This is a genomic window from Akkermansia sp., assembly GCF_020860705.1.
GTDB lineage: Bacteria > Verrucomicrobiota > Verrucomicrobiia > Verrucomicrobiales > Akkermansiaceae > Akkermansia.
Genome location: NZ_JAJBTT010000041.1, coordinates 1 through 55,847, shown reverse-complemented (window position 1 = coordinate 55,847; position 55,847 = coordinate 1). Strand labels below are relative to the sequence as shown.

Sequence of the window (55,847 nt, the reverse complement as noted above, 5' to 3'; positions counted from 1 at the left end):
GTCATTGGCTACGATCATGTCACAACGTTTGCGTTCCAGCTTGCCGCGCGCGTAGTTTTCCACGTCATGGGTTTCCGCCGCGAAGCCTATCAGGATTCCGGTGAAGCCGAATTCCGTGCGCATGGAACCCAGGATGTCCCTGGTGCGTTCCAGCTCCAGAATCATGCGTTCCCCCGTTTTTTTTATCTTGCGGTCCGGGACGGAGACAGGGCGGTAGTCCGCCACGGCGGCGCTGAGAATGGCCGCGTCCACGTAGGGAACCTGGTTTTTTACGGCGTCATACATTTCCTGCGCGCTTTCCACAGGCAGGAAGTCCACGCCGTGCGGAACGTCCAGGGAGGTAGGGCCGGAGACAAGAAGGACGCTGTGGCCTTCATGAACCGCCGCTTCCGCCAGGCAATACCCCATTTTTCCGGAGGAATGGTTGGTGAGGTATCTGACGGGGTCAATCGCTTCCCTGGTGGGACCTGCCGTGATGAGAAAACGCATGGGCGGCATTATGCGGAATCACGGGTAAAAGTGAAGAGTGATCTTGTGCAGCCGGGCATTATGTTCCGGCTTGACTCCTTTTCTCAATTGGGCGAGTTATGAAGGCGTGATTTATTGGGACAACAACGCTACCACTCCGCTGGCTCCGGAGGTTTACGCGGCTATGGAGCCGTTTTTAAAGGAGCGGTTTTTCAATCCGTCTTCCGGTTACGGCTGCGCCAGGGAGGTACGTGAGGCGGTGGAGGAGGCCCGTGCGGATGTGGCCGCCCTTTTGGGTGCATTTCCCTCGGAGATTGTGTTTACCTCCGGCGGGACGGAGGCCACCAATGCGGCTTTCCGGCAGATGGCCGGAGAGCAGGGCGGTGGAATAGGCGTGCTGGCCACGGATCATGACGCCTCCCTGAAGACTGCCTTGGCCCTGGGGCGCGGACGCGTCTGCCCGGTTGACCGGGAAGGCCGCGCCGTGCCGGAAGAGTGGGAGGCACTTTGTGCGGATGGAATGGCCGGCGTTTCCTTTGCCTGGGCCAATAACGAGACGGGTGTTTTGCAGGATGCGGAGGCCCTGTGTGCCGCTGCCCGGCGGTATGGAGTTGCCGTGCATCTGGATATGGTGCAGTGCGCCGGGAAGATTTCTGTGAACCTGCATGGGATGGAAGTGGATTACGCTTCCGTTTCCGCCCACAAGTTTCATGGTCCCAAGGGGGTGGGCTGCCTGTACAGGCGGTCGGGAGCTCCCTTTTCCCCCTCCCTGTTCGGCGGAGGCCAGGAGCACGGCCTGAGGTCCGGCACGGAGAATGTTCCGGGGATCATCGGCTTTGGCGCTGCGGCGCGCATGGCCTTGAGGCATTTGGAGGAGGACGCCGTGCGATTGGCCCGGATGCGGGACTCCTTTGAGTCCCGCCTGCGAGCGGAGGGAGTCGTCATGACGGTGCATTCGGGAGGAATGGCTCGTATTCCGAATACTTCCAATCTGGCCTTTGACGGATGTACGGCGGAAGCGTTGATGCTGCTGCTGGAACCTGAGGGACTGCTGTGTTCTGCGGGGTCTGCCTGCCACACGCTCCAGCCCATGCCTTCCCACGTGCTGACGGCCATGGGGCTGTCTGACGATGCTGTGCGTTCCTCCCTGCGTTTTTCCCTTTCTTTCATGACAACTGAGGAGGAGGTGGAACGGGCGGCGGTTTTGGTGGCCTCCGCCGTTCGGAAGGTGCGCGGCGTTCAGTCTTCGCGGACTGGCCCGGTGCTTGTGTATAAGCCGTAGCGTCAATTTTTCCCCGGGAGACAGGGGACGCGTCAGAAGAAGGGACAGTGCGTTGTTGCCGTCTTCCGTCTGTTGCTCCCCCGGGCAGGAAGATATGCGGTGCGGTCCGGACGCCCGGCATGGGAGATGAAAGAAGGTGCGCTCCATGGTCCGCCTCCTTTCCTGCCGGGAAGAAGGCCTTTCCTTCTTGAGCTTATAGGCGGCTCATGTTAATTTGTATAAATCCCGGAAGGGGTTGCGGCACACCTGTCATGAATGTATGAAGATAGAACATTACCAGAACAAGGATGAAACGGAGGTCCTGAATATTTGGCTGAAAGCGTCCGAGCAGGCCCATGCTTTTGCCGGGGTGGGATTCTGGTGCGGCCTGGTGGAGGATATGAAGCAGGTGTACCTGCCAAGGGCGTGTACGTGGGTATGCCGGGACGGGGGCAGCGTGGTCGGGTTTGCCTGCCTGGTGGGTGAAGGGGAGCTGGCCGCCCTGTTTGTAGCTCCGGAGCGGCAGTGCGAAGGCATAGGCACTGCGCTGCTGGACTGGGTGAAGGAACGCAGCAAGGGGATGCTGACGGTGGGCGTTTACGAGGAGAACGTTCGCGCCCGCGCATTTTACAGGCGAGGAGGGTTTGAGGAGATCGGCTCCAGGGAAGATGAGCTGACCGGAAGCCGGGAGTACCGGATGGAATGGAAAAGAGAGTGCCCCTGATACCAATAAAAAAGGCGGAGGTTTCATGAACCTCCGCCTCTGAAAAGCAGATGAACGTCAGGCCAGTTCCACCTTCACTCCGCTCTTTTCAACCTGGTCGGCCATTTCAGGAGAAAGGGCTTCATCAGTGATGAGCATGGAGATCTGGGAGGGCGCAACGGTATAGAATGCCGGGTTGTTCGCTATGCTGGTGGAAGGCATGGCGATGATGACCTTGGCATCCTGAGGAATGACGCTCTTGATGAATTCGGATTGCAGCATGTTCTTGTATCCGGCGCCATGCTTGGGGGAGTAGCAATCCGGCGTGAGTACAACCATGTCAATGTTCAGGGAACCGGCAGCCTTGGCAGCTTCCTGTCCCACGTAAACCAGGGCTTCACGGTCAAAGCGGCCGCCCGTGCAATAGAAGCTCAGGTTCGGAATGCCTTCAAGCCGGGTCAACAGCGTGGGGTTGTTGGAAACCACGTGGGTGTCCCTGGAGTTGATGTGGTTGCAGATCTGGTATCCCATGGTGCTGCTGTCAATGAACATGACCACGGAAGCGGGAATGTTCTGGACGGTTTTTTTTGCAATCCTTATGGAAACATCGTCTTGAGTAACAATGTCTTCATGGAGGGATTTATGGGTAAGAGCCAGGGCACCGCCATGAACGCGTTTGAGGAAACCACGCTTTTCAAGGTTAATTAAATCATTACGGACCGTTTCATCCGTGACCTTCATCTGTTTGGCCAAAGCGATGGTTCTTGCAGCGCCATGTTCGGCCAGCGTTTTCAGAATGAACTCTTTACGTTGGGATGCTAAATACATTGGTTCTTTTTTTCTATGTAGAATGTTACACGTTCTAGGTGTTAAGTTGATTTCTAACAATTTTTCACAGTCCCAGTCAAGCGTTAGAAATTCTAAGTTTTGATTGTTATTGTGAATAATGCCGTTTTGGTAATAATGGGACAACTGAATACCGAGAAATGTACAAAAATAATTTTATGATGCACAAACTAGTTATCAGTATGACAGAGTTTGTCAATCTGGAATGATAATGGAGGCCGGATCAAAGTTGGTCGTCGGGAATGTAAGCTGGAGATGGCGCAGCTTTTCCACCATCAGGCGGGCGACGACGAGGTTTCTGTACCATTTCCGGTCTGCGGGGATAATGTACCAGGGAGCTTCCGGAGTGGATGTTTTTTCAATGAGATCCTGATAGGCCGTTTGGAATTCATCCCAGCGGTTTCGGTCATCCAGGTCGTCCATGCAGAACTTCCAAAGTTTATCCGGGTCCTGAAGCCTGGATTCCAGCCTTCTTTTCTGTTCCGCCTTGGAGATATTGAGGAACAGCTTAATAATAACAGTTCCTTCCTCCGCAAGCATGGATTCAAAGTCAAGAACGTGCTTGTACCGGCGTTTCCACACGGGGTCCGGAAAGATTTTTTTCACGCGGACGGCAATGATATCCTCATAATGGGAGCGGTTGAAGATGGCGATCTGCCCTTTAGAGGGCACTTCCTTGTGCACGCGCCAGAGAAAGTCATGGTCCAGTTCCTCAACGGTGGGTTTTTTGAAGGGGACCACGTGCAGCCCTTGCGGGTCCACCCGGGAGAAGACGTGCTTGACGCAGCCGTCCTTGCCGCCTGCATCCATGGCCTGAAGGATGACTAGGACTTTGTGCTTGTGCTGGGCAAAGAGTTTTTTCTGCAGTTCCTGCAATTCTTCCCTCAGCTTGTCGAATTCTATCAGAGATTCTTCCTTGGTTCCGGAGAAGAGAGATTTGTCATCCGGAGAGTAATCCTTTAAACGCAGTTTTTTGCCCGGAGGCACCAGGTAACGGTTCATTGTATGCGAAGTTAATGTTGAAGAAGAGGGAGAGGAAGGGGAAGATGTTTTCCCGGAGGCAGGTTTGGTTAACGGGGCCGGGCCGAAGAATTGCTGGAGAGCGTCTCTGATGACTTTCCTCTTGAATTTGGGGAACATCTCCAGCTTGATGTCCTGAAGGGGAATCCATTTCGTCTTTGAGAATTCGGGGCTGCGGTGCAGGTCCGTCTTGGGGCGTCTGGATTTGCAGCGCACCAGGAAGTAGGTTTGCTCCTGGCCTATCCAGCGCGTAATTTTGCGGTTGCTGGAAGGGTATTTGTAACGCAGTCCGGAGAGGCGGCTGACGATAGTGTATTCAGAGGGGCGAAGGCCCACTTCCTCCCATACTTCCCGCGCGAGAGCCCGTTCGATGCTTTCGTTTTTAATGACGCCTCCCTGCGGGAAGTGCCAGTAGGGGTTGCGCCCGTTGTCCTTGCCCAGCAGCACGTACCCGTCGGCGTCCATGATGATGGCCGCTGCGTTCAGTCTCCAAGTTTTGGCTGGGGGGGGAGTATCCATGGCGGGAGGGAAGGCTGCTTACCTGGCGGTTTGCGCAGGCGTTTCCGGCTTTCCGGATTCCGGGGAGGCATCTTCCGGTTCATCCTGCCAGATGAAGTGTTCCAGCTGGATGCGGCGCGCATAGGCTGCCGCTTCCCTGGCCCTGGGGCCGGAAGTTTGCGCCAGTTTTTTAGCCAGCGCCAGGGCACCGTTCCAGTCCTGGAGTTGGCCCAGCAGGCGGATGGAGGCGAAGCCGGCATTGTAAAACCAGTGCCAGTCCCGGCGTTTGTTGGCGGAATTGCCGCTGGGCGTGTGGGCCAGGATGGAGGCGTAGTCATCCAGCGCCTTTTTCTGGTCGTTCATCCGTTCGTAGAATTGTGCCCGCTGGGTGAGGGCCTTGAATTTCCAGGCCAGCCCGAGGTTGGGGGTATCCAGGATTTCCGTGCACAGGTTGATGGCCTTGCGGAGAGTGTCCGAATTGGTGTCTTCCTTCGTTACCCAGGCGTCCGCCTGGATGGAGAGGGCCAGCAGCCGCATGTAACGCGGGAGAGGGGTGGCGAGCAGGTTTTCCAGGGCGGCGATGCATTGATCCGCCTTCCCCATGCGCAGAAGGACGGAGGCTTCTTCTATCCTGGCGGGCTGGGCAAAGGGAGTGTCCCCTTCTCCCAAGGTTTTGAAGATGTTCAGAGCGGCTTTCAGCGTGTTGCCGGTGTTGCTTTGCTGCGCGGCTTTTCCGGCCAGGAAGAGGGCCGCCGCCTGCAGGGAGCTGTCCGGGTATTTGGAGGGGAAAGGCTGGAGGACAAGCTGTGCTTCATGGAAGTCCCCGTTTTTATACAGGAGTTCTCCCAACTTCAGGTAGAGCATGTCCGCCTGTTTGCCTTCCGCATCCAGAGAGATGGCCTGGCGGCAGGCCTGGATGGCATTGGGCCATTCCTGGCGGCTTTCCGCCTCCATGATTTTTAACCGGGCCAACTGCATGGTCTGGTCCGGAGACAGCTGTTCTTTTTCCAGGGGAGGCAGAACGGACTGCACGGTTGCGAGGTCCGGAGGGTTGAGATTCAGGGCTACTTCCGCCTGGTCCAGCCGGGCCTGGGTTTTCAGGGCCGGGTTTTCCGCCACGGCCACGAAGTGCGCCAGCAGTTCTGAAGCCTGGGGCAGCATTCTTTTGGCGGCGTAATGGGCCTGTTCAAAAAGGATATGTTCCCGGAGCTGTGCAGAACCGGCTGCCTGCTTGACCAGCGCGGCGGCTCCTGCGGCGTCATTGGCGTTCAGCGCGGCCAGGTTTTCATTGAACAGGGCGTTTTCCGCCGTTTTTTCAGAAGCGCGGCAGGCTGCTTCCCGGAAGAGGCCCTGAGCCAGGGGATAGTCACCTTTGCGGAAGGCCAGGGCTCCCTGCTGGAAGATGAGGTTTGGGGTTGTTCCGGGATAGCGGGAGATGAGGCGTTCCGCGTCTTCCACACGGTTTTTATCCAGCAGGGCGGTTATGGTATTCAGGCAAAGAGCCTGGACGGGGAGGCTCTGAGGGTATTTGGAGAGTCCTTCCTCTGCCATTTTAAGAGCGCCCGCCAGGTCGTCCTTTGCCAGAAGCAGGTTTCCCATGGCGTACATGGCCGCCGGCTGGCGCGCCGCATCCCGGGCGTTCACCCAGCCGGTAAGTTTTTCCAGCGCCTGGGGGTTGGTGCGGAAAATGTCTTCCTCCAGAAGGATGTTGAAGGCGTCCATCAACAGGGAGGATTCCGCTTTCCCTCCAATGAACGCCAGCAGGCGTTCCTCCGCTGTTCCGGCAGTATGCGGGGCTTCCTCTTCCTGAGTCTGGGCGCGCGTTTCCTCTTCCGCCTGTTCCGGATTGTTTTTCTCCCGGATGATTTCCGTCCTGGCAAGAGCCAGCCGGCCCAGATCGCGGATTTTTTCCGGATAGGCCTTGTTATCCATGACGGCGGCAAAGATTTTCATGGCCTGGTCCAGGTTTCCCTGCCTGTCCGCCAGCCTGCCTTCCACCAGTTCGGCGTAGGCCCGCATGGGAACGTCCCCGGCCGTCTTGTTGTTCATTCCTTCCTTGATCCGTTCAAGAATGGCGGCAGCTTCCGTGTAGCGTGCCATGTCTACCAGAACGTCCGCCTGCAGAAGCTGCGCTGTCCGGGAGAGGGCGGGGGATTCTGCTTGTCCTGCCCGGGTGAGGGCCTCCAATAAGAGCTGCCGGTCCTGAAGCTGGCGGGCCAGCTGGGCTTTCAATTGGCAGCCGTAGAGAAAAAGAGGGTCCGTTTCCGGAATGTCCGAGAGTTTTTCCAGCGCCTTCGTGAAGGAGCCTTTGTTGAAGAGTCCCGCCGCCATCCAGTAGGATTTCATGGAGGAATCCGGAAGTTGTTCCCAGGCTTTCAAGCCTTCTTCCGTTTTATTGGCACGGATCAGGGCTTCCGCCAGGAAGGGGCGGATGATGGCTTTTTGTGATTCCGGAATGTTTTTGGAGTTCAGGCATTCCTGGAAATGCTTGCTGGCTTCCAGGGGAAGCTGGTCTTCCAGGGCTTTCAGCCCCTGCTGGTATTTTTTATTTTTCAGGAGGGCCTGCTGGTCCTGTGACAGAGCTGGTGCTGGAGGGGATGTTGCCGCAGCTTCCACGGCTGCTGTGCCCAGGGACAGCAGGAAAACCGAACAGGAGATGAGGGCTGCACGGGGGAAACGGGAACTGGAAAAGATGTGCATCATGGTAGGATTATGATTCAGGCCCCATGAAGATGAGCCGGATATAGCGTTTGCCGGAGGCAGTCAGCTTCGGGTCCTTGCTGGAGCCGGAAACGCGGTTGCAGGTCCTGTACAGTTGGGAAAAGGGATGGGGAACGGCACGTATGACGACGGGTTCCGTGCAGGACTGGTCGGAAGGAGACACGGAAACGGGAACCCCCGTTCCCGTAAAACTGATTTCCCAGGATTTGGGGTTGGCCGGGCCCGGTTTCAACAGGAAGGGATAGCGTTTGACAAGGTTGGGCGGGTTTCCAGTAGATGGAGTGCGCACGACGTATTGGACCGGCAGGCTGGAGATGTGGCGTGAGAGGGAGAATTCAGCGCCGTCCTTGCATTGGATAAGAACCGGAGCCGGGTCAAAACCGGCCAGGTTGAGGCCATTGTAAACGCCGTGGCGGTTGGGGGTGCCCAGTTTCAGGCTGGAGTACCAATTTTCAAAGTCGTCCTGGAGTTTGAGGCAGAGTTCCAGATGAACATGGGCACGCGTTTTGTTCAGCCCTGCGCCGGAGTATCCCAGCTTTCCAATGACGTTTCCCGTGCCTACCTGGTCCCCCTCCTTGCAGGAAACGGAAGCCAGATGGGCGTACAGGCTGTAAAGCGGGCCGTCCGCCAGCTGGTGCTCAATGACGACGTAGCGGCCGTAGTTGCTGTGGGAGGGGTTGGAAGAAGCGTGGACCACCGTTCCTCCGGCTACGGGATGCACGTCGTCCAGCGGTGTGCCGGAGGCGTCGCGCCTGAGAGGTTTGATGTCAATGCCTTCATGGAATTTGACGGCTACGGGTCCTGCCTGGGTTCTGACCAAGGTCCGTGTGAAGCCATAGGCCCCCCCTTCCCAGGGCTGGGATTTTTTCCCTTCAAAGTTCCGGTCTACGTACATGTAGAAGTCCTGCGGGCGGTTGTCCAGCAGGGCCGTGTTTTCCGTAGGGAAGCGCACGACAATATCCGCCATCAGGAATGGCATGCTCCAGAAAGACAAGAGGATACCGATCAGAAAAGGGAAGAACTTGCCGTGCATGCTCATACAAGAGGTGCTGGATCAGATCCGCCCCCGGCGGGTGCTGACGACGGTGCGGTCCTTATGTTCTTCAGGTTCTTTGGCTTCCTTCTTTTCCTTCGTAGGGTCCTTGACGGGAAGAAGGGGCTTGGTGACGGCTGCCATTTTGTTGATGGGTTCTTCCCTCTTGGGATCTGCCGGGGGAATAAATTCCGCCATGGCGGCAAGGTCCGCCGGGGAGAAGCCGTTCATGATAGCCAGTTTGCCGGAGGTGACGGGCTTGTTGTAAAGGCGCAGGGGCTGCATGGTATGGCCGTTGACGACCGGGAGTATCTGCTTACCGAGGTTGGAGGCTGTTTCCCCTTCTATGCGGCTGGCCAGGCCTTTTTTGACGTTGACTACAATGCCGTAGGTGTTGTCCGCCGCCGGGAAGGAGTAGTAGGATTCAATGTCCTTCTGGGAGATGAAAGGGGCCTTGCTGTAGTAATGCCCGTCGTGCATGAAGGCGAATTTTTTGCTGTCCGTTGATCCCGTCTCCATGTGGAAGCTGACGGGATATCTGTCAGGGCCGCAGGAGCAGAGCATGAGGGAGCCAAGGAAGAACATAAGCATTTTCATAACGTCTATCATAAAAGATTTATTACTCCATGAGCAAACCAATAAACAGGCATGGAATAATTTTTACTCAGCCGTTAAGACAGGAGGGAAAGCGTTTTTTGAACAATCCGGTCCACCGGCATCAGTTTTCCCGCTCCTTCCGCTCCACAGGCCAGGATGCCGGATTCACTGGGGCCCAGGATGTGGTGGCCTTCCCTTTGTTTCAGGATGGCTGTATTCTGCTGTGTGGCGGGGTGTTCCCACATGTGGACGTTCATGGCCGGGCAGATGAGCACCGGAGCCCGGCAGGCCAGATAGAGGGAGCTGAGCATGTCAGGGGCGAAGCCATGGGCGAAGTTGGCCATGGTGTTTGCCGTGGCGGGGGCAACGAGCAGGAGATCCGCCTGCTGGGCCAGCTGGATATGCGGGGGAACCCAGTCCCCTTTTTCATCCTCAAAGGAGGAGAAGACGGGATTGCGGGAGATGGTGTGCAGGGTGAGGGCCGTGACGAATTCCAGGGCCTTGGACGTGCAGACGCAGTGCACTTCATGCCCGCATTTGACCAGGGCGGAGGCAATGTCCGCCGCCTTGTATGCGGCAATGGAGCCGGTGACGCCCAGAATGATGCAGGCCATGGCAGGGAAGAGGGTCAGGCTTTGGAGGCGTTTTTGCCTTCGTCAATGAGTTTCCAGAAGTGTTTGGACTGGCTCAGGATTTCATCTTCCCCTGCAGTTGGGGAGATGTTGGTGCGGAACAGGAAGTCGTTCAGGCTGTTGGCGTGCAGAACACGGTGGACGATCACCTTGTCTTCAATGACTTCAAAGTAGATGCGGTAATCTCCGGCTACGTAGCGGTAAAGAATTTTGCCATCCTTTTCCATCTTGCCGAAGCGGGCGTCATCCAGGGTTTGAAGGGTGGATTCGGAGACCTGGAAGTCACCAAGCAGGTCCAGTTGTTCCAATGTGGGAATGCTGGATACTTCTGCAGCGCTGATTTTATTGAAGACGATTTGAAGCACGCCCCTTTTTAAGTGCGCCGGCACCTGAGTTCAAGCCTGAAACAAGGCACGGGACGATTTTGGGAACGGTTGTCCGGACCACCGGCGTTCCCATGAGAACCGTGTCTGCGGATCAGCGCTCGTCCTGCGTGGGAATGATTCCCCTGCTTTTGACCACCTGGGTGCCGCGGATGACTTCAATAGTCAGAGGGGTATTTCCCGTGAGGTAATAGGTAGCATCCAGCATGTCTCCGTAGTTGCGGATGGGCATGCCGTTGATGCTGATAAGGATGTCACCGGTCTGGATGCCTCCCCGCGCGAGAGGGCCGCCGTTAATGAGGCCTTCAATGACCGGAGTGGAGGAGTTGATGTCCAGCAGGCACCCCAGGCGCACCCTTTTGGCTTCCGGATGGTCTGCCAGGAAGGAAATGGCCTGGGCGGGCAACAGGTGGCAGGTTCCCTTGCGGGAGACTCCCAGCACAATGCCGACCAGGCGGTTTTCCGAATCATAGCATGGCTGGCCGATGGGCGGAGCGGCCAGTTTGGGGAATTGGGCGCGGACAAGCCGCAGGGGAAAACTGGTGTCTCCTATGGAATGTTCCATGCCGACGTAAATTCCCAGCGTGGGTTCATTCCGGCTGCTGGCAAAGGCCAGTCTGGCGCCGCGCCGGAGAGCCCCGGAAGGAGTCAGCACCGCTTGACCCGCGTTGATGCGGGCAGGGTCCACCTTGAAGATCGTCAGGCCCGTGAGTTTTTCCTGGGCCCATACCTGAATAGGCGGTGTATCCCGGTCCCCCAGGTAATAGGTTACGGAGCCGTTTTTAAAGACCCGGTAGGGAATCAGGGAGGCGATCATGTCTTTTCCCACCTGCGCCGCCATGGTCGTGTAGGGCGCTACTTCCGCCTGCTGGGGAATGGCTTCCACCTTAAAAGGGGCAGGCACAGCCGCCGCTTGATAAATCAAGCCTGCCACGGCCATGCCTGCCAATATCGGAGCCAGGTTCATCATGGAGTGTTACATCTCAATGAGAACTCGGGATACCGGTTTCTTATCGGTATTGGAATCAGTCTTCAGCTGATTGTCGTTGACCGATGTTTCATGTGAAGACGCTCCCGTAGTGAATTCAGGTTTTTCAGAGGTGGCGACTTCGGTTGAGGGTTGTTCAATAGTTTCCTTGCTCACAGGAACGGTTCCCTTCAATATGTTCTCTTCCTTGTTGGAAGATACGTAGGAATCGGAAGGTTCGTCCATGTTCCCGGAGGCGATGATAACGCCGACTGCGGCCAATGTCACGATGGACATGGAAGCATAGACCCACTGCCAACCACGAAAGTTTTGCAGATAGTTGTCCAGGCGTTCGAGCAACAATTTCCAAGCAGAGTGGGTAGCCGGATCGGTTTCCTTTCTTAGATGAAAATTGCGGAGGAAATCTTCTTCAAAGTTGTCATGGTAACAAGCTTCCTTGCGGAAAGATGCCAGCATGGCGACCAGAGTTTCCTCGTTATGTTCTGTGGATTGTTTATCCATCGTCGTTGATATTAAGTATGATAAGGGTTAGGGTACTTTAGTCCTGAATCTGGGACTATCCGTTTGACAGGGCAATAGGAACTGGCGTTCAATATTTTTTTCACCATTAACTTAGATATTCAGCCAGCAGACCCTGCAGTTCTTTATGGGCATAATGCAGACGGGATCTGAGTGTTCCTTCAGAGATGCCCAGCAGGGCTGATATTTCCGTATGGTTGAGGCCTTTTACATCATGAAGGACAACGACTTCCCGGTGTTTGGTGGAAAGTTTTTTCAAAGCTTCATTGATCTTGAGCTGAAGTTCGTTCAAATGAGTGCGGCGTTCCGGGTCCGCCCCATCCGTTTCATCAGCCATGTTCATGTCCTTTTCCGTATGGTCGCCGTATTCGTCGTCATCCAGGCTGTAGGTCATCCTGCGGTTGCGCTTTTTCAGGAAGTTTCTGGCGTGGTTGACGGCAATGGAGTGCAGCCACGTATAAAAGGCGCTTTGTCCATTAAAGTAGCGCAAGGCCCTGTAGGCTTTGGAGAACGCTTCCTGAGCGATGTCGTAGGCATCGTCGTAGTTGTCCGTCATCTGGTACAGGGTGGCATGGAGCTTGCGGCTGTGACGAATGACAAGTTCATCAAAAGCCCGCGAATCTCCTTCCCGTGCCCTGGCGACCAGTTCAGTGTCTTCCAAGGTCGTATATGCAATGGGTCCCGACATATTGGCGGCAGAATACCCAAAAACAGGGCGCAGCTACAAGGGCAAATCGTATGCACGGCCCCCTTTGCCTTCAAACCAGCGCATGTATGCCACATTAACTGTGGTATATCCGCCCGGAGTCGGGTAGTCCCCGGTGAAATACCAGTCGCCGCAAGGGCCTTCTATGGATGCATGGAGGTTTTCAATGGTCTGGAAAATGACTTCCACCGGGCACGGCGCATCATGCGGGGTGACCAGCCGGGTGATCTCCCGGGAGATTTCAGCGTCCGTCAGGCCTTCATAGATGGCCTTGACGCAGTTGCGCCGTTCCTCCTTGGGTTTGGCCAGTTCTTCCTTGCATGCCTTGTACACGTCTTCCAGAAGCCGCGCCTGCCCGTGCTGCTTGATCAGGGAGACGGCCGCCTGGAAGGCGATGAAGTTCCCCAGTTCGGACATGTCTATGCCGTAACAGTCCGGATACCGGATTTGCGGCGCAGTGGAGGCGACAACGATTTTACGTGGATTGGTGCGCCCCAGAATGCGGAGGATGGATCTTCTGAGCGTGGTGCCGCGGACGATGGAGTCATCAATGGCTACGAGCACGTCTTCCGGCCCCACGGCTCCGTAAGTAAGGTCATATACATGGGAGACCAGCTGTGCACGGCTTTTTTCCTGCGTGATGAAGGTGCGCATCTTGATGTCCTTATGGGCGATTTTTTCACCGCGCGGCCAACGTTTCAGAATGGCGCTGTCCAGCATGTTTTCATCCAGCGTCCCGTTTCTCAGGGCTTCCAGGAGCTGGGCGTGCACACGCTTGCGGCGGTAGACGCGCAGTCCTTCCAGCAAGCCGTAGTAGGCGGTTTCCGCCGTGTTGGGAATGTAGGTGATGGCGGATTTGTCAAAGCGGTCTTCCAGGGAGTCCACGATCTGCGGCGTCAGCGCCGCGCCCAGGGCCTTGCGTTCCCGGTATACGATGGGGTCATTGCCGCGGGAAAAGTAGATTTTTTCAAAGGAGCACGGCGTAGGTTTCAGCGGCGTGGTGAATTCCGTGATGAGGTGCGTGCCGTCCGCCTTGATGGAAAGCATGTGGGCCGGCGGCAGTTCCTGCACCTGTTCGTTTTCCACTTCAAAGACGGTCATCAACGGAACGCGTTCAGAGGCTACGGCAATGAATTCATCCGTGATCAGGTAGTGGCAGGGACGGATGCCGTGGGGGTCTCTCAGGCAGAAGTAGTCCCCGTTGCCGATGGCGCCCATGATGGCATATCCGCCATCCCACTGTTTGGCGGAGTTATGGATGATTTCCTGGATGTTGAGCCGGGAGGAAATGGCATGGGGAATTTCCGGTCCGGGCATTCCGCTGTCCCGCAGGGCGCGGTAGAGGTCCGTATGGGCTTCGTCCAGATGGTAGCCGATTTCTTCAAGGACGGTCTGCGTGTCCGTGCCGAAGACGGGGTGCTGGCCGCGTTCAATCATGCGCTGGTTGAGTTCCGGCGTGTTGGTCATGTTGAAATTGCCCAGCACCATCAGCGTGCGCGTCGGCCAGTTGGTGCGCCGCAGGTAGGGGTGGCAGGAGCCCTCGTCAAAGAGGCCGGAGGTACCGTAGCGGAGGTGGCCCATCAGGATTTCACCGCCGTAGTCAAAGTTGTTTTTGATGTCTTCCGCGTCCTTCAGGCTGACTTGTCCGCGGCGGACTTTTTTGTTGAGCTTCTTGATTTGCCCGTTGAAGATGGTGGTGAGGGCGTCCTTGCTGGCGTCCCTGGTGCGGAACAGATAGGGCTGCCCCAGGGGCATGTTCAGTTTGACGCAGCCGATGCCCGCTCCGTCCTGGCCGCGGTTGTACTGCTTTTCCATCAGGATAAGCAGCTTGTTGAACGCCCAGAGGGTGGAGCCGTATTTATCCTGAAAATAAGAGAGAGGCTTAAGCAGACGAATGGCGGCTACGCCGCACTCGTGTTTAAGAAAATCGCTCATGGGATTGTGATGAAAGGATTGTCCTAGTAAGTGTGGTGTGCCCGCTGCAAGGAAATGGTGTCTTCTCTATTCGCCCTGTACCTTGACGTGAATGCCGCGGCCTTCTCTCAACGTACCGATGACCGTGCCGCCGGGCCCTGCCTTCAATGCGGCTTCCACGTCCTCCGGTTTCACGATGGCTACCCAGCCGATGCCCATGTTAAAGGTGTTGAAGCGATCCCGGGCGTCCACGTGCTTCAGGATTTTCTGCGCCGCGGCGTTGTCCCAGAAGGGGATGGTGAGTTCTGCGCCGTAGTCGCCCAGAAAACGTTCCAGGTTTTCCGGAAGACCGCCCCCCGTGATGTGGGCGTATGCCTTGGGAATGACGTTGAAGCGGCGCATGTCCGCCACCACGTCGTGGTACAGGCGGGTGGGCTGCAGCAGGGAACGGAGTTCCTCTTCATCAACCACGTCCGGGTTTTCTTCCAGAATGCGGCGGATGAGGCTCCAGCCGTTGGCATGGAAGCTGTCGGATTGGTAGCCGATGAATACGTCACCCGGACGGACGGTTTTAGGGTCAATCAGCTTGCTTTTTTCACAGCAGCCGATGCAGAAGCCGGAGAGTTCCACGATGGATTCCGGAACGACGCCGGGCATTTCCGCCGTTTCCCCGCCGGCCAGGATGCAGTTGCAGGATTCCAGATAATCGCACATGCCGGCCACCAGGCGGGTGATGCGGGCACGTTCCTGTTCCAGGTTGGAGATGCCCAGGTAGTCCAGGAAAAGAAGGGGGTCTCCGCCCGTGGTAAGGATGTCGTTGACGTTCATGGCCACCAGGTCCTTGCCGGCGGTTTCCACCATGTCCAGTTCAAAGAGGATTTCAGTCTTGGTGCCTACGCCGTCACATCCGGTGACGATGACCGGTTCCTTGTAGGAACTCAGGTCATAAGCGGCGGCAAAAAGGCCGAAGGCCTGGTGCAGGGAGCGCTGTTTTTGCGTTCTTTTAACGTGAGAGCTGATGTCAGATACAAAAGCGGCTGCTTCTTTGGTATCGACCCCCGATTGCTTGTAGGTTAATTTGCCGGACATTGAACGGATGGACTGGGTGTGCCAGCATCCTAGAGGAAGGCTCCTGCCGCGGCGAGTGAAAAAAGAAGTATTTTTGCCATAGGCCGCGCAGGAGAAGGCCTTTTATTCCACTTCTATCTTGCAGTCGCGCCAGAGCCACCAGGCATCCAGGGAGAATTTGCCCGGCCCCGTGTAGAAGAGGGTCAGGTAAATCAGCAGGTAAATGGCTGCGAGTTCCTGGGCGCCCCAGCCCGAGAGGCCGAGAACGAGGAAGAGCGCCACGCACATGTTGATGATCAGGATGAGGGTGGCCAGCCGGGTGAAGAGCCCCAGGAAGACCAGGATGGAGCATCCGAATTCAGCGCCTACGCACAGCAGCAGGGACAGGAAGTTTCCGATTCCCAGCGGGTCCTGGAAAGCCGCCCAGTTTCCGGTGATGAGCATCCCTAATTTCGGGATGCCGTGTACAAGCATCATCGCACCTACGCCCAGGCGCAGCAGCAGGACGCCGAAGTCCATGCTGGTGTTGGTGGAAAAAGGACCCAGCAGGCAGCATGCGGATGATTTGCATTTATTCTGTTCCATGCACTGTAGACCGTTCATACGGCAGAAATGCTCAAATAAAATAGGATGGAATGAAATATCCGGGACAGGGAGGAAGATTTGTTCCCGGAGATACCCCCGCTTGGGGAGGGAAGCCGGAAACTTTCCGGAACCCGGCAGATTGCCGGAAGGCTCCCTCGTGCATGGATGGAAAGAGATGAAAAAAATATGGGAGATGCTGAAGACAAGCATCTCCCATGAGTAGTGGCAAGGGATGTGTTAATGATTTTTTGCGGGAATCAGGCGGAAGGCTGCAGGGGATTTGGCAGACTTGATCTGGAGAGACTTGGTCGGGTCTTTTTGGGTTTCCGTGCCGATGGTGATGATGATCCTGTCCTTGGGATGGACGACGGTGGCGTTTTCAAAGACGAGCGTATTGGAGCCGTCCGTCAGCTTCCAGCCGTCCAGCAGAATGCCGGAGTCTCCCTTATTGTTAATGATCACGTTGCCGGTGCCCGGTTCCAGCCGGGGAGCCGGCTGCTTGAGCTTCATGCTTTTTACCAGTTTGGCGAAGGTGATTTCCGCAATGCGCCGGGCGCCCGGCTCCGTGGGATGCAATCCGTCCACATACCATTCCGGGTGGTCGGAGAGGGGGGTGAGAGCGTCAAAGAGGCCAACCTTGTGCTTGCGCGCCACGGAGGCGATCAGTTTTTCCGCTTCCGGGCGGTTGGCTGCGGAGCCATTGTCCGAGCCTGAGTATTTACGCACGTCCGGATAGCAGTTGCCGGGGAATGCTTTTTTGTTCAGCGGGCCGCGGTAGTCGGGGCCCAGCAGGCCCCAGGCAAAGAATTTGGCTTTGGGGCTGGCGGATTTCCATGCATGGAACAGGTCGTCATAGCCCTTGGCGAACAGTTTGGGGTCCCACCAGCGGCCCGTGTCGTTGATGCCCAGGTTGCAAATGTAAACGTCCGCCTTGAATTCCAGAGACTGCTTGTGCTCTTTGGTACTGCCGTACCAGCGTCCCGGCTGGCCAGGATAGTCGCCCGCCGTTTTTCCGGGGTTGCCAAATCCCCTGACGTCAAATTCCGGTCCCATCAGTGTGGCGAGCACCTGCGGATACCGGGCGTCTCCGGGCTTGAGGCCGGAGCCGAACGTAATGCTGTCCCCTACGCAGGCTACTTTGGTGGGGGCGGCCTGTGCAGCGATGCCCAGGGAAAGGGTGGCTGCCAGGGAAGCGAAGAGAAGATGAAGGTTCATGGTATGGTGGAGTGAAGAGGATTATTTTTTAGAGGAAGGTATGTCCGTCCGGAAGGGGCGCGCCGGAAGCTGGTCTCCGTTGACCAGATTTGGGGTAACGAAACGGTTCCAGCAGTACCGGGCGTGTTTGGGAGATTTGACTTCCGGGGAGGTGAGCTTGATGACGGCGGTATTGTTTTTCCTATTGGTGATTTCCGCCGTGGCGGGATGATAAACGCCGTCCGTCCCCGCAATTTCAAACTGGGCCGGTTCCTTGCCGTCCGTCGTGGTCAGGCCGGCGGCATGTTCCAGCTGGATCAGGATGCTGGAGCCGGAGGGTTTGAAGGCCTTGAAAGAGGGGCCTTCACAGGGAACTTTTTTGCCGTAGACCTTGTTCAGGGCCGTATTGCCCGCGCGTTCCCCCACGGGACGCTTGAAAGGAGGATGCACGTCGGAGTTGGTGGATCCCAGGTCAATGGTGTTGACGCTGTAAACATTCGGAACGGTTTTAGCCGTCATATCCTGCATTTCACGGAATTCAGGCCAGCCTGCGCGTGTTTTGGAGGGGTCGTTGATGCGGGGGAGCTGAATCATGACGAAGGGCATGTCCGGGTTCCGGAAGGCTTTCCGCCAGGAGCTGATCATGGTTTTCAGCAGCATGCCGTTTTGTTCGTTGTCAATGATCTCCGCATCGGATTCCCCCTGGTACCAGATAACGCCCGTAATGGGGAGACCCGTCATCCACGCGATGCCGGATTCATAAAGGAAGGCGGGTTTGTATGGATGGTCCGGGGACCCCTGGTTCAACCGCGGGGAGATGTTCCTTTTGGCCCGGCCCCTTACCCAGTCCGAGATGAAGGGGGATTCCAGCCAGTGGTTGCCGCGCAAGGAGCGGAAGGTGTTGTTGGTGTTAATGACCTTCTGGGGTATCCAAGCCGCTATTTCCGAGCCGCCGAGGGAGGAGTGGATGATGCCTACAGGCATGTCAAGGCCCTCCCGGAGCTTCTTGCCGAAGTAGTAGCCCACGGCCGCCATCGGGCCGGAGGTGGAGGTGGAGCTGGTTTTCCATTCTCCCTTGTAGAAGCTGTCCGTGGTAACGGCGTTGAAGTCCTTGTCGGAATAAGGGGCGTTGTTGGTGTGGGCCTGGGGAACGTTGTTGAGCAGGCGCAGCTGTTCGTCCCCGGAGGCGGCTATGTCTTCTTTGGCGGTGCTGGTCTGGTTCAGGCGGAAGAGCATGTTGGACTGTCCGGAGGCCAGCCACACTTCCCCCACCAGAATGTCGTCCAGCTTGGAAGAGTCTCCATTCTGGGTAGCGGTCAGCGTCTGCCCTGTGGCATTGGGCTGCATGGGGGGCAGGGTGACGCTCCATTTCCCTTTGGCGTCAGCCTTTGTTTTCAGAACGGCGTCCCCGAAGGTGACGGATACTTCCCTGCCGGGGTCCGCCGTTCCGGAGACGGGTACGTTTTTTCCATGGGGAAGGACCATGTGGGAGCCATAGATGCGGTCGAATTGCGGAGCGGCCGCCCAGGCTGTGTTGAGGGCGACGGCTACTGCCAGGATGAATGGAGTATGGGTGTGCATAGGTTAAGCGGATTATCTTAGAAGAAGTTCGTCCCGGTTGAGTCCGGTCAGCTGGCCGAGCCGTTTGATCAGGCGGGTCATGATGAAAATGAGGGCGCCCAGGATGGGAACTCCGATGATCAGGAAGCCCCACCAGGTGATGCTGCCGATGGCTACGTTGTAGGCGATCTGCTGCTCCGCCTCAGGCTGGCGCATGACGGAGGACATGAAGGAAAGGCTCAGGAAGAAGTTGCCGATGGAAGAGGCTACCAGCGTGCCCGCCAGGATCCATGACGAGTTTGCCAGCAGCCGTTGATAGGCCTGTTCTTTTCCATTGGTGGCTACTGTTTGTTCTATCCTGCGTACGTCAAACAGCTCCGGCGTGTAAATGAACATATTGAGGAGAGGGGATCCGGTGGACCGGGAGACGACGACGGCCGCGGCCAGGATGAGCGGGATCAGGGCTTCCTTTCCGGCGAATAGCCAGGGGGTGGCGCTGTGAATGTGCCCTTCCGGTCCGATAACGAAGATGCTGATGACGCCCGTCAGCAGCACGCCGGCCATGCCTACGCCCGACATCAAGTCAAATTTCCTGGTGACGACCAGGGAGCGGATTCCATAGATGACGGGCAGGGAGAGGGCGATGACGAGCGCCCATACCGGCCCGATGTGCCAGAAGCTTTCCCCTTCCGGACGTTCCAGGGGATTGGCGGGCCCAGCGCTGCAGTAGTCCAGAATCAATACCGGCAGCAGAATGTTAATGAAAATTCCCAGCAGGGAGGAACGTGGGTTGTTTTGCGTCTTATCCATGAATTCGGAGGCAGGTACTTGTATCATACGGGGATATGGTGCCGCAAGTTGCAACCCCGTGTGTGAATGTAAAGACCAGAAGCGCGGGGCCGGCTTTTTCCCTTCGCTGGCAAACCCCCGGAAATCGTGGCATCTGACGGTATCTTTCGTTCTTTTGGCTGGACACGGGTGTGAATAATGTTCAGCTTCTCCCGTGACTCTGACAGATCATTTTTCCCCCATGACTCAAACATCTTCTTTTTCGACGCTTGGCATTTCGCCGGAGATCCTGGAAGCCGTTGAAGTGCTCGGCTTCGATACTCCTTCCGCCATTCAGGAGCAGGCGATTCCCGCTGCGATCGGAGGGTCCGATATCGTGGGGTTGTCCCATACGGGTTCCGGAAAGACGCTTGCTTTCGCCATTCCTGCCCTGGAGTGCATTGATCCGGATGAGCGCCATGTACAGGTTCTGGCCCTCTGCCCCACGCGGGAACTGGCCGTTCAGATTTGCAGGGAAGTGGACAAGCTGGCCCTGTTCATGGATGGCGTTTCCGCCGTTCCCATTTATGGCGGCTCCTCCTTCCGTCCCCAGCTGGACGCCCTGCGCCGCGGCGTGCAGTTCGTGGTGGGAACGCCCGGCCGCGTCATGGACCTGATGGAATCCGGCGCGTTGAGGCTGGACAATCTCCGCATGCTGATTCTGGACGAGGCGGACGAGATGCTGGATATGGGGTTTCTGGAGGATATTGAGCGCATTGCGGAGTCCATGCCGGAAACGAAGCAGACCCTGTTTTTCTCCGCTACCATGTCTCCGGAGATCAACCGCCTGGTGAGCAGGTTCATGAAGGACCCCGTCCAGATTACCATTGAGCGGCCCACGCTGACGGTGCCTACCATTGAACAGACTTATTACGAGGTGGTGTTTTCTTCCCGGATTGAGGTGCTCAGCCGCCTGCTTGACACCGGAAAGATCAAGATGGGGCTGGTGTTTGCCAATACCAAGAAGGTGGTGGATGATGTGGTGGACGGCCTGACGGCCCGGGGCTACCCTGTGGACCGCCTTCATGGAGACATGCCGCAGATTATGAGGGAGCGCGTGATGGATTCCTTCCGCAAGGGAAGCCTGCGCCTGCTGGTGGCTACGGACATTGCCGCCCGCGGCCTGGATGTGGACGATGTGGATGCCGTGGTGAATTTTGAACTGCCGCGTGATCCGGAGGATTACGTGCACCGCATCGGCCGTACGGCGCGCGCCGGACGCAAGGGGAAGGCCATCACGTTTGTGGGGCGCCGCGATTTTTCCCTGATGAGCCGCATTGAACGTTTCATTGGCGTCAAGCTGGCCCCGGAGCCTGTGCTGACCGCCGTGCAGGTGGACCAGCTCCGGACGGAATCCCTGGTGGATGATATTCTGGAACGCCTGAAACCGGATGCCGTTCTGCCGGAAGAGCTGAAGGACGTGGAAGCCGCTCCGGAATCCCTGGCCGCCGCCTTGTTTGGCCTGCTCAGGGAACGCACCCACCGGGAAGTGCAGCCGATTCCGGAAGACAAGCCTGCCCGCAGGACGCGCCATGTGCCCCAGCCCGGAGACGAGGCGGAGAGCCCGCAAAAGGGAGATTCCTGGCAGCACAATGGGGATACGGTTACGCTGTTCATGAATGGCGGACGGATGATCGGCCTGAGGCCCAAGGATATTGCCGGTTTATTTTACAATACGGTGGAAATGGAAAAGGGAGCCGTCGGCGACATCAGGATTTTTGCCAAGCATTCCCTGGTTGAAGTGGATGCTTCCGTGGCGCCCCGGCTTCTGGATGCCCTGGCCACTGCCACCATCTGCGGGTATGAGGTGAATGTGCGTGAGGACAAGGGCACTCCGGAGTTTTTCGACGGCCCGCGTCCCCCCCGCCGCAGTGGAGGATTCCGCAGCGGATTCCGTGGGGACCGGGACCGCAGCGACCGGGGCGGATTTCGTGGAAACCGCGGCGGATTCCGCAGTGAGCGCGGTGACCGGGGAGAACGTTGGGGCGACCGTCCCCGCAGGGATGACAGGAAAAAGCGGTTCTGACGGCCTCTCATCTTTCCGGTGCGAAGGACCGGGTCACTTTTTTACTTACCTGCAGCTTGAAAATTTTGCCGTAGGAGGGGCTATGATTCAATAGTTAAAGTGAATGGGGATATTACAATTAAGGTGTTTTCCTCATATGTTTTTGCAGCCTTTTCATCCCCATCTTGTTTTTTCTTCCATAATTCCCGGAGAGCGGGAAGGTTGCCGGTAATGGTGTGGATGGAGGCATCAGCGTTTGTTGCATTCCCTGTCCATGGTGCGATGTCTCTGGCTTTTTTCATGAGTTCCAGTCCTTTGTCCAGTTCTCCTATTTTCAAATGGCATCCTGCCGCCATGAGCTGAAAAAGCTGCTTTGATTCTTCGTCAGCCCAAGGTTTTTTCAGCAAATCGGGCAGTTTTTTGAGAATAAGTTCCGGTTGGGAGGCCAGCGGAAAGAGTTTGTAGCAATGGTAGAGTTGGGAAAAGATTTTTTCACGTTGTAGGCGTATGATTCGGGCGGCTGTTGTTGAGGGGGCTTCCGCAAGAATGAGGCAGGTTTTTCTGTAATTTTCATTCAGGAATTGATCCAGTGTGACTGATTCCGTGGTTTCCAACAGGGAAACCTGCGTGAGAACCAGCTTGAAGAACCGCATATACTGCGCTTGTTCTACGGGAAGGTTGGAATAGACGTTTTGAGGGATTTCTTTTATTTCCAGGGAGGAAATGTATTGGAGGGCTTGCTGAGACCACAAGAGATTCCAGACCGTTTCCATCATCTGTTTGACGTAGTTGTTCCTTATATGGCTCAGATTGTTGAGGTCGTACAAAGTTGCTTCCTTAATACATCCGGAAATATTGGGAAGCCGGTATGCCTGGGAACCAAGCCGTCAGATTGAATAGCTTTCCCATGAGCCGGTATTTTTCTTCTCCATGGGTGGCCTGTACCATGTTAACCAGATGAAGGACTTTTTTTCTCTTGGCACCTGCTTCCTCTTGCGCAATTTTGAAAGCGCTCCATGAATCATCCTGCTTCATGACATGATAAGGAATGTTTCCTGCTGTTGCGAAGACGCACCGGGTAGCGTTTTGCCGTTTCCAGTTCCAGTCGGCGGGAAATTCCAGGGAAGGATCGATCTTTTCTTTGTTGGCAAAAGACAGGGATAGATCACCGAGATATTCCGGCGGATAATCCTGAATGAGCAGAATAAAATGTTTTTTTAAGCGTTCTTGAACGGCCTTGCATGCAAACATGCTTTCGGCTGTTCCGTATTGTTCCGGGTTCCAGGAGCTTCCCTTATAAACAATAAAAAGGTCCTTGTGTTGTTCCACGGCTTGGAGTTGAGCTTTTTGTATATCCGTCATCCAGCCGTCCAGGCCGTAAAGAGGGACTGAACAAAGAAAGGAAATACAGATGAAGAGTAGATGGGGCAGTTTCATAGTAAAAACCACTTTAATCATTGGAATTCAAATGTCAATGCGGCTATTTCGTTTAATTCGCTTGAGATGAGGCAGATTTACTGTAAGATAGGCTATCTTTTTAACGTTTGTATTTTAATCACATTCCCATTTCCGAGATGAAGCTGCTGACTTTGCTGACCGTTCTGTTAACTGCTGCCGTTCCCTCCATGGCTGCTGTGGATAACGCCGTAAAAACTTCCGCCAAAACGGAAAAAGCCGCACGGCCCAATGTTATTTTCATTCTGGTGGACGATATGGGCTGGGGAGATCTCGATTCCAACTGGAGCCAGCAGAAATTGAATGGGCGGGTAGTGGACAGAAAGAACGAGTTTAAAACTCCGGCTTTGTCTGCTCTGGCGCGGGAGGGGATTCAGCTGCGCCGCCATTATTCTGCCGCTCCCGTTTGCGCTCCCGCACGCGCCTCCCTGCTGCTGGGGGTGCACCAGGGGACTTCCCGGGTGGTGAGAAACAACCGTTTTGACTACCCTATTGAAGATTCCCACACGCTGGGTACCGTGATGCGGGAGGCCGGCTATGACACCGCCGCCATCGGCAAATGGGGCGTGGGCGGCGGCGGCCAGAGCAATGGACCGGTGACGGGTGGGCCCCATCAGCGCGGGTTCAATTATTTTTACGGTATTCTGGACCATTTGGCCGGGCATTTCCATTATCCTTCCGAGTCCCGCGACATTTTCGAGTACAACGGTTATGCTTCCCGTCCCGAATGGAAGAATATCAAGAACCAGGTTCCGCAGACCGCCTATTCCACGGATCTGTTTGCGGCCCGCGCCAAGCAGTGGATTGTGGATCAGCGCAAATCCGCCCGCAAGACCGGCAAGCCCTTTTTCCTGTACCTGGCGTTTCCGGCTCCTCACGGCAACCTGGTGGTTCCGGGGACGCCTTATCCTTCCGGCGGCGGTTTGAAAGGCGGCCTGCAATGGGTGAAGAAGAATGGGACGGAATCCGTGAATACGGCTTTTGACGCCAGGGCGGAGAAGGACAAGGATACTTATATTTATCCGGATAATGCCCGTTTTCCGAATGATGTGGCCAAACGGCATTCCACGATGATCCGTCGCGTGGATGACGCTGTGGCGGATTTGATCCATCTGCTGAAGGATTTGAAGATCGACAACAATACGATGATTGTCTTTACGTCTGACAATGGCCCCCACAATGAAGGCGGCGCCGATCCCAAACACAGGCATGGAGCGCAGAATCCTCAGTTTTTCAAGAGTTACGGCATGATGGACGGCATTAAGCGCGACTGCTGGGAGGGCGGCATGCGCGTGCCCACGCTTGTACGCTGGCCCGCGCGCATCCCCAAGGGGCAGATCAGCTTGCAGCCCGGTCAGTTCCATGATTGGCTGGCTACGCTGGCGGATGTCGCCGGCGTGCCGGTTCCCGCCCGGAGCGACGGTGTTTCCCTGCTGCCGACGTTGACAGGCCATGCGGACCAGCAGAAGCCCGGTATTATTTATTCCGAATATAACGTCGGTGGCAAGACGCCGGGGTACAAGGATTTCCTGGGCGAACACAAGGGAGCGGAACGGGGCCAGCAGCAAATCGTTTTTGTGGACGGTTTGAAGGGGCTGCGTATGGGAATGAAGGATGCCGACAAGGATTTCATGATTTTCGATACCTTGAATGACCCGCAGGAGAGCAAGGACCTTGCCTCCTCCAAGCCGGAGCTTCAGGCTCGCATGAAGGCCGCCGCCTTGTCCAACCGCCGTGCCTCCCATCTTGCCAAGACGGTGTTTGATACGACGCTGGTGCCGGCCGTGGAGGTGAAGGGAACGCCCGGGTTGAAATGGTCCCTGTATGAAGGGGAGTTTCCCTGGGTTCCGGATTTCCGCCAGCTGAAGGGCCAGCCCGCTGCACACGGCGTGACTCCTTCTCCTTCCGTCAAGATGAACGGTCCCCGGAAGCGCGGCGTGGAGCTGACGGGATACTTGAATGTTCCCGCCGACGGGGAATACACGTTTTATCTGGCTACGGACGTGAATAAGGGCAGCAAGGCTTTTGTCCGCCTGCATGGCATGGAGTTGATTGATGCGGACAAGACGTACGAACCGGGAGCCGAGGTTTCCTCTGATTTGGGCGGACAGAAGAATCCCGTTTATTTGAAGGCCGGTCTGCATCCCATCCGGATTGGCTATGTGGGGAATGCCGGGCCCGCCTCCAAACTGACCTTGAAATGGGAAGGTCCCGGGTTGTCCAAGCAGGAGATACCCTCCTCTGCGTTCAGTTACGACGGCGCGGCCAAATAAAAGCTTCCCATGAGCGATCTTTATGAGTATCAGGCGATTGACGGCTCCTCCAAGGGGCCCGTGTCCCTGGTGCTTTTGTTGCAGGCCCGCAACCACGGCCGCCTGTCCAATCGGACTTTGGTAAGGAAGCTTCCTGACGGGAACTGGCAACCGCTGGCTGGCTTTATTCCTTCCATGACCGTGATGGATGACGATGGAGAGGCGACTGCCATGCCGGAATCCGGAGAAGAGTTCCAGCCCGCCCTCCCGCGCTGGAGCAGGGAAAAGTATTGGATGCGCACCATTAAGAAATGGAGCAGCTTTGAAGGGCGTGCCGGGAAGCAGGAGCTGCATGAGGTTTATTCCACCATGGGTGTCATATGGCTGCCTGCCGCCGCGGTCCTGTCCATCATGAAATGCGGCTTTTTTCCTTCTCTGTCTTCCTGGGCGGGGCTGCTCTATCCCTTGTTGTATGTGATGCTTGCCGTGGCGTTTATTCCTATGGGGGCTACCATGGTGCGCCGCCTCCATGATGTGGGAAGAAGCGGCTTTTACCTGGTGTTGCTGTCTGCTCCCGTTGTGGGCTGGCTGCTGCTGTGGTATATATGTTATGGGGAAAGCCAGATAGGAGAGAACAAGTACGGCGATCCTCCCTGGAATTAAGCGGAGAACCCTGTTGGTATTCCTTGATGAACATCATCTTGATGATGCGGAGGGATGCAAGTGGAACAGGTTAGGGATTTGATTGATAAGCCACTGTAAGGCAATCGCCAGAATCAGTGAACCCAGTACTGTAGATCCGTAAACGATCACATAGCTGTGTGTTCCATAAATTTCCCGGCTGAAATGGTAGCCGAAAATGAACCTGTGGCTGAGCCACATGAGAGCGGAATAGGTGCCCAGTAATGTCAATAGGCTGGTGAGATGAAGTTTATTTGTCAGATACGGCAGACACCAGAGACTGAAGAGAAATAGTAGAGTTAAGGTTTCTTCATAACAAAAACAGTAATAGTGAATAGTGATGATCTCAAAAGCTAGCGTCAAAAGGGCCATCCAAAATTTCCATGAAGAATTTTTGCTGAGATGAAGGGTAAAAAAGGCTGACATGCAACCAAAGATGAATAAAGGAATGAAATGTGGGAAATTGGGAATTTTTACATGAAGGTAGTTTGGATTTTCCATCGCCATGACTATTTGAGGCAATAGAGATAAAATCCACAGGGCGACTATGGAAAGGAGGGGGCTTTTGGCCTGCATGAAAAACGCGCAGGCTGGGAATAAAACAAGCGTGCCCACAGCGAAAAGCCCCATATACCACCAATCTAGGTAGCTGGGCCTGAGTCCTGATAAAGAAAGTATCCAACTTTCCCAGCCCAGGCTGCCGGGAGAAGGAAGCGTGGGAGCAGGTGCTGACCAGGAGATCAGGACGACTAGAAGAAGGCAAAACAGGTATATTTGCCAAAATTTAAAGTAATGAAGCACACCGATTTTAACGGAAGATAAAAAAGAGGTATTACGAGCCATTGTTATCGTCATGGCATAGCCTGTAATAAAAAAGAAGATGGCTACACAGATTTTAAAGATATCGGCATACTGGGTAAGACAGGGAGAAATCCAGGCCGTGTCCACTTCAGGAGGAAGAACATACAGACCGAAGGTATGGTGAAAAATCATGAAAAGAATTCCATATCCTTTTAGAATCATGGAATCTTCCTTGGAAAAAGAAAAGAATGTAAGGAAACGGGGCTGGAGAAAATCAGGAAGGGACGTCATCTGGAATCACCTCACCGGATTTTTAATCCGTAGTCAACGAAAAAATCTGAGGGAAAGTTGGTTAGGGGTAAGAGGAAGTATAAGGATAATAGGGGACGGCAAAATTCCTCTATTGCCCCTATTATCCTTATGTTCCCTATTAATAGGGAGATTTGATGATGATAACTGACTACGGATTAAAAATCCGGTTTCAAGATAAGAAAAGAGGGCTGTTCCAAATGAATGGAACAGCCCTCTGCAGGTTGAGATTGTCTTTGGTATTATCCCTCCACGGCTTTGGAGAATTCCTCTACCGTATCGCAGGTGCAGACGAGGTTGCGGTCTCCGTATACGTTGTCCACCCGGCCGACGTACGGCCAGAATTTGTGGATGCGCAGGCCGGGTACCGGATAGGCTGCCTCACTGCGGGAATAGGGGTGCGCCCATTCGTCGGCAGAGACCATTTCCGCCGTATGGGGAGAGTTTTTCAGGACGTTGTCTTCCTTGTCCGCCGTACCGTTGATGACGGCCATGATTTCCGCATGGATGCGTTCCATGGCTTCAATGAAGCGGTCCAGTTCTTCCTTGGGTTCCGATTCCGTGGGTTCCACCATCAGGGTGCCCGGAACGGGGAAGGACATGGTGGGGCCGTGGAAGCCGTAGTCCATGAGCCGCTTGGCAATGTCATCCACGGTGAGGCCGGCGTCATGGGTGAGCTGGCGCGGGTCCAGGATGCATTCATGAGCTACCAGGCCCTTGTTGCCGGAATAGAGGACCGGGAAGAGGTGGCCGAGTTTTCTGGCGATGTAGTTGGCGTTCAGAATAGCCATTTCCGTAGCTTCCTTGAGGCCTTCCGGTCCCATCATGGACAGGTACATCCAGCAGATGGCGGCGATGGAGGCGCTGCCCCAGGCCGCAGAGGCCACGGCACCTTCTTCGTTGCCCAATGCAAGGTGGCCGGGCAGGAAGGGAACGAGGTGTTCCGCCACGCCTATGGGCCCGATGCCGGGACCGCCGCCGCCGTGAGGCATCGCAAAGGTTTTATGCAGGTTCAGGTGGCAGACGTCAGCACCGATGCAGCCGGGGCAGGTCAGTCCCACCTGGGCGTTCATGTTGGCTCCATCCATGTACACCTGGCCGCCGTTGGCGTGAACGATGTCGCAGAGTTCCTTGATGGTCTGTTCATACACTCCGTGCGTGGAGGGATAGGTGACCATGATGCAGGAGAGGTTGTCCCGGTGGGCTTCCGCCTGGGCTTTCAGGTCGTCCATGTCGATGTTGCCGTTTTCGTCACATTTGACGGGCACCACCTTGAGGCCGGCCATGGCGGAGGAAGCGGGGTTGGTCCCATGGGCGGAGGTGGGGATGAGGCAGACGTCGCGGTGGCCTTCTCCGGCGTGTTTCTGATAGCGCCGGATAGCCAGCAGGCCCGCGTATTCTCCGGCCGCACCCGCGTTGGGCTGCAGGGAGACGGCGGCAAAGCCCGTGATTTTTGCCAGGCGGTCGGACAGGATGGAGAGCATTTCCCGGATGCCTTCCGACTGATCCGCTGGAACGAAGGGGTGCAGGGCGCTGGTTTCCGGCCACGTGATGGGGATCATCTCGGAAGCGGCGTTGAGCTTCATCGTGCAGGATCCCAGCGGGATCATGGCTTCATTCAGAGCCAGGTCCCGGGATTCCAGACGGTGGATGTAGCGCATCATTTCCGTTTCAGAGTGATAGGAGTTGAAGGCCGTTTCCGTGCAGAAGGGGGTTTGGCGCGTATGGACGGGTGCCCATGCGGGGGATTCGCAGCAGCAGACGGCGGAGGTTTCCGTGCCTGCAAGGGCGGTTGCCAGAGCCGCTACATCTGCGCAGGAGGCGGTTTCATCCAGAGAGATGGTGACGTGGTCCGCGTCCACCTTGCGGATGTTGTAGCCTGCTTCCAGAGTTTTCCGGACCATGGCGTCCGCCTGTCCGGGAACAGTCAGCAGCAGGGTGTCAAAGAAGTCCCTGTTTTCAATGGTGATGCCGGCGGTCGTGAGCGCCTTGTACAGGCTTTTGGTTTTCCGGTGGATTTCCGTGCCGATGCGCTTGAGGCCTTCCTGCCCGTGGTATACGGCGTAGAAGGCTGCCATCACGGCCAGAAGCACCTGGGCGGTACAGATGTTGGAGGTGGCCTTGTCACGGCGGATGTGCTGTTCCCGCGTTTGCAGGGCCAGGCGGTAGGCCGGGCGTCCCTGGGTGTCCAGGGACATTCCGATGAGGCGGCCGGGCATGCGGCGCTTCAGGGCGTCCGTGCAGGACATGTAGGCGGCATGAGGGCCTCCGAAGCCCATGGGAACGCCGAAGCGCTGCGTATTGCCGATGCAGATGTCAGCGCCGAAGGCGCCGGGTTCCCGAAGGACGGTAAGGGCCATGAGGTCCGCCGCCACGACGCAGAGCGCGCCCGTGGCATGTACGCGGGAGAAGAAGTCCGTATAGTCGCAGATGCGGCCGAGCGTATCCGGATATTGGACGAGCACTCCGGCCAGGTCCGCACCGATGGAGGCGGGATCAAAGGAGGCCCAGTCTCCCACCAGGATATTGACGCCCTGGAAGGCGGCGCGGGTGCGGATGACGCTGATGGTCTGCGGATGGCAGGTGTCCGCTACAAAGAAGGTGTTTGCCTTGGGGCGCGTGTTCCGGCACATGGTAACGGCTTCCGCCGCGGCGGTTCCTTCATCCAGCAGGGAGGCGTTCGCCACGGGCAGCCCCGTCAGGGAGGAGACCATGGTCTGGAAGTTCATGAGCATTTCCAGGCGCCCCTGGGCGATTTCCGGCTGATAGGGCGTGTAGGCCGTGTACCAGCCGGGATTTTCCAGAACATTGCGCAGAATGACGGATGGAGTGATGGTGCCGTAGTAGCCCTGGCCGATGAAGGTTTTCAGCAGCTTGTTTTTCCGGAGGATGGAACGGAGTTCCTCCAGGGCGTCCGTTTCCGATTTGGCCGCGGGGAGGTCCAGGGGGGCCTGCATCCGGATGTCTGCGGGAACGATGTCCGCAATGAGTTCATCAAGCGTCTGGTAGCCAAGGCTGTTGAGCATTTCCCGGCGTTCTTCCCCCTGGGGGCCTATGTGCCGGCTGGCAAAGTCTGAGTGGGTATTCATGTGGTATCTGGCAGGTAATGGAGGCCGGCCATGAGGGCCGGATTAAATTAAAATGCCCCGGGATGGAATCACCGGGGCGAAGGGAGGAGGAATGGATCAGGAGCAGTATTCCTCGTAGTCCGTGGCATTCATCATGTCTTCCGTTTCCGTGGGAACGTCCAGGCGGATTTTGTACAGCCAGCCGGCGCCGTAGGGATCGGAGTTGATGAGGGAAGGATCATTGGAGAGTTCTTCGTTCACTTCCAGAATTTCACCGGAAACGGGCGTATACACGTCGCTGGCGGCCTTGACGGATTCCACGACGGCGACGGGATCGCCGGCGGCAACGGTGGCTCCTACTTCGGGAAGGTCTACAAAGACTACATCGGAGAGTTCGGCCTGGGCATGGTCCGAGATACCGATGGTGCCGATGTCTCCGTCAATTTCAACCCATTCATGGTCCTTGGAATACAGCAGATTTTCTGGTACGTCGTGCATAAGATGTAATTGTTTGAGATGAGAGTGTAGTAAAATGCGGTGTTTGTCAGTTTATTTTTGCGCAGTAGTGTCAGCCTTTCTTATAAAAGGGTTTTTTAACCACCACGGCGGGGAATTTCCTTCCCCTTACGTCAATTTCCAGTTCCGTGCCGACCTTGGCATGGGCAGCAGGCAGGTAGGCCAAGGCGATGCCCTTCATCATGGAAGGAGAGAGCACGCCGCTGGTAAGTTCTCCGATGGCTTCCCCTCCGGGAACGTGAACAGCGTAATGGGCGCGGGGAGGCGCCCCCTTGCCGGTGTATTCAATGGCCACCAGCCGCTGGCTGAGTCCATTGGCTTTTTGTTCACGAAGAATGTCGGCGCCGATGAAGTCCGTATCCAGCGCGCAGAAGAAGCCGAGCCCGGCTTCCAGAGGCGTTTTGTCCGGAGCGAGGTCGGAACCGTTCAGAGGATAGCACATTTCCAGGCGCAGGCTGTCGCGGGCGCCCAGGCCGCAGGGCTTGGCTCCTGCGTTCAGGAAGGCTTCAAACCATTTGACGCCTTCTTGGGCCGGGCAGAAGAATTCAAACCCGTCTTCCCCGGTATAGCCGGTGCGGCAGACGATGAGGTCCGTTCCATCCACCGTGATGCGGGAGATGCCGTTGCGGGGCGGGAGCTCTACGCGGGGAATGACCCGGGCGAAAACTTCTCCGCATTTGGGACCCTGGACGGCCAGGCCCACGTATTCGTCGGAATGGTTTTCCAGCGTCACATCCGCAGGCTTGTGGGCGGAAAGCCACGCGAAGTCTTCATCAATCTTGGAGGCGTTCACCACCACGAAGAAGGTTTCCGGCTCCATCCGGTACAGGATGAGGTCATCAATGACGCCGGCCCGGTCGTTAAGCATGATGGAGTATTGCCCCTGGCCAATGTCCAGTTTATTGATGTCATTGGTCAGCATGGAGTTGAGCCATGCCGCTGCAGAAGAGCCGGCTACTGTGAACTGGCCCATATGGGAGATGTCAAAGATACCGCAGGCTTCGCGCACGGCTTTGTGTTCGTCCAGAATGCCGGTGTATTGTACGGGCATGTTCCAGCCGGCGAAGGGAACCATTCTGGCTCCCAGGTCAACGTGCTTGGCTGCCAGGGGTGTGGATTTGACGTCGGAATCAGTCATGGGAAGGTGTAAAAGTTATGAGCAATCTGCTCTCTGCATTAGAAAAAGTCAATGGAATTCCGGCAGGGGTCCGGGCTAGACATTGAAGCGGAATTCGACCACGTCTCCGTCCTTGACGACATATTCCTTTCCTTCGATGCGCAGCTTGCCGTGTTCTCGCGCGCCGGCCTTGCCGCCGCAGGACACGAGGTCGTCGTAATGCACCACTTCCGCAGCGATGAAGCCGCGTTCAAAGTCCGTGTGGATGACGCCTGCCGCCTGGGGGGCCTTGGCCCCGGCCGGGATGGTCCAGGCGCGCGTTTCCTTGACGCCGGTGGTGAGGTAGGTGCGCAGGCCCAGAAGATGGTACACGGCGCGGATGAGGTCGGAAACGCCGGAGTCCTGCACGCCGAGGGATTCCAGGAATTCACGGGCTTCTTCCTCCGAGACGTCGATGAGTTCTTCTTCAATCCTGGCGGAGATGACAATGGCTTCCGCGTTGTGGTGCTCCGCCACGTATTTTTTCACCTGGGAAACGTAGGGATGGGCGTCCGGGTTGTTGATGGCGTCCGCCAGTTCGTCTTCATTGACGTTGCAGGCAAAGATGCTTTTTTTGTCTGAAAGGAGCTGGAAGGAATGAAGCAGCTTGCGTTCGTCGTCGTCCAGCTGCGCTTCAAAGGTAAGGGCCGGGTTGCCTTCATTCAGGTGGGGCAGCAGCTTGGTAATGAGGGCAACTTCCGCCTTGGCTTCCTTGTCTCCGCTGCGGGCTTTGCGTTCCCGGGAGGAGAGCCTTTTGTCCATGGTGGCGATGTCCGCCAGAATGAGCTCCGAGTTGATGATTTCAATGTCGCGCAGGGGATCCACGGATCCGAGTTCGTGAATGATGTCATCATTGTCAAAGCAGCGCACTACCTGCACGATAGCGTCCACTTCACGAATGTTCGCCAGGAACTGGTTGCCCAGGCCGGCTCCTTCCGAGGCTCCCTTGACGAGGCCGGCAATGTCCACAAATTCAATGAGCGTGGGAATGATTTTTTCAGAACCGGACATGTCGGAAAGCACCTGCAGGCGGGAGTCCGGCACGGTGACCATGCCTACGTTCGGGTCAATGGTGCAGAAGGGATAATTGGCCGCCTGGGCCTTGCGGGTCCGGGTGACCGCATTGAAGAGGGTGGATTTGCCGACGTTGGGGAGACCTACAATACCTGCCTGTAACATAGGCAGGACTGATAGCGGGTCACGCCGTGAAAGTCAAATACCAATTGCCGCCGGGTGCTTATACGGCGTCCCCCAGGGCCCATTTGATCAGGTTTTCCGATTCCGCCCAGATGCGGGACGGGTGGCAGCCAAGGACGACGACGATGACATGGCGTCCGTTGAAGCCTGCGGAGGAGACCAGGCAGCGGCCGGCGGCGTTCGTGTACCCGGTTTTCATGCCGGTGACCCAGGAGTGCTGGGTAAGCAGTTTGTTGGTGTTCCTCAGCAGAAGCGTCTTGCCGTTGGCGCGGGTGAAGGCGTATTCACGTTTGCAGATGATGTTGCGCAGTTCCGGGTTGCGATAGACGTAGTAGGCGCAGCGGGCCATGTCAATAGCCGTGGAGTATTGGTCTGCTGGAAGGCCGTTGGGGTTGACGAAGCGGGAGTTGTACATGCCCATCTGGCGCGCCTTGGCATTCATCAGCTGGGCAAAACGGGGGACGGAACCCGCCGTGTCGCGGGCCAGGGCCAGGGCCACGTCATTGAAGCTGCGGATCATCAGGGCATTGAGCAATTCCCGGCGGGAGTAGACTTCTCCAGCGCGGAAGCCCAGCTTGGTGGGGTCTGCCTTGGTATCGGAAGGCTGGATAACTACTTTGTTGTCCAGGCTGCCGTGTTCGAGAACAACCATGGCCGTTACAAGTTTCTGGGTGCTGGCTACCTGGCGGTGCTGCTGGCCGTTATGGGAGAAGAGGACTTTTCCAGTGAGGGCATCCATCACGCAGGCGCTGGCGCAGCGCGGCGTGCGCGGGGCGCTCGGAGGAATAGCTACCGGGCGCGTGGGAAAGTTTGCGGGGCGGGGAAGGGCGCTGGAGACGGGCTGGGAAAGCTGTGGGGGGACAGGCGTTGCAAGGGGGATGTAATCACTTGAGTCCCCATACGATTGGCAGCTCGTGGAGCTCAGGCAAAGGGTGAATCCTGCGAGAAGGGCGAACAAACGCATGTCTTGTTGCTACAGTAAGAAGTTTCATTCATCAAGCCCAAACTCCGCATTGGAAAGGGAGTTGGGCAAAAAAAGGCCGCGGTTATTTGATCCGCGGCCTTTTCTCTCTATTAACTACCTATGGAACCAAAAACCACCCTGGACGGATTTCGAGTTATTTTTCCCACCCGTTGGATAGATCTTGTAAGGGGTGAGACTTTCTGCCGTGAAGAGATGTTCAAAATATGTCTCTAAATAATTATTTTTTTAAGAAGTGTTCTTGAGCGTCATTATTTTATGATTAATGTAAGCATGTTATGTTATTGATGCATCCGTTTTTCCTGCTGCGGGAGTGAACGATGTTCCGTATGTCTGGAAGGAGAAAGCTTCCTCTTCTTTGTGGTTGTTTCATTTCGGGAATCATCATGGTCAGGAAATAATTTGGCGGGTGTTTTACGATATTTGAGGATGTACGTTTTATACCCGGGAAGAAGGTTTTGGAACCGGACTTGTCAAAACCATGAACAGAGGGAAGGAGATGACGTGTCCGGTGGCTCCTTTGGCAACCCGGTTAGGGGAGGATGTCCTGATGCGTGTCTGGATTTCCCCTTGGTGGCAGAGGGCGGGGGCCTGTTCAGCGTGTCCTGCGGTTGATGGAAAAATATCCGCCGGAATCCGGCGTGATTTGCCCTGCAATCTGCATTCTGGACAAAAGGGGAGTGATGGCGCATGCCGGTTTCCCCAGGGAGGAGCAGAGGGTGTCAATGGTGTTGAACCCCAGTCTGACGGCGTGCAGGATTTCTTCTTCCTCCGGGGTGGGCGGTTCCGGATGTTCGGAAGGGGTGGGAGAGAAGAGCGGCAGCCCCTGTTCCGGAGCAGTCCATTTCATGTCATGCAGGATGTCGGAGGCGCTGGAGGCCAGGATGGCGCCGTCCCGGATGAGGGCATGGCATCCGTCGGAAGAATGACGGTCAACCGGTCCGGGGATGCAGAACACGTCCCGCCCCTGTTCTCCCGCCAGCCGGGCCGTGATCAGGGCTCCGCTGCGTTCGGAGGCTTCCACCACCAGCGTGGCGCGGCTCCAGCCGCTCACGATGCGGTTGCGCATGGGAAAAGTGGTGCGGGAAGGTGGCATATCCATCGGGAATTCGGAGACTACCGCTCCATGTCCGTCTGCAATGCGTTGCGCCAGGTTCCTGTTTTCCTGCGGATAAAGCCTGTTGAGGCCAGCCCCGATAACGGCGATGGTGCGGCCGTGTGCAGCCAGGGCGCCCGTATGCGCCTCCGTGTCCACGCCGCGCGCCAGTCCGGAGATGACGGTTATCCCCGCTTCCGCCAGGTCATGGGAGATGGTTTTGGCACATAGCCTGCCATAATGGGTAGCCATACGGGAGCCTACGACGGCGATGGAACGTGCAGAGTCCTCTGTGGTCCAGGATCCCCAGGAGTAAAGGACGATGGGCGGATCCTCCAGGTCACGCAGGGCGGAGGGATAGGCGGCGTCAAAGATTGTAGTTACTGCGGCTCCCGCCTTGTCCGCCAGTTCCAGCTCCCGGCAGGGATTGACGATGCTGCGCCAGGAGGAAATGGAGCGCGCCAGCTGTGTTCCAATGCCGGGAATTTCCATCAGCATGGAGGCAGGGGCTTCCAGAATCAGTTCCGGAGAGGCGAATACCTGCATGAGGCGCATGACCCTGACTGGTCCCAGCCCCGGTATCAGGTTCAGGGCGATGGCGGCTTCCTGGGGCGTCATGAATAAGGGGTCAGTTCCTTGTAAACGTCCAGGTGGGCCTGGATCATGTCGTCTATATTATAAGGGGACGGAATTTGCCGGGGCAGGGGCGGGGGCTGGGCATACCAGCGGGCCAGCAGATCAGCCATGGCGGAGGTGTCCCCTACGCCGATGTTCCCCTCCGGCAGAAAGGCATCCAATTGTTCCTTGACTCCGCCGTGGGCGTATCCGGCCACGGGCCTGCCCAGGGCGAGCGCTTCCAGGGTTGATTTGCCGAAGGCCTCCGGGCTTTTGGTCAGGGAGAGGGTGACGGAACAGGCGGAGATGATGTCCCGGAGGTCCTGGCGGTGACCGGTCCATGTGAAGGCATTGGAGACGCCGGCGCGCTCAATTTCCCGTAGAACTTCGTTTTTATATTCTTCCTTTCCCTTTTTAGTCTCTCCCACCATGACGGCATGGGCGGGAATACCCTGTTCCACAAGCTTCCTGATGACGGGGATCAGGTCCAGCTGGCCTTTCAGGCGGGTGATGCGGCCCGGCAGGCACAGGGTAAATTTCCCCTTGAGCTCAGGATAGGCCATGTACCAGCCCGTGAGCCATTCCCGGGATGGTGAATAGCCAGGATAGTGCTGGTCCGGGGAAATGGCGTTGGGGATGATTCTGATATGGTCCTCCGGGGTGGAGGGATAGTGGGAAAGGACGTAGTCCCTGATGCAGCTGGATACGGCAATCACCCGTTCCCCCCGGCTCATGATGGCGGAGTACCGGTTGACGGAGTAGAAGCCGTGCACGCTGGTGACGAGGCCGGGGCGGTCTTCGGGCGGAAGTTTTTTCCACGCCAGGTAGCCCACCCAGGCCGGAACGCGGGAATGGAGATGCAGGATATCCGGCCTGATGGCCTGGAGCAGGGCGCGCAGGGCTCCGATGCGGAGGAAGGTGGCAAGGCTTTTTTTACCGATCGGCATCAGGATGTGGCGGGAGCCTTCCTTTTCCAGCTGAGGCACCAGGCGTCCTCCTCCGGAGACGACGATGTTTTCCACTCCCCGGGCGGAAAGGCCGCTGCCCAGTTCCATGACGACCTGTTCCACGCCGCCGGATTCCATGGAGGGGACGAGATGTACTATTTTCATAAGGCGTGTGGTTGGGGGAAGAATCTGGTGAGGATGTAGTCTGCGGCGCGGTCCGCTTCCAGGAGGGGAGCGCCGGGCGCTGCCAGATGAAAGCCATGGGTTTTCCATGCCCGGTATCCGGTGATCAAGACTTCCTTTTCCAGCATTTCCAGGCCGGACAGGATGCGGGATTTACGGTTGCCGTGGCGGCGGGGTACGGACAGGACGCCTACGGGCGCGCCGGCGCCCAGCGCTTCATATACCATGGAGACGCTGTCCTGGCTGACCCAGGTGGCGGAAGCGTGCGCCAGATGCCGGGCCACCCAGCCCGGCTGGGTTTCCTCCACGGGAACGACGGTGATTTCCGGAACGGCCGTCCGGATTTTTTCCGCAAAGCCTGCCGGCGTCCGGCGCGACGTGGTCAGCACGATATTGCCGGGGGTGTGGATGCTGATGTCCGAAAGCTGGTTGAGCATGGTTTCGTCATCCCAGTCAAAGTCCTTGCTGGGGCCTCCGATGAGGATCAGGGTAATGTCTTTCGGGATGGAAGGGTCCGGCCTCATGGGGTGGAGCGCTCCCAGGGTGGGGAAGATGCCCGTATCCGTGTAGTCGCGCCCGGGATGCAGGTCATGGCGGGGGATGAGGCAGAGATCAAAGAAGGTGCAGGGAAGCGTGGGCTTCATGCAGACGATGGCCCGGGTCTTGAAGTGGTGGCGCGCGCAGATGAGGGGGATGTGCGTGGCGTGGCCGGCGGAGATGAACAGGTCCGGCTGCGGCGTTTCGTCTCCGGAGACGACCTTCCGGATTTTTCCCAGAAGGGAAAGTCCCTGCAGGTCCACCGTTTCCATGGTTCCCCCTGCCTTGGCGATCAGGGCCTGGGCCAGCCCCAGGGACTGGTTGAGGTGGCCCTGTTTCCCATCGCTCAGAATCCGGATGTTCATATAGGTCTATTATGAGACGGCATCAGGGTGCAGGCAATCCAATTTCTGCCGGAGTGAAGAAAATTCTTGGTAGAGGAGACTCTCTTGTCCATGATGCGGGCGTGCTGACGCCGGATCCCGCTGTTATTAAAGATTCCCTGTGCGCCGTATCCCGGCAGCTTGGGTTTTCCGGCTGCCGGGTGGCCCGGGCGGGAAAGTGCCCGCATGCGGAAAAATTGTTCCAATGGCTGGAACGGGGCTGGCACGCCGGAATGGAATGGATGGCCCGTTCCCCGGAGCGGCGTGCCAATCCCGGGGAAGTGCTTCCCGGCTGCCGTTCCGTCATTTGCCTGTCTTATGATTACGATAGTCCTGCCGTGCGTCCGGAGAGGGAGGGGAGCATTTGCCTGTACGCGCATGGGAGGGATTACCACGGCATCGTGGAAGAGAAGCTGGCGGATTTGGTTGAACTGCTTTCCCTTTATGGCGGCGAGCAGAAGGGATATGTGGACGCCGGCCCTGTCATGGAGCGGGACCATGCGGAGGCATGCGGTCTGGGGTGGCGCGGAAGGAGCGGCCTGATCGTGCGCAGGAAGGGAGGCTCCCGTTTTTTCATCGCCACCCTGCTGACCACGCTGGAACTGGAACCGGACGCTCCGGTTTCCCACGGGTGCGGAAGCTGCCGCCGCTGCGTGGACCTGTGCCCCACGGGCGCGATCATGGAAAACGGCCAGGTGGATGCCGGCCGCTGCCTTTCCTATTGGACGATTGAACACCGGGGCTCCATTCCGGAAGAAATCCGGCCCCTGATAGGATCTCGCCTGTATGGATGCGATACCTGCGTGACCGTCTGCCCCTGGAACCGGAAATCCCTGCCGGAGGCGGACGAACGGTTCCGCATGTCCCGCCTGCTGGCTTCCATTCCCCTGCGCGATCTGCTTTCCCTGGATGCCGATGGCTTTGCGGACCTGTTCCGTCATTCCCCCGTGAAAAGAATTAAACGGGAGGGGTTGCTGCGCAACGGATGCATTGTGCTGGGGAATGCCGGAACTCCGGATGACATTGGTTTTTTGAAGTCGCTTTCCGGAGAGTCCCCCCTAGTGGCGGAACACGCTTCCTGGGCGGCGGATCGCATTCTGCGCCGCCATGGGCAGGATGCATGTTCAAGCGGCGCAAGAGATTAAAAATAGAAAAAATGACGTTTTGCTCTTGTCAAAACCTCAAATTATGGTATCCATCTTGCCCCAAGCAATAGCTCTGCGCGAGGCAGAGAAAAATAACAGCTAGCAAATCCAATCCATTATGGCACGCCTTTTCGGTACAGAAATACCCAACGAGAAGCGCATCGAGGCTTCCCTTCCGTATATTTACGGAATCGGTCGCTCGACTTCTAAGAGAATCCTGGAACAAGCAGGCATCAATCCCGACATCCGTACGGGACAGCTTACCGACGAACAACTCACGAAGATTGTTCAAGTGATCACCACCGACGGCATCCTGATTGAAGGTGACCTTCGTCGTGAAAAGCAATCCATTCTCAAGCGTCTGACTTCCATCAACTGCTATCGCGGTCAGCGTCACCGCCGCGGCCTTCCGGTCCGTGGTCAGCGTACCCGCACGAATGCCCGTACCCGTAAAGGCAAGAAGAAGACCGTTGGCGCGCAGGCCAAGAAGAAGTAATCCGGCACCTGAATTTTTATATATAGCTTTACTATGGCTAGCGAAGAAATCACCAACGAAACCGCCGAACAGCCTGTGGAAGCGGCAGCTCCCGCTCCCGCCGCTGAAACTCCGGCCGCCACTGCTCCCGCCCCTGAAGAAATCAAGAAGCCTGAACCCCGCAAGGACATTTTTGCAGAGCTCGGCCTGGGCGGAGATGACGACAAGCCCAAAATCCTGAAGGCCAAGGGCAGCAAGAACGTTTCCACCGGCGTGGTTCATGTTTCCTCCACGTTCAACAACACCGTCGTGACCGTCACCGACCAGCGCGGCAACGTGATCGGCTGGTCTTCCGCCGGCAAGATGGGCTTCAAGGGCTCCCGCAAGAGCACGGCTTACGCCGGCCAGGTGGTGTGCCAGGACGCCTGCCGCCAGGCCATGGGCCACGGTCTGCGTGAAGTGGAAGTGCGCGTAAAGGGACCTGGTTCCGGTCGTGAATCCGCCGTGCGTGCCGTGCAGACGATCGGTATTGAAATCACCTCCATCAAGGACGTGACCCCCATTCCCCACAACGGCTGCCGTCCTCCTAAGGCCCGCCGCGTCTAATTGAACCCTTTTACCTATAGATCTAATATATCATGGCTCGTTATACCGGTCCCCGCGATAAAGTGTCCCGCCGTTTTGGCGTTGCTCTTTTCGGTTCCACCAAGGCTCTTGAAAAGCGCCCCTTCCCTCCCGGCCAGCATGGCATGCGCGCCGGCCGCAAGAAGAAGTCCGACTATGGCGTGATGCTTGCAGAAAAGCAGAAGCTGCGTTTCCAGTACGGTGTGCTTGAAGGCCAGTTCCGCAAGTATTATGCAGAAGCCGCCCGCCGCCGCGGCATTACCGGCGACATCCTGCTTCAGCTCCTTGAACTCCGTCTGGACAACGTTGTGTACCGCCTCGGTTTCAGCAACACCCGCGCCGGCGCCCGTCAGCTCGTTTCCCACGGCCATATCACCGTGAACGGCAAGAAGACGAACGTGGCGTCCTACTCCTGCCGTCCTGGCGATGTGATCGCCGTTGGCGGGAAGGCTTCCTCCCAGCAGCTGGCCACCCGTTCCCTTGACCTGACCCAGGCCACTGTGGTTCCGGATTGGCTGGAATGCGACCGCGACAAGCTCACGGGCAAGATTGCCCGCGTGCCTTCCAAGGAAGAGATTGCTCCCATTGTCAACGAGCAGCTCATCGTGGAATTCTATTCCCGTTAATCCTGTTCCTTTTGGATTTGCTTTAAAACCCCGGCTGCCTTTCGGTGGCCGGGGTTTTGGCGTTCAGGGGGAGGGTGAGTTGAGAGTTGAGAGTTGAGAGTTGAGAGTTGAGAGTTGAGAGTTGAGAGTTGAGAGTATAGGATGGCGGCATGACGGATGAAAGGAAGGAAGGGGGGCTTGCCCTGTTTGACATGGATGGCACGCTCCTGCCGTGGGATACGCAGTATGTATTCTCCTGCTTTGTGGTTCGGCGGCATCCCTGGAGGCGGTTGCTGCTGTTGTTTTATCTGGCCTGCCTTCCACTGTTTTTCCTGGGGATATGGGATGAGACCCGGATGAAAAGGGCGTTCCTTTGTTATTTGTGGAGGCTCCCTGCGGAAACGGTTCTTCAATACGGAAGGGAATTTGCGGGGCTGGCGGAGGCCTGGATTTATCCCGAGTTGCGGGAACGGCTTCAGAAGCACCGGGAAGAGGGAGATGCATGCGTCATGGTATCCGCCTCCCCATCCTTTTATACGGAACCCCTGGGAAGGCTTCTGGGTTTTGATGCCGTTCTGGGAACGGATGTGGTGCTTGATGGCCGTATGCCCCTGATGCCGGAACTTCCATTGGGGAACAACAAGGGGAAGGTCAAGGTGGAGCGTTTGCGGAGCATGGGCCTTTTGCCGGAGCAAGGTGTGCGGAAGGATTCTATCGCCTACAGTGACAGTGCCGCGGATATTCCCATGCTGCTTGCCTGTCGCCGCCAGGTGCTGGTGAATCCGTCCCGGAATTTGAAAAAAGATGCCCGGCTGGCCGGAGCCGAATGCCTGTATCCCCCCTCGCCCTGGAGAAGCCCGCAGGAGAAGAAATGGAAGATTGTTTTATTTGTCATGGGGATGATTAGTATAAAAGATAAATAATCAGCGAGTAATAGGTTTTCACAGAGAAAAGTCTTTACTTTTGTGACGAAAATGTTTCACTAAACCTAACAAAGGGGAAAAGGAAACTTTAATCCTTTGTTAGCAAATCAACAATTAATACCCTAACCAAATAATAGTCATGCAAACCAAGAACATCATCAGTGTGGCAGCGGCTGTGGCATCCTTTGCCGGCGCCGCTTTTGCGGGAACCCCCGTCAAGGTTGTTGCTCCGACACCGGTACAGCCCGTGCCGACTGTCAGCCCATGGTCCGGCGACCTTTACGCCGGCTATGCCTCCAATTACACCAGCCGCGGCATCGTGGCTTCCCACGCTTTGGTGGGAGGGGATAGCGTTATCCCTGCCGGTGTTAATTTGAATTACAAGCTGAACGACGCCAATTCCATCGTCGGTTCCGCTTCCTACACCTCCCTGACTTCCGGTCATGAGTTGCTTGGTGAAGAAGATATCTCCTTCCATAATGAAACCAACTTCAACCTCGGCTGGAAAAACCAGGACGGCCTTCTGAAGAATCTGTCCACCACCCTCGGCTGGAATCTGATTCATGGCGGCCTGCTCGGCAACTTTGCCAAGTATGATTATAGCAGCGTTCTGGCCAACGGCATGGTTGGCCAGCGTCACGCCCACTCCGTGGCTCAGGAATTCTATCTGAACCTGAACTATGACCTGTGCAGCAACTGGTTCGCCGGCGTGACCACGAGCTACGGCTTCCAGGGCATGACCGGATGGTGGTTCCAGCCGTATGTGGGCTGGAAGGCTTCCATCTGCCCCGCCACGGATATCGTGATTACCGGTGGCATGTCTGCTACCGCAGGTTACTTTGATAGCAAGTCCGCTTTCATGGCCAACGGCTCCCAGGCCTGGTGGGTGAAGGCTGAATTGCCGATCAAGGTGGGCGTGAAAAACCTCGCCGTGGTGCCTTTCGTCAGCTTCAACTGGGCTGGCAATGGCGCTCTGAAAGCCAACAAGCAGTTCGTGGAAGGCTGGAAGCCCTACAAGAACTTCGGCGTGGTGGCCGGTGCCAACCTCGTTTATTCCTTCTAAGCCTGACGGCTTGCGATTGAATTATGTTTCAGGCGCGGCGGATATTCCGCCGCGCCTTTTTATTGTTGCCGTCAAAAGATATTTTCCGACTTTTTCCTGCTGGCAGTGATTTGGTAGAAGTACGTTATTTTATCGGTGATTATTCAAAACAACATCATCATGAGCATTGCAGCGGCTGGGTGAAGTCCAACCGGGATACGGACAGAGAAGACAAGCTCTGCAAGAACTTTGGCGTGGAGACCGGCGCCGGCGTTGTTTCTTCTTTTTAACGTTGTCCTCAGTTAATTGATGGTTCCGGAGCGGCGGAGAACTCCACCGCGTTTTTTGCTTGTTGCCAACGGAGGGTTTTTTGTTCAGAATACGGCGGCACAGCAGTTCCGGTCTTATGAACTTTTTCTTTTGTTTTGTCTCTGGGGCGGCGCTGGCCGTTGCCGGTTTTATTTCCATTTCTTCGGCGGAATCACGCATTCCGGATGTTCCTTCCCCTCCGGCCCTGAGGCCGGTCAGCGGCAGCCTGAAAGCCGGTTATTCCACCAATTACGAGTTCCGGGGGCTGATTCCCGGAGGCTGCAATCCGACGGCTCCCGTACGCCTGGATTGGAGGAGTGACCTGAATGACCGGTATTCCGTGATTCTGGCGTTAAAGGAGGAGTTGTTCCTGGGGCATCCGGCCGTTGACATGGAGAATGAAACGGTAGCTGATCTTGGACTTCAGCGGAAGTTCGGGGAGGCCTCGTATGGCGCTTTTTCCTTCCGTGCCAATGATGGAGGATTGGCGGGATTTGCTTCCGAACGTTTATTCGGCAATGGCGGCACAACGTATGAGACGGCTTGCGTTTTGCGGCATGACCTGGGATTTCTGCCCGGTTTTTATGTCCAGGGCAGCGCGGCCTATTCCTTTTACGGTATCACGGGATGGTGGTTTGACATGTGCACGGGGTCGGATTCCCGGCTGACGGAGAATCTTTACATGGGGTTCAAGTTCGGAGCCGTGTTAAGTTCCTCTTACTGGCCTTCCGGCAGCAATGGCTGGCAGTCTTTGTACCTCAGGGTGACGGCAAATTACCGCTTGTTCGGGAATATTTTTGTGGAGCCGTTTGTGGGACTGCACTGGCTGGGCCAGGGAGCCCACGGAGTGAACCGGGCGTATGGAGGAACGCTGGTGAAGGGAAACAGGTGGGTGACGGGAGTCAGCTTGGTTTATACTTTCTGAGGGGGAAGAGGAGGCATTTCTTCCTCCGGACGGGACAGATCCGCCCGCATGCGGATCATATCGACGCACAGGACGCCGTTATCCAGGACGGGTTCCGGATAATTGTCCGTAAAGTGGTTTTTGATGACGCCTGCCGTCCGGAATCCGCAGCTTTCATACAGAGCCATGGGGCCGGGGGATGCATCGGAGGTTCCCAGTTCCGCATACCGGGCGCCTTTGTTCCTGATGACCTCCATGGCGTGCTGCACCAGCGCAGTGCCGCAGCCCTGCCTTCTATATTCAGGGGAGACGGAGCAGTTCATGATTTCCCAGACGTTTTCCGCCGTTTGCCGGATGACGATGACCCCGGCGGCAATGCCGCAGGTCCGTGCGACGTAGAGTTCTCCGTGGGCGAGATGGTCCGCTACCTGGCGTTCGTCCGGATCGGCATCCAGCAGAAGTTCTCCCAGCGGGGCGTCCACAGGCCACACGGCTGTTTCCTGAGCCACGTGGAAGTCCGGAAGCATCATTCCGTGCGCATGAAGATGATGGAGTCCGCCAGCAGTTCTCCTTGAAGGCTGTCTCCCTGGATGACGACAGGCTGTCCGGAAATAACCAGCCCTTTTTCCTTCAACAGGTCCAGAGCAGTGGAGATCATGCGGGCCGGATCCTTCAGGAAAGGGGATTCAAAGGCGGTGACGTCACGCGCCAGCGCCAGCTGCCGGACGACGACAGGGTCATTGCTGAAAGCAAAGATGGCCGCCCGTTCCGGTCTGAGCACGGCTGCCTGCGTAGCGGCCAGGCCGCGGCGGGTGAAGATGACCATGCAGGCATTTTCCACGGAGTCCGCCAGGGAGATGGCCGCCTTGGTGGCTTTCTGACGGTCTCCGTTCAGGATGGCGGCAGCGGCGAAGTTTAGGTTGCCGGAGCGTTCCATGCGGTGGGCGATGGAGTCCAGGACTTCCACGCAGTGCACAGGATAATGGCCCACGGAGGTTTCTCCGGAGAGCATGACGGCATCCGCCTGTTCAAAGATGGCATTGGAAACGTCCGTGACTTCCGCACGGGTGGGGGTGGGCTGCGTGATCATGGATTCCAGCATGTGCGTGGCTACAATGCAGCGGCGCCCCAGCCTGTGGCAGTGGCGGATGATGCGGCGCTGGATGATGGGAAGTTCCTCAATGCTGACTTCAATGCCCAGGTCGCCGCGGGCGACCATGATGACGTCTGCGGCCAGAATGATGTCGTCAATGTGGCGGATGGCCTGCTGGTCCTCGATTTTTGCGACAATCTGCGCCCTTCCCCCAAGGTTGTCAATATGTTCCCGGAGCTGGGCGATGTGGGCGGCGTCCCGGACAAAGGACATGGCTACGTAGTCCGTTTCGCATTCCACGGCCACGGCCAGGTCCGCCAGGTCTTTTTCCGTAAGGGCGGGGAGCCGCAGCGCCACGCCGGGGAGGTTGATGTGGCGGCGGGATCCGAATACGCCTTCCGTGAGTACTTTGCAGATGAGCCTGTCCGGCCGCACTTCCTCAATGCGCATGAGGATGCCGCCGTTGTCCACCACCATCGTATGGCCTACCTGGACGTCCTGCAGAAGCCCGTCATAGTTAACCGTGGTGGAGAAGGGGAGTTCCGGTTTGGCCGTGCTCAGGCGGATTTCCAGCGTGTCGTCTTTTTTCAGCTGATAAGGTTCGGGCAGGTCTCCGGTGCGTATGGAAGGCCCCTGGAGGTCAAAGAGGATGGCGACGTTTGCCTGAAGTTCCGCCGCCTTCCGGCGGATGCGGAATACGACTTCCCGGACCCAGTCGTGTTTGGAATGGCTCATGTTGAGCCGGAAAACGTTGGCTCCGGCCTCAATGAGCTGGCCCAGCATGTCGGAGGTGTCTGTTGCTGGTCCAATGGTGCAGATGATTTTTGTGGCGCGGGGCCGGGACGGTGTGCTCATAGTCTTTGTCAGTGCCCATACTGTATCCTATGGGGCATTCAAATGAAGTTTTTTGTAGTACATGGCAGGATTGTTGCATGTCACGGAGCAGATGCGGGAGCATACTGGCGGCATGAAGCAGATCAGGGTTGAATTGATCAACACCGGTACGGAGATTTTGCTGGGAAGTATTGTGAATACCAATGCCGCCTGGCTGGGCAACAGATTGTTTGAGGCCGGGTTCCGTGTGGAAAGGCAGACCGTGGTTCCGGATGGGTACGCCATTAGTGAGGCCATGAGGGAGAGTGCCCGGCGCGCGGACATCGTGATTGTGAGCGGCGGCCTGGGGCCGACGAGCGACGACGTGACCAGGGAGGCCCTGTGCGACGTGTGCGGCGTGGACATGCACCGTGACGAGCGTGTGGCGGAAGGGTTGAAGAGTTATTTCGAGCGCCGGGGGATTCCTATTGCGGAATGTAATTTCAAGCAGGCCATGGTTCCTGACGGCGCCGCGGTGCTGGAGAATTCCAATGGCACGGCTCCCGGCCTGGTGATGCCGGCCAGCGGTTCCCTCCCCATGTTCATCCTGCTGCCCGGTCCTCCGGCGGAGTTGAAGCCGATGGTGGAGCATTCCGTGATGCCGCTGCTGGAAGATCTGGCGGATGAGGATATTCCGCATCTGCGTGTTTTCCGCCTGGTAGGGATAGGGGAGAGCGACCTTCAGGAGCTGGTGGATGATTCCCTTCACCAGGTGGCTGGGCTGGAGGTGGCGTATTGTGCGCGCATCGGAGAGGTGGACGTGCGCCTGGTGGGCAGTGAGGTGGCGCTGAAGCAGGGGGAAGCCCGTCTGCGCATTCTGGCCGGAGCATATGTGCTGGCCCCTTCCGGAGTTTCTCTGGAGAAGGCGGTGGTGCTCCATCTGGCGGCCCGCGGGTTGAAAGTAGCGACGGCGGAGAGCTGTACCGGCGGTCTTATTGCCAAAAGGATTACGGACGTACCGGGTTCCTCCGGAGTTTTTGAGTTCGGCTGGGTGACTTATGCCGACCGGGCAAAGGCGAAGATGCTGGGGGTGCCGGAAGAGGTTTTAACGCTTCATGGCGCGGTGAGCGAACCCGTTGTGAAGGCGATGGCGGAGGGGGCTCTGGACCGATCCGGAGCCGATGTGGCGGTTGCCGTCAGCGGCATCGCGGGGCCGGGAGGCGGTACGCCGGAAAAGCCTGTGGGCACCGTATGGCTTGCCTGGGCTTTTCGGGGAGGGGAAACGCGGACGGAGACGATGCTTTATCCCCGGGACCGCGAGTCTTTCCGGCAGATGGTTTCCCAGAAGGCCCTGGCGGGGCTTCTGGACGCCAGAAGAAGCGAGCCGGGTACGGAATGAGGAACCGCGCAGGGAGCAGTCCGGCTTCATACAGACCGCTGATGAATTCAAAGATTCCGGTGAAGCAGGTAATCAAAGGGCGTTCATGATGTTGGATGTGAATGTCGCAGGATTGACGGAGTAGGCAGCGTCTTCAACCGTGAGAGGGAAGGATGAAGGAGGGGGCGTTCCGTCAGCAGGGGGGAATAGTGAAGGTTTCCGTGGTGCAGGTCACGCCTATGCCGACCATGAAGCAGGCCAGGAGCATAAGGCTTTCTTCAAGGAGCGGAGACATTTCCCAGCGGGATTCCCCGAAGAGCAGGGCGCCGTCGATAGCCAGGCCGAATAACAGGGAGAGCAGCGTACGGAAACGTTCGTTGAGTGATTTGGCACGGGCCTGTATGGTGCTGAATAAAGGATCATGGAAAGATGTTATGGGCCTCCGGAAACGGCATGGAGATGTTTTCCGTGACGTTTCCGCCACCCGTCCGGTAGATCCAAAAAGGGCTGTACGCATCAGCGTACAGCCCTTGGAAGAAAGATTCCGGAAATCAGGCGCGCCTGCGGCGCAGCGTCAGAGCCGCCAGCCCCAGCAGGCTGAGGGTGGCTGTGGCGGGTTCCGGAACCGCTCCCGCTACCACGTATTGCACCTTGACGTCTCCGTTTTCCGTGTAGAGATAGTATTGGCCCTGATAGTCGGCGGCATTTCCTTCCATGGCGCCGGAGGCTTTGGTCAGTGCGCTGCCGTCTTCAGCAGTGAAGTCCCCCAGGGAGATGGACCCGCCGTCAAAACCGGCGGAGGTGACCAGCGTGCGGGTGACGAACTGGAATTCTCCCACAGCCAGGTCAGCAGACGTGGTTGCCAGCAGTCCGGAGACAGAGTAGCTGGACGCGCCCCAGATTTGCTGGTTGACGTTCATGATGCCTCCAATGCCGAAGATAAGCCGGGCTCCGTTGCCGCCGGAATCAATGCCGCAAACGCTAAGGTTGAGGGTTCCATCAAGGGTAATGTCACTGCTTTTGAAGTCTACCTGCCCGAGGTTGAGGGTGGAGCCTGAGCCGATTGTAACGTTTCCTGTCCAACGGGTGCCGCCGACCGTGACATTGCTGTTGCCCGTAACGGTGATACTGCCTCCGTCAGAGGTATCTGCCATGTTTCCATTGATATTGATGGTTCCGGTGTTGTTGAAGATGACATCCGGGCCCTGGCCGTTGCCGCGGCTGGGAACGCCATTGCTCCAGTTGCCCGCATTGCCCAATTCATAGGTGTTTCCTTCCGTAGGACCGGCTGCTCCGGTCCATTCCGTGACCATGCTGGCGGCATTGGCACAAACGCACAATCCGGAGAGCAACACGGCAATAGATAAGGTTTTTTTCATATTAGAACAGAAATAACTTGATCAATAAGCCCAGAAGAGATACTGGCGCTACGATGAAACTACCGGATTTACAATCCGTTATCAGTTGACACCTCCGTCAAGACTGCCTATTGATAAGGAACATAAGGATAATAGGGGCAATAGGGAAATTTTGCCGTCCCCTGTCCTCCTTATACTTCCTATTATCCCTAACCAACTTTCCCCCAGATTTTTTCGTTGACTCCGGATTGTAAATCCGCAAAAACTGAAGCGGGGAAGGGATTTATTCGTTTTCCTGGTCGTGTTCGTCCGCTTCACGCGTGGAGAAGCGCATGAGTTCCGCTTCAAAGTGGAGCGGAACGTCTCCTGTAGGACCGTTACGGTTTTTAGCTACGTGCAGGTTGGCCCGTCCGGCCATTTGCTGGCGTTTTTCCTCGTCTTCCGCATAGTAGGCGGAGCGGTAAAGCAGGCCGATCATGTCCGCATCCTGTTCAATGGAACCGGATTCGCGCAGGTCGGAGATGCGGGGAACACCCAGGCTGGCGCCCGTACGGCTTTCCGGACCGCGGTTGAGCTGGGCCAGCACGATGACGGGCACTTTGAGTTCCTTGGCCAGGGCTTTGAGTCCCGAGGAGATTTCCGCGACTTCTCGTTCACGGCTGTTGGCTGCCTGCTTGGAGTGGGAACGCATGAGCTGCAGATAGTCCACGCCGATGGCGGCCAGGCCACCCAGGTCCCTCATGACGCGGCGCGCCTTGGCCCGGAGTTCGTTGATGGAGATGGCCGCTGTATCGTCAATGACGAGCTGGGAGGCGCCCACTTCCTTGACTGCCTGCTTAAAGTGTTTCATTTCCAGCTGGGTCAGGTTGCCGCGCTTGATGATTTCCGCCCGGCGCACACCGGAGCGGGCAAAGAGAAGGCGTTCCACAATCTGGACCGCAGGCATTTCACAGGAGAAGAGCAGGGTGGGTTTTTTCTCATTGAGGGAAATGTGCTCAATGATGTTGAGCAGGAAGGAGGTTTTACCCATGGAGGGACGGGCGGCGATGATGAACATGTCCCCGGGTTTGAGTCCGTTGCTCTTTTTGTCCAGTTCTTCAAATCCGGTGGTCAGGCCCTGGATCTGCCCCTTGCTGGCAATGAATTTTTCGAAATTGGTGACGGCCTGCTTGAGGATGCTCGCCAGGCTTTGTTCATCCTTGGCGCTGTTATAGCGTTCCCGTATTTGGAAGATATGGGTTTCCACGGAGTCCAGCAGCTCCGCCACGTCATCCGGATTGTCAAAGGCCTGCGTGGTGGACCGGGTGGCGATGTCAATGATGGAGCGGAGGATGAATTTGTCCTTCAGGACGTTGAGGTAATGTTCAAAGTACGCTCCGGTGGTGGTGAAGGTGTAGATTTCCGCCAGGCCTGCGCTTCCGCCCACGGCTTCCAGCTGGTGCATGTCTTCCAGGGCCTGGGTGATGGAAACGATGTCGATGGGTTCGTTTTTATTGTAACGGGTCTGGAAGAGGCGCCAGAGCAGCTTGTGGGCAGGGAGGTAGAAGTAGTCCTCCGTCATGCCGATGGTCACGCATTGGCCCACGTAGGTGGCGGGGTCCATGGCCATCAGGGCCAGCACGCCTTTTTCCGGGCCTGGGGCCTGGGGGATGTCCCTGAGGTCCAGGGCCGGGGCTTTGCGGGGAGCCTTGGTCAGTTCCAGCGGGGAGGTGGCAGTGATGGTTTCCATAGTGTCCATGATGCAACAGCGGGATGGATGGCATCCGGCGGAAAAGGAATAGCACAATGGAGGACGCCGGGCAAAATAAATACTGAGTATCCGCCAGTAAATCCTGAGAAAGGCCTATCAGGGGCTGTCAGGGGGAACCGGGTTGTTTTCCCGTTCCTTCCTGAGTCTCAACTGGCCGCAGGCGGCATTGATGTCATGGCCTTTTTCATACCGCATGGTGACGGGGATGCGCGCCCTGTGGACGGCGTCCCGGAAGGCACGGCAGCGGCTTTCCGAGGGGCGTTCCCACGGGAGTCCCTCCACGGTGTTGTACGGGATGAGGTTGACCTTGGCATGCAGGCGTTTGGCGATCCGGACGAGGTGGGAGGCATCCTTCAGGGAGTCGTTCACGTCCCGGATGAGGATGTATTCCAGCGTGGGCATCTGGTTCCTGTCTTTCCCCCATTCCTCCAGAGCGGGAATGAGCTGGGAAAGGGGCCATTTTTTGTTGACCGGCATGATCTGGTCCCGTACTTCGTCCGTAGCTCCGTGCAGGGAGACGGCCAGGCGGATTTGTTTGGGATAGGCGGCCAGTTTTTTCAGGCCGGGAACGAATCCGGACGTGGAGATGGTGATGTGGCGCGCGCCTATTTCCAGCCCGCGGTGGGAGGTGATGATTTCCAGGGCGTCCACCAGGTTGTCAAAGTTGGAGAGCGGTTCCCCCATGCCCATGAAGACGAGGTTGTTGACCCGTTTTCCGGCAATGGCTTCCGCGGAGAGGATTTGCCCGATGATTTCCCCGGTCGTGAGGTTGCGTTTGAGGCCCAGCAGGCCGGAGGCGCAGAATTTGCACCCGAAGGCGCAGCCCACCTGGGAGGAGACGCACAGGGTGATGCGGTTCGCCTGCTCTCCATTTTCCGCGGCGGCGGCGGGAATGATGACGGATTCCACCAGGTTGCCGTCTTCCATTCTGGTGAGGAATTTCCGGGTGGTATCCGCAGAGCCGTGGGTTTCCACGATTTCCGGCGTGTGGAAGCGGAAGTTTTCCGCCAGAAGGGTTCTGAGCGCCGGGGACAGGTTGGTCATGGCGTCAAAGGCGGTGACACGCTTGCGCCATACCCAGTCCATAATCTGTTGGGCGCGGAATTTGGTATGCCCATGTTCCGTCAGGAAGGCGAGCAGCTTTTCCTCTGTCTGGGCAGTGATGAGGGGAAGAGGGGACATGGGAGCGGGATGGGCCTGTTACAGCAGGGAGTCCACGTAGCGGTCCCGGTTGAAGGGTTCAAAGTCTTCAGCTCCTTCCCCGGTTCCCAGAAAGGCCGGGGAGATGTGCATTTCATCCATGATGGCTACGGCTACGCCGCCTTTGCCGGAGCCGTCCATTTTGGTGATGATGACGGAGTCCAGGGGGGTGGCCTTATGGAATTCCCTGGCCTGCGCCAGTGCGTTTGCGCCCGTGGTGGCGTCCACTACCAGCAGGGTGCGGTGGGGAGCCGTTGCATCCTGCTTGGCGAGGGTGCGGCGGATTTTGGAGAGTTCCTCCATGAGGTTGTGGCGCGTATGGAGCCGTCCGGCGGTGTCGCAGATGAGGTATTGGAAGCCTTCCCGGATGGCTTGCGTGTGGGCTTCATAGCAGACGGAGGCCGGGTCCTGGTTGGGGGCTCCCTTGTAGAGGGGAATTCCCAGCTTGTCCGCCCAGCTCTGGAGCTGTTCCACGGCAGCGGCGCGGAAGGTGTCCGCCGCAGCCAGAAGAACGCGGGAACCCTGTTTTTGCAGCAGGTGGCCCAGTTTGGCGGCGGAGGTGGTTTTTCCCGTGCCGTTGACGCCCACCACCAGAATGACCAGCGGCTTTCCTTCCGGAGGAGCGGGCAGGGACGGAGCAGTGGCGGGAAATGCCTGTCGCAGGACTTCACGGGTGGCTTCCACCAGGTTTTCTGCATCCAGGCCCTTGCTTTCCCTGAGCTGGTCCGCAATGCTCATGGCGCGCCTGATGCCGATGTCCGCAGTGACCAGGTCCGCTTCCAGTTCATCCCAGTCTATCCGGGCGCCGCGGGAGAATTTGGTGAAGAGTTTTTTGAAGAATCCTGCCATGGTAGAGATGTGGGTTACGCTGGGCGTTCCGTTTTTGAGATGCCGGCCAGCACGCCGTTGACGAAGCGGGGGGATTCCGCAGAGGAGAAGCGTTCCGCCAGCCGGATGGCTTCCGAGATGACGATGGGGGCCGGGAGGTCGCCGCGGTGAAGGAGTTCATAGGCGCCCAGGCGCAGGATGGCGCGGTCAATGGCGCTGACGCGTTCCGGAGAGTAGTTTTCCAGCGTGTTGTTGATGGCGGTGTCCAGCTCGTCCCTGCGGCGCAGAATTTCTTCTCCCAAGGTCTTGGCTTCCCGGTAGAGTTCGTCCGCATCCTGTCCGGCTTCCACCACTTTTTTTATTTCCGCCAGGGAGGAACGGCCGTCCGGGTGGATGAGGCAGTTGATGCGGTCGTTGATTTCCTGGAGTTTGTTGCAGGAGGATACGAGGGGAGACCAGATGGAGTTGTAGGCCGGAAAATCTTTGAGGGCGTCCAGCAGGCGGCGGCGCATCTGCAACAGGGTGGTGTTGAGTTCCTGGGCTGTATTACAGGCGGCGGAGAGTGCGCCCTTGTCATTGGAGGGGTCTTCGTGCAGGGCTTTTTTCAGCTGAAGCAGGGAGGCGTTGAATTCCCCTTCCTTGCCCAGCAGGTCCTGAAGCAGGTCGCGGACGGGCAGGGTGAGGGGGTCATGCTGGAGCTTGTCCGCCGTTTCCCTTGCGCGTGTGACGAAGAGGCGCAGCTTGTCCGGATAGTCCCGGGTAAGGTGGCCGGAGATGGCTTTGGCCTTGAGTTTGCAGTAGTCCCCCCGGAAGGGTTCCATCAGGATGTCCCAGATGCCTTCCTCCTGTTCCGTTTCCGGCATCTGGGAGGCGGCATAGAGGTATTGGAGGGCTGCTTGTCTGATTTGGTTGCGTGAGAGCATGAGAGTGGAGAAGAGATGGGCCTTATTGCCGTGAGAGGGTGTTGAGGAAGAGTTCCGCCATGCGGCCTGCGGTTCGCGCCGCTTCCCGTCCGCGGTTGAGCTGGGAGGCGATGCACCGGGCAAAGGCCTGTTTTTCATCATTCAGGAGCAGGACTTCATGGATGACGGGCGTGGTGAATTCCAGCGCCAGCTGCATCAGCGCCTGCGTGATGGTGGAACCGATGAGGTCCGCGTGGTCCGTACTGCCGCGCAGGATGACCCCCAGGGCCACCACGGCGTCCGGGCGTTTTTCCGGGGAGCGAGAGAGGACGGATTTAATGGCGACCGGGATTTCAAAGGCCCCCGGAACGCGGATGATTTCCAGCCGCGCCGCAGGGAGTACGGTTTCCAGCTCTTCCGAACAGTTGTCTACCAGGGCCTGGGTGTATTGTTCATTGTATTCCGAGGCGACGATGCAGATTTTAGCGCGCGTGCCCGTGGGGCGCTGGCGGGGTGGAAGTTCCGTGGACATGGAGGGAGGGGATGGAGTGGGATTTTACAGGATATGGCCCAGCTTGCATTTTTTGGTAGCCAGGTATTTGCTGTTTTGGTCGTTGGGGGGGATGATGAGGGGAACCTGCTCCGTGATTTTAAGGCCGAATCCTTCCAGCCCCACGATTTTACGGGGGTTGTTGGTGAGCAGGCGCAGCTGGTCCGCCCCCAGGTCATGCAGGATCTGGGCGCCGATGCCGTAGTCGCGGAGGTCGTCCGGGTAGCCGAGCTTGAGGTTGGCTTCCACGGTGTCCAGCCCCTGTTCCTGGAGTTTGTAGGCCTTGAGTTTCGCCGCCAGGCCGATGCCGCGTCCCTCCTGGCGCAGGTAGAGCAGCACGCCGCCTTCCTGGGCAATGCGGCGCATGGCGGTGTGGAGCTGGCTGCCGCAGTCGCACCGGCGGGAGCCGAAGACGTCGCCTGTGAGGCATTCGCTGTGCACGCGCACCAGCGTGGGCTTGTCCGGGGAGATTTCCCCGTGCACCAGGGCCAGGTGAAGAGCCCCGTCCAGCTGGGATTCATAAAGATGGCAGGTGAATTCCCCGTAGTCCGTGGGCATCCTGACGGTTTCCACCAGGCGGATCTGTTTTTCCTTTGCTCGGCGGTATTCAATGAGCTGGGCTACGGTGCAGGCTTTCAGGCCATATTTTTTCTGGAAGGGGCCCAGGTCGCCGATGCGGGCCATGGTTCCGTCTTCCTTCATGATTTCACAGCAGACGCCGGCAGGCTGGAGACCCGCCATGCGTACGAGGTCAATGGTGGCTTCCGTATGGCCGGCGCGGCGCAGCACCCCGCCCGGCACGGCGCGGAGCGGGAAGGTATGGCCGGGCTGTACAAAGTCATTGACGGTGGCTTTGGGGTCCGCCAGCGTGCGGATGGTCAGGGAACGTTCTCCTGCACTGATGCCCGTGGTGATGTCATGGGCCGCATCCACGGAGACGGTGAAGGCGGTGGACATGTTTTCCCGGTTGACGGAGGTCATGAGCGGCAGCTGGAGGGCGTCCGCCCGTTCCGGGGAGAGCGGGGCGCAGACGAGCCCCCTGGCGTGGGTGACCATGAAGTTGATGGCCTCCGGCGTGGCGAATTCGGCGGCGATGATGAGGTCCGCTTCATTTTCACGGCCGGGGTCGTCCGTGACGATGATCATCCGTCCCTGCCGTATTTCTTCCACGGCTTCGTCAACGGTGCAGAATTGAAGTTGATTGTCCATATAAGGGGATGAAATGAAAGAGGGTTATTTTTGCTTTTTGGCCCAGGAGTCCTTGAGGGCCACGGTGCGGTTGAAGACGGGGCGCTGGCCCGGTACGTGGTCCCTGCGGTCCGCCACAAAGTAGCCGAGGCGTTCAAACTGGCAGCTGAATTCCGGGTCCGCCGCAGCCAGGGAGGGTTCCAGCTTGGCGTTTGCAATGACGGTCAGGGAATCGGGATTCATGACGGAGAGGAAACCTTCTTCCGCCGCGTCCGGGTTTTCTTCCGTAAAGAGGCGGTCATAGATGCGGATTTCACCGTCCACGGCGTGCCTGGTGCTTACCCAGTGGATGGCCGCGCGGCACTGGATTCCCTCAGGAGGGTTGGAGCCGATGGTGCCGGGGATGTGTTCACAGAAGATTTCCGTGATGTTTCCGTCTGCGTCCTGCCTGTAGTCCGTGCAGGTGATGCAGTAGCCGCCGCGGAGGCGCACCGTGCGGCCAGGGGCCAGGCGGAAGTATTTCTTCGGCGGGTCCAGCATGAAGTCGTCCCGTTCAATCCAGACTTCCCGTGTGAGGGGGAGCCGGCGCGTTCCTTCTTCCGGTTTTTCCGGGTTGTTCAGCACTTCCGCCATTTCCTCCGCGTCTTCCGGCAGGGTGGTGATGGTGACCTTGAGGGGATGGAGCACGGCCATGCGGCGCGGCGCGTTGGCGTTCAGGTCTTCCCGCACGCTGTATTCCAGCAGGGCCACGTCCGTGAAGCCGTTGAATTTGGTGATGCCTATGGTCTGGCAGAAGTTGCGGATGGCGGCGGGCGTATAGCCTCGGCGGCGCATGCCGGAGACGGTAGGCATCCGGGGGTCGTCCCAGCCGGTGACGTGCCCTTCCTGCACCAGCTGGAGCAGCTTGCGCTTGCTCATGACGGTGTAGGTGAGGTTGAGGCGGGCGAATTCCGTCTGGCGCGGGCGGGCGGGCACGGGGCAGTGTTCAATCACCAAGTCGTCCAGGGGGCGGTGGGTTTCAAAATCCAGCGTGCAGCGGGAGGGGGTGATGTG

54 protein-coding genes (1 of these 54 running past the window's edge) are annotated in these 55,847 nt (G+C 57.4%); 15 read left to right on the top strand and 39 right to left on the bottom strand.

Annotated features, from left to right (window positions below; genetic code table 11):
- Positions 1 to 489 carry the 5' portion of a phosphopantothenoylcysteine decarboxylase gene (locus tag LIO64_RS09505; protein WP_290549203.1) on the bottom strand. Its footprint begins 162 nt before the window's first position, so 489 of the gene's 651 nt are visible here — the first part of the coding sequence; its start codon is at positions 487 to 489; the stop codon falls past the left edge of the window.
- A gap of 70 nt (positions 490 to 559) precedes the next feature.
- On the opposite strand from LIO64_RS09505, the gene LIO64_RS09500 reads away from it, so the two are divergent.
- A complete protein-coding gene (locus tag LIO64_RS09500) occupies positions 560 to 1,750 on the top strand; it encodes a cysteine desulfurase family protein (protein WP_290549202.1) in 1,191 nt (396 codons plus the stop codon).
- Positions 1,751 to 2,009: 259 nt separating this feature from the next.
- Complete coding sequence (locus LIO64_RS09495) at positions 2,010 to 2,453, top strand: GNAT family N-acetyltransferase (protein ID WP_290549201.1); 444 nt, start codon at positions 2,010 to 2,012, stop codon at positions 2,451 to 2,453.
- Between the two features lie 57 nt (positions 2,454 to 2,510).
- Here LIO64_RS09495 and LIO64_RS09490 read toward each other — a convergent pair whose 3' ends face one another.
- The 16 genes from LIO64_RS09490 to LIO64_RS09415 all read right to left on the bottom strand — a co-directional run bounded on the left by LIO64_RS09490 (position 2,511) and on the right by LIO64_RS09415 (position 19,533).
- Positions 2,511 to 3,260, bottom strand: a complete 750-nt coding sequence (locus LIO64_RS09490; RefSeq protein WP_290549200.1) for a DeoR/GlpR family DNA-binding transcription regulator — start codon at positions 3,258 to 3,260, stop codon at positions 2,511 to 2,513.
- A 213-nt stretch (positions 3,261 to 3,473) separates the two neighbouring features.
- Positions 3,474 to 4,817, bottom strand: coding sequence for a PPK2 family polyphosphate kinase (locus LIO64_RS09485; RefSeq protein ID WP_290549199.1), 1,344 nt, complete (start codon positions 4,815 to 4,817; stop codon positions 3,474 to 3,476).
- Between the two features lie 18 nt (positions 4,818 to 4,835).
- The gene (locus LIO64_RS09480) at positions 4,836 to 7,499 is read right to left on the bottom strand and encodes a tetratricopeptide repeat protein (RefSeq protein WP_290549198.1); all 2,664 of its coding nucleotides are present in this window, start codon (positions 7,497 to 7,499) and stop codon (positions 4,836 to 4,838) included.
- Positions 7,500 to 7,506: 7 nt separating this feature from the next.
- The gene (locus tag LIO64_RS09475) at positions 7,507 to 8,496 is read right to left on the bottom strand and encodes a M23 family metallopeptidase (protein ID WP_290549197.1); all 990 of its coding nucleotides are present in this window, start codon (positions 8,494 to 8,496) and stop codon (positions 7,507 to 7,509) included.
- A gap of 75 nt (positions 8,497 to 8,571) precedes the next feature.
- The gene (locus LIO64_RS09470; protein ID WP_290549196.1) at positions 8,572 to 9,147 is read right to left on the bottom strand and encodes a hypothetical protein; all 576 of its coding nucleotides are present in this window, start codon (positions 9,145 to 9,147) and stop codon (positions 8,572 to 8,574) included.
- Between the two features lie 74 nt (positions 9,148 to 9,221).
- Positions 9,222 to 9,761 carry a flavoprotein gene (locus LIO64_RS09465; protein ID WP_290549195.1) on the bottom strand — a complete coding sequence of 180 codons (540 nt, stop codon included), beginning with the start codon at positions 9,759 to 9,761 and terminating at the stop codon, positions 9,222 to 9,224.
- Positions 9,762 to 9,775: 14 nt separating this feature from the next.
- Positions 9,776 to 10,168 (bottom strand): hypothetical protein, encoded by a 393-nt coding sequence (locus LIO64_RS09460; protein WP_290549194.1) that lies wholly within the window; start codon positions 10,166 to 10,168, stop codon positions 9,776 to 9,778.
- An 88-nt stretch (positions 10,169 to 10,256) separates the two neighbouring features.
- Entirely contained in the window at positions 10,257 to 11,132 is an 876-nt protein-coding gene (locus LIO64_RS09455; RefSeq protein ID WP_290549193.1) for a PDZ domain-containing protein, read from the bottom strand.
- Positions 11,133 to 11,138: 6 nt separating this feature from the next.
- The gene (locus LIO64_RS09450) at positions 11,139 to 11,651 is read right to left on the bottom strand and encodes a hypothetical protein (protein WP_290549192.1); all 513 of its coding nucleotides are present in this window, start codon (positions 11,649 to 11,651) and stop codon (positions 11,139 to 11,141) included.
- Between the two features lie 106 nt (positions 11,652 to 11,757).
- The gene (locus LIO64_RS09445) at positions 11,758 to 12,330 is read right to left on the bottom strand and encodes a sigma-70 family RNA polymerase sigma factor (protein WP_179218865.1); all 573 of its coding nucleotides are present in this window, start codon (positions 12,328 to 12,330) and stop codon (positions 11,758 to 11,760) included.
- 60 nt (positions 12,331 to 12,390) lie between these two features.
- The gene (locus LIO64_RS09440; RefSeq protein WP_290549191.1) at positions 12,391 to 14,310 is read right to left on the bottom strand and encodes an amidophosphoribosyltransferase; all 1,920 of its coding nucleotides are present in this window, start codon (positions 14,308 to 14,310) and stop codon (positions 12,391 to 12,393) included.
- A 66-nt stretch (positions 14,311 to 14,376) separates the two neighbouring features.
- A complete protein-coding gene (gene purM / locus LIO64_RS09435; RefSeq protein ID WP_290549190.1) occupies positions 14,377 to 15,378 on the bottom strand; it encodes a phosphoribosylformylglycinamidine cyclo-ligase in 1,002 nt (333 codons plus the stop codon).
- A gap of 102 nt (positions 15,379 to 15,480) precedes the next feature.
- The gene (locus tag LIO64_RS09430; RefSeq protein ID WP_290549189.1) at positions 15,481 to 15,960 is read right to left on the bottom strand and encodes a DoxX family protein; all 480 of its coding nucleotides are present in this window, start codon (positions 15,958 to 15,960) and stop codon (positions 15,481 to 15,483) included.
- A 219-nt stretch (positions 15,961 to 16,179) separates the two neighbouring features.
- Entirely contained in the window at positions 16,180 to 17,157 is a 978-nt protein-coding gene (locus tag LIO64_RS09425) for a GDSL-type esterase/lipase family protein (RefSeq protein ID WP_290549188.1), read from the bottom strand.
- Between the two features lie 21 nt (positions 17,158 to 17,178).
- Complete coding sequence (locus LIO64_RS09420; protein WP_290549187.1) at positions 17,179 to 18,717, bottom strand: sialate O-acetylesterase; 1,539 nt, start codon at positions 18,715 to 18,717, stop codon at positions 17,179 to 17,181.
- Between the two features lie 12 nt (positions 18,718 to 18,729).
- Positions 18,730 to 19,533: a VC0807 family protein gene (locus LIO64_RS09415; RefSeq protein ID WP_290549186.1), complete on the bottom strand. Its 804-nt coding sequence runs from the start codon at positions 19,531 to 19,533 to the stop codon at positions 18,730 to 18,732.
- A gap of 193 nt (positions 19,534 to 19,726) precedes the next feature.
- Between LIO64_RS09415 and LIO64_RS09410 the strand changes: the two genes are divergently transcribed.
- Positions 19,727 to 21,550: a DEAD/DEAH box helicase gene (locus tag LIO64_RS09410; RefSeq protein WP_290549185.1), complete on the top strand. Its 1,824-nt coding sequence runs from the start codon at positions 19,727 to 19,729 to the stop codon at positions 21,548 to 21,550.
- An 80-nt stretch (positions 21,551 to 21,630) separates the two neighbouring features.
- Here the strand turns inward: LIO64_RS09410 and LIO64_RS09405 are convergent, their stop codons facing one another.
- Positions 21,631 to 22,356, bottom strand: coding sequence for a hypothetical protein (locus LIO64_RS09405; RefSeq protein WP_290549184.1), 726 nt, complete (start codon positions 22,354 to 22,356; stop codon positions 21,631 to 21,633).
- A gap of 10 nt (positions 22,357 to 22,366) precedes the next feature.
- On the bottom strand, positions 22,367 to 22,966 hold the full coding sequence (locus tag LIO64_RS09400; protein WP_290549183.1) for a hypothetical protein: 600 nt from the start codon (positions 22,964 to 22,966) through the stop codon (positions 22,367 to 22,369).
- Between the two features lie 137 nt (positions 22,967 to 23,103).
- Between LIO64_RS09400 and LIO64_RS09395 the strand changes: the two genes are divergently transcribed.
- Together LIO64_RS09395 and LIO64_RS09390 are read left to right on the top strand one after the other, a co-directional pair.
- Positions 23,104 to 25,257: a sulfatase-like hydrolase/transferase gene (locus LIO64_RS09395; protein WP_290549182.1), complete on the top strand. Its 2,154-nt coding sequence runs from the start codon at positions 23,104 to 23,106 to the stop codon at positions 25,255 to 25,257.
- Positions 25,258 to 25,266: 9 nt separating this feature from the next.
- Entirely contained in the window at positions 25,267 to 25,899 is a 633-nt protein-coding gene (locus LIO64_RS09390; protein ID WP_290549181.1) for a DUF805 domain-containing protein, read from the top strand.
- A gap of 33 nt (positions 25,900 to 25,932) precedes the next feature.
- On the opposite strand, the gene LIO64_RS09385 is transcribed toward LIO64_RS09390, so the two are convergent.
- Complete coding sequence (locus LIO64_RS09385) at positions 25,933 to 26,910, bottom strand: hypothetical protein (RefSeq protein ID WP_290549180.1); 978 nt, start codon at positions 26,908 to 26,910, stop codon at positions 25,933 to 25,935.
- Here LIO64_RS09385 and LIO64_RS09380 point away from each other — a divergent pair.
- The gene (locus tag LIO64_RS09380; RefSeq protein ID WP_290549179.1) at positions 26,909 to 27,178 is read left to right on the top strand and encodes a hypothetical protein; all 270 of its coding nucleotides are present in this window, start codon (positions 26,909 to 26,911) and stop codon (positions 27,176 to 27,178) included. The two genes, LIO64_RS09385 and LIO64_RS09380, sit on opposite strands and share 2 nt — an antisense overlap.
- A gap of 91 nt (positions 27,179 to 27,269) precedes the next feature.
- On the opposite strand, the gene gcvP is transcribed toward LIO64_RS09380, so the two are convergent.
- The 8 genes from gcvP to LIO64_RS09340 form a co-directional block, all read right to left on the bottom strand.
- Positions 27,270 to 30,116 (bottom strand): aminomethyl-transferring glycine dehydrogenase, encoded by a 2,847-nt coding sequence (gene gcvP, locus LIO64_RS09375; protein ID WP_290549178.1) that lies wholly within the window; start codon positions 30,114 to 30,116, stop codon positions 27,270 to 27,272.
- 96 nt (positions 30,117 to 30,212) lie between these two features.
- The gene (gene gcvH, locus LIO64_RS09370) at positions 30,213 to 30,593 is read right to left on the bottom strand and encodes a glycine cleavage system protein GcvH (RefSeq protein WP_102711966.1); all 381 of its coding nucleotides are present in this window, start codon (positions 30,591 to 30,593) and stop codon (positions 30,213 to 30,215) included.
- A 70-nt stretch (positions 30,594 to 30,663) separates the two neighbouring features.
- Positions 30,664 to 31,749 carry a glycine cleavage system aminomethyltransferase GcvT gene (gcvT, locus tag LIO64_RS09365; protein ID WP_290549177.1) on the bottom strand — a complete coding sequence of 362 codons (1,086 nt, stop codon included), beginning with the start codon at positions 31,747 to 31,749 and terminating at the stop codon, positions 30,664 to 30,666.
- Positions 31,750 to 31,824: 75 nt separating this feature from the next.
- A complete protein-coding gene (ychF, locus tag LIO64_RS09360; protein ID WP_290549176.1) occupies positions 31,825 to 32,946 on the bottom strand; it encodes a redox-regulated ATPase YchF in 1,122 nt (373 codons plus the stop codon).
- A 58-nt stretch (positions 32,947 to 33,004) separates the two neighbouring features.
- Entirely contained in the window at positions 33,005 to 33,928 is a 924-nt protein-coding gene (locus LIO64_RS09355) for a D-alanyl-D-alanine carboxypeptidase family protein (RefSeq protein ID WP_290549175.1), read from the bottom strand.
- 613 nt (positions 33,929 to 34,541) lie between these two features.
- Positions 34,542 to 35,660 carry a DNA-processing protein DprA gene (dprA, locus tag LIO64_RS09350; protein WP_290549174.1) on the bottom strand — a complete coding sequence of 373 codons (1,119 nt, stop codon included), beginning with the start codon at positions 35,658 to 35,660 and terminating at the stop codon, positions 34,542 to 34,544.
- Positions 35,657 to 36,769 carry a glycosyltransferase gene (locus LIO64_RS09345; RefSeq protein WP_290549173.1) on the bottom strand — a complete coding sequence of 371 codons (1,113 nt, stop codon included), beginning with the start codon at positions 36,767 to 36,769 and terminating at the stop codon, positions 35,657 to 35,659. The genes dprA and LIO64_RS09345 overlap by 4 nt, the downstream gene beginning before the upstream one ends.
- Positions 36,766 to 37,689, bottom strand: a complete 924-nt coding sequence (locus LIO64_RS09340; protein WP_290549172.1) for an ELM1/GtrOC1 family putative glycosyltransferase — start codon at positions 37,687 to 37,689, stop codon at positions 36,766 to 36,768. The genes LIO64_RS09345 and LIO64_RS09340 overlap by 4 nt, the downstream gene beginning before the upstream one ends.
- Before the next feature lie 53 nt (positions 37,690 to 37,742).
- Between LIO64_RS09340 and queG the strand changes: the two genes are divergently transcribed.
- The 8 genes from queG to LIO64_RS09300 all read left to right on the top strand — a co-directional run bounded on the left by queG (position 37,743) and on the right by LIO64_RS09300 (position 43,755).
- A complete protein-coding gene (gene queG, locus LIO64_RS09335) occupies positions 37,743 to 38,852 on the top strand; it encodes a tRNA epoxyqueuosine(34) reductase QueG (RefSeq protein ID WP_290549171.1) in 1,110 nt (369 codons plus the stop codon).
- Positions 38,853 to 38,970: 118 nt separating this feature from the next.
- A complete protein-coding gene (gene rpsM, locus LIO64_RS09330) occupies positions 38,971 to 39,348 on the top strand; it encodes a 30S ribosomal protein S13 (protein ID WP_012419492.1) in 378 nt (125 codons plus the stop codon).
- 33 nt (positions 39,349 to 39,381) lie between these two features.
- Positions 39,382 to 39,933: a 30S ribosomal protein S11 gene (gene rpsK / locus LIO64_RS09325; protein WP_343230501.1), complete on the top strand. Its 552-nt coding sequence runs from the start codon at positions 39,382 to 39,384 to the stop codon at positions 39,931 to 39,933.
- Positions 39,934 to 39,965: 32 nt separating this feature from the next.
- Positions 39,966 to 40,577, top strand: coding sequence for a 30S ribosomal protein S4 (gene rpsD, locus LIO64_RS09320; protein ID WP_290549170.1), 612 nt, complete (start codon positions 39,966 to 39,968; stop codon positions 40,575 to 40,577).
- Between the two features lie 149 nt (positions 40,578 to 40,726).
- Positions 40,727 to 41,479 carry an HAD family hydrolase gene (locus tag LIO64_RS09315; protein ID WP_290549169.1) on the top strand — a complete coding sequence of 251 codons (753 nt, stop codon included), beginning with the start codon at positions 40,727 to 40,729 and terminating at the stop codon, positions 41,477 to 41,479.
- 139 nt (positions 41,480 to 41,618) lie between these two features.
- Complete coding sequence (locus LIO64_RS09310; RefSeq protein ID WP_290549168.1) at positions 41,619 to 42,542, top strand: hypothetical protein; 924 nt, start codon at positions 41,619 to 41,621, stop codon at positions 42,540 to 42,542.
- A 23-nt stretch (positions 42,543 to 42,565) separates the two neighbouring features.
- Positions 42,566 to 42,811, top strand: a complete 246-nt coding sequence (locus tag LIO64_RS09305) for a hypothetical protein (protein WP_290549167.1) — start codon at positions 42,566 to 42,568, stop codon at positions 42,809 to 42,811.
- A gap of 116 nt (positions 42,812 to 42,927) precedes the next feature.
- Positions 42,928 to 43,755 (top strand): hypothetical protein, encoded by an 828-nt coding sequence (locus tag LIO64_RS09300; protein ID WP_290549166.1) that lies wholly within the window; start codon positions 42,928 to 42,930, stop codon positions 43,753 to 43,755.
- Here LIO64_RS09300 and LIO64_RS09295 read toward each other — a convergent pair.
- Positions 43,743 to 44,264, bottom strand: coding sequence for a GNAT family N-acetyltransferase (locus LIO64_RS09295; RefSeq protein WP_290549165.1), 522 nt, complete (start codon positions 44,262 to 44,264; stop codon positions 43,743 to 43,745). The genes LIO64_RS09300 and LIO64_RS09295 overlap by 13 nt on opposite strands.
- Complete coding sequence (gene pyk, locus LIO64_RS09290; RefSeq protein WP_290549164.1) at positions 44,261 to 45,682, bottom strand: pyruvate kinase; 1,422 nt, start codon at positions 45,680 to 45,682, stop codon at positions 44,261 to 44,263. Before pyk ends, LIO64_RS09295 begins: the two co-directional genes overlap by 4 nt.
- A gap of 112 nt (positions 45,683 to 45,794) precedes the next feature.
- Between pyk and LIO64_RS09285 the strand changes: the two genes are divergently transcribed.
- Positions 45,795 to 47,039: a competence/damage-inducible protein A gene (locus tag LIO64_RS09285; protein WP_290549163.1), complete on the top strand. Its 1,245-nt coding sequence runs from the start codon at positions 45,795 to 45,797 to the stop codon at positions 47,037 to 47,039.
- Positions 47,040 to 47,211: 172 nt separating this feature from the next.
- Here LIO64_RS09285 and LIO64_RS09280 read toward each other — a convergent pair whose 3' ends face one another.
- The 9 genes from LIO64_RS09280 to LIO64_RS09240 all read right to left on the bottom strand — a co-directional run.
- Entirely contained in the window at positions 47,212 to 47,535 is a 324-nt protein-coding gene (locus tag LIO64_RS09280; RefSeq protein ID WP_290549162.1) for a hypothetical protein, read from the bottom strand.
- Positions 47,536 to 47,569: 34 nt separating this feature from the next.
- Positions 47,570 to 48,397 carry a PEP-CTERM sorting domain-containing protein gene (locus LIO64_RS09275; RefSeq protein WP_290549161.1) on the bottom strand — a complete coding sequence of 276 codons (828 nt, stop codon included), beginning with the start codon at positions 48,395 to 48,397 and terminating at the stop codon, positions 47,570 to 47,572.
- 262 nt (positions 48,398 to 48,659) lie between these two features.
- Positions 48,660 to 50,114 carry a replicative DNA helicase gene (dnaB, locus tag LIO64_RS09270; RefSeq protein WP_290549160.1) on the bottom strand — a complete coding sequence of 485 codons (1,455 nt, stop codon included), beginning with the start codon at positions 50,112 to 50,114 and terminating at the stop codon, positions 48,660 to 48,662.
- A gap of 108 nt (positions 50,115 to 50,222) precedes the next feature.
- Positions 50,223 to 51,308, bottom strand: a complete 1,086-nt coding sequence (gene rlmN, locus LIO64_RS09265) for a 23S rRNA (adenine(2503)-C(2))-methyltransferase RlmN (protein WP_290549159.1) — start codon at positions 51,306 to 51,308, stop codon at positions 50,223 to 50,225.
- 18 nt (positions 51,309 to 51,326) lie between these two features.
- Positions 51,327 to 52,175 (bottom strand): signal recognition particle-docking protein FtsY, encoded by an 849-nt coding sequence (ftsY, locus tag LIO64_RS09260; protein ID WP_290549158.1) that lies wholly within the window; start codon positions 52,173 to 52,175, stop codon positions 51,327 to 51,329.
- Between the two features lie 14 nt (positions 52,176 to 52,189).
- A complete protein-coding gene (nusB, locus tag LIO64_RS09255; RefSeq protein ID WP_290549157.1) occupies positions 52,190 to 53,077 on the bottom strand; it encodes a transcription antitermination factor NusB in 888 nt (295 codons plus the stop codon).
- A gap of 22 nt (positions 53,078 to 53,099) precedes the next feature.
- Positions 53,100 to 53,588 carry a 6,7-dimethyl-8-ribityllumazine synthase gene (gene ribH / locus LIO64_RS09250; protein ID WP_290549156.1) on the bottom strand — a complete coding sequence of 163 codons (489 nt, stop codon included), beginning with the start codon at positions 53,586 to 53,588 and terminating at the stop codon, positions 53,100 to 53,102.
- A gap of 24 nt (positions 53,589 to 53,612) precedes the next feature.
- Positions 53,613 to 54,815 carry a bifunctional 3,4-dihydroxy-2-butanone-4-phosphate synthase/GTP cyclohydrolase II gene (locus LIO64_RS09245; protein WP_290549155.1) on the bottom strand — a complete coding sequence of 401 codons (1,203 nt, stop codon included), beginning with the start codon at positions 54,813 to 54,815 and terminating at the stop codon, positions 53,613 to 53,615.
- A 24-nt stretch (positions 54,816 to 54,839) separates the two neighbouring features.
- The coding region (locus LIO64_RS09240; protein WP_290549154.1) for a glutamate--tRNA ligase family protein at positions 54,840 to 55,847 on the bottom strand (1,008 nt) is incomplete at its 5' end.

Excerpts from the sequence above, each read along its gene's own strand:
- LIO64_RS09495 (WP_290549201.1), top strand. The coding sequence starts at position 2,010 with ATGAAGATAGAACATTACCAGAACAAGGATGAAACGGAGGTCCTGAAT.
- LIO64_RS09490 (WP_290549200.1), bottom strand. The coding sequence starts at position 3,260 with ATGTATTTAGCATCCCAACGTAAAGAGTTCATTCTGAAAACGCTGGCC.
- LIO64_RS09485 (WP_290549199.1), bottom strand. The coding sequence starts at position 4,817 with ATGGATACTCCCCCCCCAGCCAAAACTTGGAGACTGAACGCAGCGGCC.
- LIO64_RS09480 (WP_290549198.1), bottom strand. The coding sequence starts at position 7,499 with ATGATGCACATCTTTTCCAGTTCCCGTTTCCCCCGTGCAGCCCTCATC.
- LIO64_RS09475 (WP_290549197.1), bottom strand. The coding sequence starts at position 8,496 with ATGCCATTCCTGATGGCGGATATTGTCGTGCGCTTCCCTACGGAAAAC.
- LIO64_RS09470 (WP_290549196.1), bottom strand. The coding sequence starts at position 9,147 with ATGAAAATGCTTATGTTCTTCCTTGGCTCCCTCATGCTCTGCTCCTGC.
- LIO64_RS09465 (WP_290549195.1), bottom strand. The coding sequence starts at position 9,761 with ATGGCCTGCATCATTCTGGGCGTCACCGGCTCCATTGCCGCATACAAG.
- LIO64_RS09455 (WP_290549193.1), bottom strand. The coding sequence starts at position 11,132 with ATGATGAACCTGGCTCCGATATTGGCAGGCATGGCCGTGGCAGGCTTG.
- LIO64_RS09450 (WP_290549192.1), bottom strand. The coding sequence starts at position 11,651 with ATGGATAAACAATCCACAGAACATAACGAGGAAACTCTGGTCGCCATG.
- LIO64_RS09440 (WP_290549191.1), bottom strand. The coding sequence starts at position 14,310 with ATGAGCGATTTTCTTAAACACGAGTGCGGCGTAGCCGCCATTCGTCTG.
- purM (WP_290549190.1), bottom strand. The coding sequence starts at position 15,378 with ATGTCCGGCAAATTAACCTACAAGCAATCGGGGGTCGATACCAAAGAA.
- LIO64_RS09430 (WP_290549189.1), bottom strand. The coding sequence starts at position 15,960 with ATGAACGGTCTACAGTGCATGGAACAGAATAAATGCAAATCATCCGCA.
- LIO64_RS09425 (WP_290549188.1), bottom strand. The coding sequence starts at position 17,157 with ATGAACCTTCATCTTCTCTTCGCTTCCCTGGCAGCCACCCTTTCCCTG.
- LIO64_RS09420 (WP_290549187.1), bottom strand. The coding sequence starts at position 18,717 with ATGCACACCCATACTCCATTCATCCTGGCAGTAGCCGTCGCCCTCAAC.
- LIO64_RS09415 (WP_290549186.1), bottom strand. The coding sequence starts at position 19,533 with ATGATACAAGTACCTGCCTCCGAATTCATGGATAAGACGCAAAACAAC.
- LIO64_RS09410 (WP_290549185.1), top strand. The coding sequence starts at position 19,727 with ATGACTCAAACATCTTCTTTTTCGACGCTTGGCATTTCGCCGGAGATC.
- LIO64_RS09400 (WP_290549183.1), bottom strand. The coding sequence starts at position 22,966 with ATGAAACTGCCCCATCTACTCTTCATCTGTATTTCCTTTCTTTGTTCA.
- LIO64_RS09395 (WP_290549182.1), top strand. The coding sequence starts at position 23,104 with ATGAAGCTGCTGACTTTGCTGACCGTTCTGTTAACTGCTGCCGTTCCC.
- LIO64_RS09390 (WP_290549181.1), top strand. The coding sequence starts at position 25,267 with ATGAGCGATCTTTATGAGTATCAGGCGATTGACGGCTCCTCCAAGGGG.
- LIO64_RS09380 (WP_290549179.1), top strand. The coding sequence starts at position 26,909 with ATGAAAAGAATTCCATATCCTTTTAGAATCATGGAATCTTCCTTGGAA.
- LIO64_RS09385 (WP_290549180.1), bottom strand. The coding sequence starts at position 26,910 with ATGATTTTTCACCATACCTTCGGTCTGTATGTTCTTCCTCCTGAAGTG.
- gcvP (WP_290549178.1), bottom strand. The coding sequence starts at position 30,116 with ATGAATACCCACTCAGACTTTGCCAGCCGGCACATAGGCCCCCAGGGG.
- gcvH (WP_102711966.1), bottom strand. The coding sequence starts at position 30,593 with ATGCACGACGTACCAGAAAATCTGCTGTATTCCAAGGACCATGAATGG.
- gcvT (WP_290549177.1), bottom strand. The coding sequence starts at position 31,749 with ATGACTGATTCCGACGTCAAATCCACACCCCTGGCAGCCAAGCACGTT.
- ychF (WP_290549176.1), bottom strand. The coding sequence starts at position 32,946 with ATGTTACAGGCAGGTATTGTAGGTCTCCCCAACGTCGGCAAATCCACC.
- LIO64_RS09355 (WP_290549175.1), bottom strand. The coding sequence starts at position 33,928 with ATGCGTTTGTTCGCCCTTCTCGCAGGATTCACCCTTTGCCTGAGCTCC.
- dprA (WP_290549174.1), bottom strand. The coding sequence starts at position 35,660 with ATGACGCCCCAGGAAGCCGCCATCGCCCTGAACCTGATACCGGGGCTG.
- LIO64_RS09345 (WP_290549173.1), bottom strand. The coding sequence starts at position 36,769 with ATGAAAATAGTACATCTCGTCCCCTCCATGGAATCCGGCGGCGTGGAA.
- LIO64_RS09340 (WP_290549172.1), bottom strand. The coding sequence starts at position 37,689 with ATGAACATCCGGATTCTGAGCGATGGGAAACAGGGCCACCTCAACCAG.
- rpsM (WP_012419492.1), top strand. The coding sequence starts at position 38,971 with ATGGCACGCCTTTTCGGTACAGAAATACCCAACGAGAAGCGCATCGAG.
- rpsK (WP_343230501.1), top strand. The coding sequence starts at position 39,382 with ATGGCTAGCGAAGAAATCACCAACGAAACCGCCGAACAGCCTGTGGAA.
- rpsD (WP_290549170.1), top strand. The coding sequence starts at position 39,966 with ATGGCTCGTTATACCGGTCCCCGCGATAAAGTGTCCCGCCGTTTTGGC.
- LIO64_RS09315 (WP_290549169.1), top strand. The coding sequence starts at position 40,727 with ATGACGGATGAAAGGAAGGAAGGGGGGCTTGCCCTGTTTGACATGGAT.
- LIO64_RS09310 (WP_290549168.1), top strand. The coding sequence starts at position 41,619 with ATGCAAACCAAGAACATCATCAGTGTGGCAGCGGCTGTGGCATCCTTT.
- LIO64_RS09305 (WP_290549167.1), top strand. The coding sequence starts at position 42,566 with ATGTTTCAGGCGCGGCGGATATTCCGCCGCGCCTTTTTATTGTTGCCG.
- LIO64_RS09300 (WP_290549166.1), top strand. The coding sequence starts at position 42,928 with ATGAACTTTTTCTTTTGTTTTGTCTCTGGGGCGGCGCTGGCCGTTGCC.
- LIO64_RS09295 (WP_290549165.1), bottom strand. The coding sequence starts at position 44,264 with ATGATGCTTCCGGACTTCCACGTGGCTCAGGAAACAGCCGTGTGGCCT.
- pyk (WP_290549164.1), bottom strand. The coding sequence starts at position 45,682 with ATGAGCACACCGTCCCGGCCCCGCGCCACAAAAATCATCTGCACCATT.
- LIO64_RS09285 (WP_290549163.1), top strand. The coding sequence starts at position 45,795 with ATGAAGCAGATCAGGGTTGAATTGATCAACACCGGTACGGAGATTTTG.
- LIO64_RS09280 (WP_290549162.1), bottom strand. The coding sequence starts at position 47,535 with ATGCGTACAGCCCTTTTTGGATCTACCGGACGGGTGGCGGAAACGTCA.
- LIO64_RS09275 (WP_290549161.1), bottom strand. The coding sequence starts at position 48,397 with ATGAAAAAAACCTTATCTATTGCCGTGTTGCTCTCCGGATTGTGCGTT.
- dnaB (WP_290549160.1), bottom strand. The coding sequence starts at position 50,114 with ATGGACACTATGGAAACCATCACTGCCACCTCCCCGCTGGAACTGACC.
- rlmN (WP_290549159.1), bottom strand. The coding sequence starts at position 51,308 with ATGTCCCCTCTTCCCCTCATCACTGCCCAGACAGAGGAAAAGCTGCTC.
- ftsY (WP_290549158.1), bottom strand. The coding sequence starts at position 52,175 with ATGGCAGGATTCTTCAAAAAACTCTTCACCAAATTCTCCCGCGGCGCC.
- nusB (WP_290549157.1), bottom strand. The coding sequence starts at position 53,077 with ATGCTCTCACGCAACCAAATCAGACAAGCAGCCCTCCAATACCTCTAT.
- ribH (WP_290549156.1), bottom strand. The coding sequence starts at position 53,588 with ATGTCCACGGAACTTCCACCCCGCCAGCGCCCCACGGGCACGCGCGCT.
- LIO64_RS09245 (WP_290549155.1), bottom strand. The coding sequence starts at position 54,815 with ATGGACAATCAACTTCAATTCTGCACCGTTGACGAAGCCGTGGAAGAA.